This window comes from Luteimonas huabeiensis HB2 (genome assembly GCF_000559025.1).
In the GTDB taxonomy this organism is placed as follows: domain Bacteria; phylum Pseudomonadota; class Gammaproteobacteria; order Xanthomonadales; family Xanthomonadaceae; genus Luteimonas; species Luteimonas huabeiensis.
The window spans coordinates 1-57,101 of sequence record NZ_JAAN01000041.1; the positions used below are offsets into that span (position 1 = coordinate 1).

The window sequence follows — 57,101 nt, forward strand, 5'->3', positions numbered from 1 at the left end:
GCGGGAGAAGGGACGACATGCCCCCGCTCGCGGGAGAAGGGACTGCATGCCCCTGCTTGCGGGAGAAGAGACCGTTTCGACCTTGCGGGTCGAATGCCGATTCGCCCCTAGAACACCACCTGCGCGCGCACGTTGACGGTGTCGCCGGTGTCGTGGCCCCGGTAGTCGCCGACCTGGTTGTCCGTACTCCAGCGCACGTAGTTGAGCATCAGCCGCGACCAGTCGTTGAGGTACCAGTTGACGCCCAGCGTCCAGGCGTCGCCCTCGCCGCCGCGGGCGGCGTCGGTGAAGTCGTAGCGGTCGAAGCGCGCGGCCAGCTCCCAGGCGCCGATGCCGCCGTCGGTGACCGGGCGCGCCACGCGGGTGGTGCCCCAGACGCCGGAGCGGGCGCTGAAGCCGGGCTTCTCGCCGGTGATCAGCCAGCCGGCGTAGAACGAGCTGGCCTTCTGCGCGAAATCGTCCGCGCTCGCCGAGGCGATGGTGCGCTCGGCGTACTCGCCGAAGGCCCAGAAGCTGCGCCAGGTGCCGCCCAGCTCCGCGCCCCAGATGCGCTCGCGGGTCACGTCGGCGATGGCGCTGGCGGAAACGCGGACGTTGTCGTTGAAGTTCGACGCGATGCGCGGGACTTTGTTGATCCGCTCCACGTCGCGGCCGAAATCCTCGTAGACGTACCAGCCGCCCAGGTGCAGGAAGCCGGCCGGGCGCTTGACCGGGTTCCAGTGCGCGCGGGTGATCCAGGTCATCGAATCGCTCTCGGTGCCGCTGTTGCCGATGTCGTCGCCGGTCAGGCCCAGGCTGTAGTGCCAGTTCTGCCCGATCAGCTTCATCTGCGCGCCGAGCCCGAAGTAGCCGCTGTCGGGCGCGCCGACCGAGGCCACCGCGTTGCGCTCCATGAACGGCGTGCGGGTGAGCGTGGTGGCGCCATCGATGCTGCGGTCCTTGAGCTTGTTGCCGACGTAGAACTCGGCCGGCAGCGCGCCCAGCCGGGTGTCCCAGGACAGGTAGGCGTCCTTGATGCTGACGTCGTTGTCGGCGAACTCCGCATCGACCTTGTAGCCCAGCGCGCCGATCCGCCCTTCCGCGCCCAGGCGGACCTGGCGCATCTCGGTGCCGCCGATGTTGCGGTCGTCGAACGCCGAGCCGCGGGTGGTCGAGAAATCCGCCACCACCCGCCCGCGCGGATGGAAGGTGAAGCTGCGATCGCCGTTGCGCAGCTCCGGGCCGCCGCGGCGCCAGCTGGTGTTGCCGCCGCCGCTGCCGCCGCCGGCGGCGAGCTGGGCGACCTGGGCCTGCAGGATCGCCAGGTCGTCCTGGCGGGTCTCGGCGATGGCGGCGTCCACCTGCGCCCGCACGGGATCGGGCGCGGCCGCCGGCCCTGCGGCCGCGCCGCCCTCCAGCGCCTCCAGCCGCCGGCTCAGGGCCTGCAGTTGCGCCGACTGCAGGCGGAGCTGCTCGGCCTGCTGCCGGACCAGTTCGCGCAGTTCGGTCTCGCTGGCGCCATCGGCGGCGAAGGCGGGCAGCGCGGCCAGGCCCAGCAGGGCGGCCAGCGCGCGGGAATGCTTGTCGTGCATCGGGAGTCTCCGGGAGATGGGGAAGGCGGACGGGGCGCTCAGTCGCCCTCGGCCTCCAGCGGGTGGTCGTCGGCCGTCGCGGGCGCCGGCCCGATCGGTGCCGGGCCCGGCCCGGTCAGCGGCTGCAGCGCGGCCGGCGGCGCGCCGATGAAGCCGTGCGCGCGCGCCCAGGTCGCGAACAGGCGCGGCCATTGCGCAACCCGGCTGCCCGGGCGGCCCAGGCCCCAGCTGTGCCCGCCGCGCTCGAACACGTGCAGCTCCGCGGGCACGTTCTGCGCGCGCGCGGCCTGGAACATCAGCAGGCTGTGGCCGACATCGGCGATCGGGTCGTCGGCCGCGTGCGCCAGGAACACCGGCGGCATGTCGGGCCGCACGTGCGCTTCCACCGAATACGCCGCCACCGCATCGGCCTGGGTCCCCAGCTCGCGCCGGGTGCGGGTGGTGTCGTAGGGCGGCTTCAGCGTGACCACCGGGTAGATCATGGCCAGGAACGCCGGCCGCGAGGGCAGCGCGTCGGCCGCATCCAGCGCGGGATAGAAATCGTGGTCGAAGCGGGTGGACAGGATGCCGGCCAGATGGGCGCCGGCGGACGCGCCCATCACCCCGATCCGGTCCGGGTCGATCCCGAGCTCGGCGGCGTGCGCGCGCAGCAGGCGCATCGCGCGCTGGCCGTCGGCGAACGGCGCCGAGGCCGGCCAGCCGTCGGCCGGCAGCCGGTAGTACAGCACCGCGCTGGTCACGCCGATCGAAGCCAGCCATTGCGCCATCGGCCGCGCCGCGGTGCCGACCTGGATCCGGAAGTAGCCGCCGCCGCCCAGAATCAGCACGGCGCTGCCATTGGGCACGGCGGGGCGGTGGATCTCCATCCGCGGCTGCGAGACGCGCGTCACCGCGCCCATCGCGCTGCCTTCGTCGCCGATCCGCTCCGGCCCCTGCACCACCTCCGGCAAGTGGCCCTGCGGCCACAGCGGCAACGTCCGCACGCCGGCGTCGTGCGCCATCGCGGGGGCGGCGCCCAGCAGGCAGGCGAGCAGCCAGCCCCAGCGGCCGGTTGCCCGCCTGGGGCTCGCAGCGTTCGCGCCCGGGCTTGCCCGGCCGCGCACCCGGCGCGCGGGCCCGAGCGGCGCCGGCGCAAGGCCCGCGCAGGACGGCGTACGGCGGCCGGCCACGGCGGGCGGCCGGAATTCGATAGCGTTCGGTTGCACGATCTCCCTCCCCGGGATTAGCGGTACGGCATTCAGTCCTGCGCGAGGCGCGCCGGGTCGCCGGGCCCGGCGGCCGGGTCCGGCGCGGCGGCGACCGGCCGCGGATCGCCGTCCAGCGCCCGCGCCAGCGCATCGCGGTCGAGCGCATCCTCCCAGCGCGAGACCACCACGGTGGCCACGGCATTGCCCATGAAATTGGTCAGCGAGCGGCACTCGCTCATGAAGCGGTCCACGCCCAGGATCAGCGCCATGCCCGCCACCGGCACCGTCGGCACCACCGACAGCGTGGCGGCCAGGGTGATGAAGCCCGCGCCGGTCACGCCCGCCGCGCCCTTGGAGCTCAGCATCGCCACCAGCAGCAGCGTGATCTGCTGGCCCAGGCTCAGCTCGATGTTGGTCGCCTGGGCGATGAACAGCGCGGCCAGGGTCATGTACAGGTTGGTGCCGTCCAGATTGAACGAGTAGCCGGTCGGCACCACCAGGCCCACCACCGACTTGCGGCAGCCGGCCTGCTCCATCTTCTCCATCAGCGAGGGCAGCGCCGATTCCGAGGACGAGGTGCCCAGCACCAGCAGCAGCTCGGCCTTCAGGTAGCGCGCGAGCTTGAGCACCGAGAAGCCGCACAACCGGCACACCGCGCCCAGGATGACCAGCACGAACAGCAGCGCGCTGACGTAGAACGTGCCGATCAGCCAGGCCAGGTTAACCAGCGATTCCACCCCGTAGCGGCCGATGGTGAAGGCGATCGCGCCGAAGGCGCCGATCGGCGCGGCCTTCATCAGCACGTGCACCAGCTTGAACACCGGCACCGTCAGCGCCTCGCAGAAGGCCAGCACCGGCCGCCCGCGCTCGCCCACCATCGCCAGCGAAACGCCGAACAGCACCGCCACCAGCAGCACCTGCAGGATGTTGCCGGACACGAAGGCCGAGACCAGCGTGTCGGGGATGATGTCGAGCAGGAAGCCCGTCATCGTCAGCTCGTGGGCCTTCTGCGTGTAGTCGCTGACCGCGCCGGCATCGAGTTCGGCCGGGTCGATGTTCATGCCCGCGCCCGGCTGCACGATGTGCGCGACCAGCATGCCCACCACCAGCGCCAGGGTGGAGAAGCACAGGAAGTAGGCCATCGCCTTGCCGAACACCCGGCCGATCGCGCCCAGGTGGCTCATGCCGGCGACGCCAGTGACGATGGTCAGGAAGATCACCGGCGCGATGATCATCTTGACCAGCTTGATGAAGGCATCGCCCAGCGGCTTGAGCTGCTCGGCGAAGGCCGGCTCGAAGTGGCCGAGCAACGCCCCCAGCATGATCGCGGCCAGCACCTGCACGTAGAGCTGGCGGTACCAGGGCAGGCGCCGGGGCGGTACGGTGGCGGGAGCGGGCATGGGGTGCATCGACGGCATTCCGGTTCGCGCGGCGACGGGCGCCGAGTGCGGGCCGGCGTGTTGTACGGCAAGCGGCCGCCGGCGCCGATAACCCATTGGTGTTAGGCCGCCCGGCGGGGGCGCGCGCGCATCGGGCCCTACACTGTCGCCCGATGCGCCCCGGTCCCCGCCTGCGCCGGCTGTCCTGGCTCCTGCTGCTCGCCGGCGGCGGGCTGGCGCTGGTGTCGGCGCTGGGCTACCACCTCGGCGCGCAGGCCGCGCTGCAGAACGCCTCGGCGGAGGCCGCCCAGCAGCTGCACCTGCACGCGCAGGCGCTGAACCAGCGCATCGAGCGCTACCGCGCGCTGCCGCAATTGCTGGCCCTGGACCCGGACCTGCGCGCCAGCGTGAGCGCACCGCTCGACGCCGCCGCGCGCCAGCGCCTCAACCTGCGCCTGGAACAGGCCAACCGCACCGCCCGCGCCTCCACCCTCACCCTGGTCGACGCCGCCGGGATGGCGGTGGCCGCCAGCAACTGGGCGCTGCCGGAAAGCAACGTCGGCGAGCGCTACGGCTTCCGGCCCTACGTGCAGCAGGCCCTGCGCGAAGGCCGCGGCCGCTTCTACGGCATCGGCGTGACCACCCGCGTGCCGGGCTACTTCCTGTCCGAGGCGATCCGCGACGATGCCGGGCGCAACCTCGGCGTGGTGGTGATCAAGATCGAGCTGTCCGCGGTGGAGCGCGAATGGGCGCGCGAAGGCGAGGCGATCCTGGCCACCGACACCCGCGGCGTCGTGTTCCTGGCCAGCCGGCCCGACTGGCGCTACCGGCTGCTGGCGCCGCTCGACCCCGCCGCGCGCGCCGAACTGGCCGCGACCCGCCAGTACGGCGCGCAGCCGCTGCGGCCCGCGGCCCTGCGCATACTGCGCGAGTCCGGCGCGCACGGCACGCTGGTGCGCATCGACGACCCGGCCATGCCCGGGCGCTGGCTGTGGCAGCGCGCCGCCGTGGCCGACACCGACTGGACCCTGCACCTGCTGCGCGACGCCGCCCCGGTGGCCGCGGCCGCGCGGCAGTGGGCCGGCATCGCCGGCGCCTCCTGGCTGGCACTGGTGTTCGTACTGCTGTTCGCCCAGCAGCGGTGGCGCCTGGGCGCCTTGCGCCGGCGCAACCGCGCGGAACTCGAAGCGCTGGTGGAACAGCACGCCCACGAACTGCGCACCGCCCGCGACGGCCTGGTCGAGGCCGCCCAGCAGGCCGATACCGGCCTCAGCCGGCAACTGGAGCACCTGCCGCAGGGCGTGGTCATCATCGACGCCGACCTGCGCATCGTGGCCTGGAACCGGCGCTACATCGAACTGTTCCGCTTCCCGCCCGACCTGGTCCGCGTGGGCCGCCCGATCGAGGACGTGTTCCGCTACAACGCCCGCCGCGGCCTGCTCGGCCCCGGCCCCGTGGAAGAGGCCATCCAGCGCCGGCTCGGCCACCTGCGCAGCGGCAAGCCGCACATGCGCGAGAGCGAGAAGTACGACGGCACCGTGCTGGAGATCCGCGGCAACCCGCTGCCCGACGGCGGCTTCGTCACCAGCTACGCCGACATCACCGGCTACAAGAACACCGCGCGCGAGCTGCGCTCGCTGGCCGACTCGCTGGAAAAGCGCATCGCGCGCCGCACCGCCGACCTGGAACAGGCCCGGCGCGAAGCGGTGGAAGCCAACCGCTACAAGACCCGCTTCGTCGCCGCCGCCGTGCACGACCTGCTGCAGCCCCTCAACGCCGCGCGCATGTTCCTCTCCGCCCTGCGCGGCCGCCTGCGCGAGGCCGACAAGCGCGAACTGGCCGACCACGTCGATGCCGCCCTGACCGCGCAGGACGCCATCCTCGCCAGCCTGCTCGACATCTCGCGGCTGGAAGCCGGCACCCTGCAGGTGGACGTGCGCGAGTTCGCGCTGGGCCCGCTGCTGGAGACCCTGGCGCGCGAATTCGGCCTGGCCGCCCGCGCCGAAGGCCTGCGCCTGGACCACGTGCCCACCCGGCTGGCGGTGCGCAGCGACGAAGCGCTGCTGCGCCGCATCCTGCAGAACCTGCTCTCCAACGCGGTGCGCTACACCGCCCAAGGCCGCGTGCTGCTGGGCTGCCGCCGCAGCGGCGACCACGTGCGCATCGAAGTCTGGGACACCGGCCCCGGCATCCCCCGCAACCGCCAGCGCGAGATCTTCGAGGAATTCCGCCGCCTGCACGACGGCGGCGAACACGGCCGCGGCGCCGGCCTGGGGCTGGCGATCGTCGAGCGCATCGGCCGCCTGCTCGGCCACCGCATCGGCCTGCGCTCGCAGCCCGGCCGCGGCAGCGTGTTCTGGGTCGAAGTCCCCCGCGCGCAAGCGCCCGCCCCCGCCCAACCGCCCCCCGTCCCCACGGCCGCCGAAGGCTCCCTGCTGCACGGCCACACCATCTGGTGCGTGGACGACGACGCCCGCAGCTGCGAAGCCGCCCGCCTCATGCTGGAACGCTGGGGCTGCCGCGTCCCCCTGGCCGGCGGCGCCGACGCCGCCCTCGCCGCCGCGCAACCCGGCCACGCCCCCGACCTGGTGCTGCTGGACCTGCACCTCGGCGACATCACCGGCCCGGACCTGATGCAGCAGTTGGTCGCGATCTGGGGCACCGCACCACCGGTCGTCCTGCTGACCGCCGACCGCGGCGAAGCCGCCCAGGCCGCCGCGCACCGCCACGGCTGGCGCTTCCTGCCCAAACCCGTGCGCCCCCCCGCGCTGCGCGCGCTGATGACGCAGTTGTTGCTGCGGGGTGGGTCGTAGCGGAAGCTCCGTCGCAGCCCCTGCATCTGTCCAGGCATTAGAATCCGGCTCATGCAGACCGCCGACGCCCTCCGCTTTGCCCTGAGCGACCGCATCCAGGATGCCGAGGTCGGGCCGAAGCACGTCCCGCTGGCGCTTCTTGGCCAGTTCCAGGAGGACGTGGAGGAGTTTCTTCGCGGCTCGAACAGGGAGATCGACAGCAACCAGGTGATGGTCTCCATCGAAGAGGGCTCCCTGGCGATCGTCGTCACCGGCCTGCTGGCCGCCAGCGGGCTGTGGCGCGACATGGCGCAGCTGGAAAACCCCGCCGCGCTGGGCCTGCTCGATCCCAAGCGAGCCGAGGTGCTTGAACGTTGGCAGAAGGCCGCCCGCAAGAACCCGCACCGCAGCTACCAGTTGGCCGACACCGGAGGCAGGTTCGCCGTGCGGGTGGATTCCGAGAGCGACTTCCGCAACCAGGTCGAGGCGGCGTGGGTGCCGGTGGAAAAGTACCTGCGGGGCGTGGTCGTGGACCTGGGCGGCAAGACCAGCCCGAACGTCCATCTGGACCTCGGCAGCGGCCGTGCCGTGAAGATCGCTGCGACCCAGAAGCTGTTGGCCGAAGAGAAGGAAAACCGCCTGTACAAGCAGGCCCTGCTCCACGTTAGCGCAGAAGAGAACCTGAAGACCGGCGCCTTGCGCAACCTGAATCTGCTCGGCTTCGAGGAGCACAGGCCCACGTGGGACGAGGCCGAATTCGACAAGCTGGTGCGGGCAGGCACCCAGGCCTGGGCGGACACGCCCGAAGGGTGGCTGGAAAACCTGCGGAGCGGCAAAGGATGAGTCCGTCGGCGCTGCTGGACACCAGTTTCCTGATCACCCTGATCAACGCCCGCCGCCCGCACTACGAGACTGCCAAGCAGTTCTACCGCCACATGCTGCAGAACGACGTGCCGATGTATCTCTCGGCCATCGTGGCCGCCGAGTTCGGGATCAAGCAACCGGTCGCCGCACTTCCGCTGCGCAACTTCCGCATCCTCAATTTCAACGTCTCGCACGGGCAGAAGGCCGCCGAGCTGTGGAACGCCCTGGGCACGCGCGACGACGGCGACGCGCGCATGATCGTTCGCGACGACGTGAAGCTGCTCGCACAGGCAAGCCACGAAAACATCGGCTTCATCCTGACCGAAGACGCCAGCACGCTATACAAATACTGCGAGCGCCTGCGCCAGGCCGGGACCATCCAGACCCGCGCCTTGAAGATGGCGGACGGCTTCGATGCCAGCGCCTTGAGAGAGGACGGACAAAAGGACTGGGTGGGCAACGTGCAGGGCGAATCAGACGAGTGAATCCCGTTGCCGGGGTGGGAACCTTCGACGAACGAACCGTCTTGGCGAACCCGGACGCGCGGCGCAGTACCGCGTCATCCAACCGGCGGACACTGCGCAAACGCCATGGCCGAAGCTCCGCCAGAAGGCGCTGAGCCGCTCGCGCCGTTCGCAATGGCACAGCCTTGGCCGAGGGATTCGTTTGTGCGCCTACCGGCACAGACGTACCGGGAGCCGGGACGGCCGGAATCGGCCGCCCCGAAACCCGCACCTGCACAGTGACCCGATCAGGCGGTTTTGCGCCGGCGGCTGATCAGCAACACACCCTGCCCCACCGAGACCTGCAGGTCGTCGCCGACCTTGAAGCCGTGTTCCTCCAGCCAGCGGCCATAGAGCCGCAGCGCCGGCACCGGGCAGCCCACGATCTGGTCGCCCTGCCACTCGTCGTAGTAGTGGTAGCCCATCTTGCAACGTGCCGGCGTGCGGAAGCGCGGAAAGCTGGCCAGCCGTTGGCGCGCTTCCTCGCTCGGGGGATACGGCATGAAGCTGTGGGACGACGTATCCGGCGATTGCAACGGCGCCCAATCGCGGCGCTCGCGGCTGGGGCGCGACTCGGGTTCGGACGCCGGCGGGGACGCCCGGCCCGCCCGCTGCGGGCGGCTCATGACACGCTCCCGAAGCGAAACGCGTGCCGCCGCATGGCCGGCCGGCGACGCGCACGCGTACGCCGCCGCTTGCGCATGGCCGCACTCGGCAGCACGGCGCCATATGCCGATCGATCCTCGCGGACACCGCCGCGCGGCCGGTCGCCGCCCCCGATCCGGTTGCGCTCCACCGCGTCCAGGATCGCGCGCACCGCCTCCGCGGCCTCCACGATCGCCTGCCCCAGCACCGGCAGCGTGGCATCGGCCAAGTCAGCCTCCTGCGCGGAGGCGACGACATCGCCATGCGCCGCGATCGTCTGCACCCGCCGGGCGAGCGCATCCACCTGATCCAAGGTGACACCGAAGACGAACGGCGCGCCCCCGGCATGGGCCGCCTCCGCCGTAGCGGCATCGCCCCGGCGCTCGCCGGTGGCGAACGACGTGGCCACGTGCTGGCCATCGCCGGCGGCACCGCTGCCGGGCACGGCGGCGGCCCCATCGCCATCGCCGGTAGTGGCGGCCCGCGCCACGTTCGGGCGCCGGGCCAGGTCGTCCAGCACCCGGCCCGCCTGCTCCGCCCACAGCGAAAGGCACGCGGCCAGCTCGTCCATGCGGATTTCGGGCGCGCCCTCCGGCGTCCCGCCCCACGCATGCGGGCGCGCCAACCGGCAAAGCAACGCGATATGGCCGTGCAACTGCTGCAACCGCAGCCGGCTGTCTTCCGGCAAGGCGTACCGCCCAGGATCGTTCGATTCACGATGCGACATCACAACCTCCTCACTCCGTTGAAGTGGCCCACCCGCCACGCACGGCGGATAGGAAGTCGGGAGGTTCGAAACCGCACACAGCCGGCGGGCGTATTCCCCTTGCGGGTGTTGTATTAGCCGCCCTCCCGACGCAGGCAATCGCATCGGTTCGCGCCCATGAACATACGGGCACAAAAAACCCACCGGTTTGACGGAGGTGGGAACCGCTGTGTGAGGAGTTTCGACGCTCCTTGCGGCCAAGTCTGCGATGGGGAACATGACATGTCAAGGGGTGCGGCGCACATAATGTCGCACCGGCGTAGGCTACCGGACATCTTCAAATACAGCGCACACAGGCAACACTAGAGGTGGTCGTGCTGTGGCGGTAAATCCCTGAGCGTTAAGGCGAATTTCACAGGATTCAACATCTTCGCCTTTAGTCAGAGTTAAACCGCCAGCTTCATAGAAGCAAACATCTCTGGGCAGCCTGATGAAGAACCCAATCACCTCATACCAGGCGAAAGCAGCAAAGCCGAAAACTCCTTCCTCACAATAGCTTAGCCCGCCGCCCTCCATCAATCAAAAACCGCGCGAGCCTCTGGTAACCCTCAGTCTCCCCGGATACCCCGAGCGAAACAGCATATTCGATCAATTTCTCGATCTCGACGACTGGAAGGTCAGCCACTATCGCCATCAGGGCGCCAATCGTCTCTTTTCGAGATTTTCCAGGCTCGAAGTTTTTACTCAAACGCTCCCCAAATCTACGCATTGACTCATGAGTAGCTAAGACCTGCCCATTCCTTATCAACGAATCAAACTCAGAAAGAACCTGAAATTTCTCTGGGTCTGCTTCTTTTAGTCTAAGAACCGCTCGAGATGTAATATTATTTATAGGCTTTACCGAAGAAGCGCGCGATTTCTTTGTTCCCACTCTACGGGTCTTGTGAACCACATTCGCGGAAAAATCAGAGGCCAAATAGGCAAGCAACTCGGACCCATGACCATGAGCGCGCAGCAGCGAAACGGCCTCACGAATCTCCCCCTCTGAGAAATCAACTATTATCTGCGCGACGCGTAGTGCGACAGAGCTAACTGATTTATTCATTTCACACCTATGCTAGCGAGAAAATTTTCGCCGACAGCGGAAAACTCATCTTTAACATAATCTCTCGCATAATCGGTCATGAAGATGGGAGTTCCCTGCCTTGACCCAGCGGGATAGGATTCCGAATGATGTGCGGCGACATCGAATACCGGCCATCCAAACTCCGCAGCCAGCGTACTGACAGCAAGGCGAGATCGCTTCTGTTCGGGAGGAGTGTTGGAGCGCCGTAGATCATTAAATATGATTCCAGCCATATCAAGCGCCTGATCTTGATGCATAAGCCTAAATTCTTCCAACGATCTTGCAAGCAATGGAAGCCCGATGGTTGCGAGAAATTCAGGCCTGACTGGCACCACCACATACCTACTAGATCTATAGGCCGCCGCCGTAAGGATGGATTCCGTGGGCGCGCAATCTATGATAATGAGATCGTAGCTCGGGCCTACTTTAGCAAGAAACTGGGGAAGAAGATGCGCCTTTTCGGTAGGATTTTTTAGGGTCCAAGCCAGCTCAAGCCTAGATGGAACCAAATCCAACAAACTACCATCGCGCCACCTTCGAAGGTTATAAATTACTTTTTTGGGATCGAGCAAAGCCGGCGCATGCCTGGAGGACTTCGGAGCAGAGAACTGCTCAAATATGTCCACTACAGTCGCCCTATCCTCATTTAAATACTCTAAATATTTCTCGGCCCCCATGAAATATTGGCTCAAATTTGATTGCGGATCCAGATCTACAGCCAAAACCCTGAGGTTGGCCTGCCATGCGCAGTACCAAGCAAGATTAAAAGTAAGCGTAGTCTTCCCGACGCCGCCTTTCATGTTAATAAGTGAAACTGCAACCGTCATCTCTCACTCCCTTGATTTAAATTTCAATTCCACGTCAAAACTATCTTCATGCAGAAGAATAGCCCTTTAATGACCAGAGCGCGCTTCGCGCAAAAAGTTAAACGACCAGTAGCTGCCCTCCTTAGACTCAATCTCCACAAGTGCAACGCCCGATATGGAGTCGTTGCCATGTCCAGACGCTACCACCATCTGAGCGCGGAAGAACGCGCCGCGATCATGATCGAACGCCAGAACGGCAGCAGCCTGTGCGGGCCATCGCCCGGCGCCTGGGGCGTTCGCCCTCCACGCTCGCTCGCGAGCTGCGACGGGCCGGCGCCGATCCCTACGACGCCACGCGGGCCGCCGCCGGCTATCGCGAACGCCGTGCACGGAGTCGGCGTCCCCTGCTATTGGCCGGGGACGGCCCGCTCTACCAGTACGTCCACGATCGCTTGGTCTTCAAACGCTGGTCGCCGCAGCAGATTGCGGCCAAGCGGCGCGGCATGCCTGCCTCCGAGCGCCGCTGCCTGGGTCAGTCCCGAGACGATCGACGCCAGCATCTATGCCTATCCTCGCGGCGGCCTCGAGCAGGCGCTGATCGAGGTCCCGCGACAGGGCAAGCCCTCGCGCGGGCGCCCGCGCACTACGACGGCATCACGCATCTACGTGCCCGATGAATTGCGGTTCTAGCACCGGCCCGAGCACATCCAGAACCGGCTGCTGCCCGGACACTGGGAGGGCGGTCTCATCAAGGGCACCCACAACCGCTCCGCGGGGACGTCATGGTCGAACGCAAGACCCGCTTCGTGGTGTTGTGCCGGAGGGACTACTGCACCGCGGCCGACACGCTGGCAGCTTAGACTCAACTTCCAAGTGCAACGCCCCCATGTCAGGGCGTTGCCTGGAATAGCCGCTCAGGCCGCCTGACACCGGAAGATAGAGCGTCAGCGCACCCGGTCCGATACCCCGGAAACCATAGCCGGCGTAAAAGCGAGCGGCGCTCTCGTCCTAGGCATCCACGATCACAACACGCGCACGCCAAGCGCCTCGCGCGCGGCCAAGGCCACGTTGGCCGTGCGCGATCCCGGGACCTGCCTATTGCCCGCCGCAGAGCGCGAACCCCGGGTCCGACAACGAAGGCGGCGGGGTGGCGCGGCCCCAGTCGGAAGGCTCGGGGCCCATCACCAGTTCCAGGGTGGCGCCGTCGGCGATGTCGCGGTGGCGGAACCAGGCGGTGTCGAGGGGGGCGCCGTCGAGGGTGGCGGATTGCACGTAGCGGTTGAGGCCTTCGCTGTCGTGGTTGTGGGCGACGATGCGCAGGGTGCGGCCGCCGCCGAGGTCGAGTTCACTGCGGGCGTAGCTGGGCCGGCCGATCAGGTACACGTCCTTCCCGGCCACGGGGTACAGGCCGAGTTGGTGGAACACCAGCCAACTGGACATGGCGCCGGAGTCGTCATTGGCGGGCAGGCCGCCGCGGGCGTCCTGGAACCATTTGTCCAGGTATTCGAACACGCGGTCGATGCTGCGCTCCGGGCGCCCGGCCCAGTGGTAGAGCACGGGGATGAGGAAGCCCGGTTCGTTGGTCATGTCGAAGTGGAAGCGGTCGAACATCCAGTCGAGCCGGCGCACGAAGGCCTCGGGGCCGCCGGAAAGCGCCATCAGGCCGGCGACGTCGTGCGGGGCGTACAGGGAGTAGGTGCGCAGGTCGCCTTCGTAGAAGAAGCTGGTCCAACTGCCGCGCTTGGTGAGGTCCGGCGCGCCCCAACTGCCATCGGCGTTGCGGGGGCGGATGAAGCCGCGCACGCCTTCCACGTCCAGGTCCGGGTCCCACAGGTTGCGCCAGTTGCCGGCGCGGGCGAGCGCTTCGCGCGCCACTTCGCGCTGGCCCAGGCCGCAGGCGAGCTGGGCGATGGCGAAGTCGTTGTAGGCGTATTCCACGGTGCGCGAGCCGGCGCGTTCGATGTCGGCCGGCAGGTAGCCCAGGCGGTGCCAGGCGTCCACGCCGTCGCGGCCGTGCTGGCGCGGATTGTCCGGCTGCACTTCGGCGTTCTTGCGCATGGCCTGCAGCGCGGTGGCGTAGTCGATGCCGTCCAGGCCCTTGGCGAAGGCGTCGGCCACCATGACGTCGCTGTTGCTGCCGCCCTGGGTGCGGCCGTTGTCGTTGCCGCTGCGCGCGTCGGGCATCCAGCCGGTGTGGCGATAGATGTCCACCAGCGAGCGCAGCATGGCGCGCTGGCGTTCGGGGGCGATCAGGGTCAGCAGCGGGCCAACGGTGCGGAAGGTGTCCCAGATGGCGTAGTAGTCGTCGTAGTCGGGCTCGGCGGAGGTCCACTTGGGGTTCTCGCCGGTGCGGTCGGAGGGCATCAGCATGCTGTGGTAGATGCCGGTGTAGAGCTGGCGGCGGCGCGGGGTGTCGCCGGGGCTCACCTGCACGCGGGCGAGCTGGTCGTTCCAGGCGGCACGGGTGGCGGCGTGCACGGCGTCGAAGTCCCAGCCGGGCGCTTCCTCCTCCACGTTGCGGCGCGCCTGCTCGGCGCTGACGAAGGAGATGCCGATCTTGAGCTGCACCGCCTGCCCGGCCTGCGCGTCGTAGTGCAGGGCGGCGCCGAAGGGGCGGTCGCCGTCCAGGGTGGCGGCAGCGTCGGCCAGGCGCTCGTCGCCGCGCCACAGGGTCTGCGCCTGCGCGGGGGTGTCGCTGACCAGGTGGAAGTACACCCGGTATTCGCCGCCCTGGTTCCAGCCGCCGATGTAGCGGCCCACGCCGGCGATCTCGGTCGGCGACAGCCGTTCCAGGGTGCCGCCGAGGAAGCGCTGGGATTCGGCGCCGGTGCCGCGCACCAAGATGTGGTCGAGCTTGACGCTCAGGTGCGCCGGGCCGCTGCGGTCGAAGCGGTAGCGGTGCAGGCCCACGCGGCGGGTGGCGGTGAGTTCGGCGGTGACGCCGGGGCGGGTCAGGTGGGCGGCGTAGTAGCCGGGCGAGGCGGTCTCGCGGTCGCGGGCGCTGGCCAGGTCGTCCGGGTCGAAGCGTTCGCCGGTGCTGGCCATGACCTGCACGTTGCCGTACTTGCCGGCGGTACCGCTGACGTGCAGGTGGCTGAAGCCGAGGATGCGCCCGGCGCTGAGGTAGCCGGATTTCGACGGCACGCCGTCGAAGCCGACCATGTCCGGGCCGAGCTTGACGGTGCCGAAGGGCTCGGTGGCGCCGACGAATACGCGGCCGTACCAGTCGGTGCCCAGGAAGATGTTGACCTCGGCGGCGGGATCGGCGATGCGCGGCAGCGCGTCGGCGGCGGGCGCCGCCAGCGGCAGGGCCAGCAGCGCGGCCAGAGCCAGCGCCTTGAGCGGGGCCGTGCGCTTCGGCGCGGCGGCGATGCGGGGCGGAACGGGCGTCATGGCGTGTTTCCTTCGGCTTCGGCGCGCGGCGCCGGTGCATCGAACGGGGCGCGGTCGGCGCGCGCGCGGGCTTCGGGTTCCACGGTTTCCACCGGCAGCCCGGCGCAGCGCGCGGCGGCGCGGCGCGGGTTGCACACGGCGGCGGCCAGGCCCGGCAGGTGCACGCGGAAGCCGCCGGGGAAGCGGGCATCCGGCCACAGGTAGTCGGTGGAGACCCACTGCGCGCCGGAGGCCAGGGTGCGCTCGCGCCAGGCGGTGTCGTTGCGCCGCGCCTGCCAGGTGTTGTCGTCGGCGCGGCTGCGCACCAGCAGGCCGGCATCCACCGCGCGGGCGATGCGCTCGCCGTCGCGCTCGATGTTGTTGAGGGTGATGTAGCCGGCGGCGGGCGACGCCTCGTCGATGTTGACGAACATCGCCCGGCCTTCCAGCGCGCGGCGGCTGCCGCGGTACAGCGCCACCTTCTCCGGGCTTTCGTCCAGCGCGATCACGAAGCGCCCGCGCGCCTGGCCCAGCGTGGGCCAGGCGCCGGCGCGCACCGCCTCGCGCAGGGTGGCGTGCTCGCCCTGCACTTCGTCCGGGGTGATGATCGCGCCTTCGGGCAGGCCGGCGCGGAAGGCCGCGTCGAGCGCGTCGAAGGCGGCGGCGTCGAACTTCAGCAGCGGGGTGCCGCCGGGCACGTCGCCGGCATCCTTGGCGTTGATGAGGATCAGGATCGGCGCGTGGCGCGGGTGGCGCCGCGACCAGTCGCCGATCCGGCGCAGGCAGTCGGACAGCAGCACGCAGTCGCTGCGCCAGTCGATGTCGGGCACGTGCATGACCTTGAAGCCCGGCCGGCGCATGGCCGCGCCCCAGGCCGGGTCGGGCGCGGTGCCGGTGGCGCGGGCCAGCAGCGGGTCGGCATGGCGGCCGCCCTCGGGGTCGTGGACGACGTCGATCTCCAGTTGGCGGGCGCCGAAGTCGAGCTGGGCCTCGATCGATTTGTGCGCGTAGTCCAGCGCCTGCGCGGTGCCCGGGTCGTGGGCGGCGATCAGCGCGTACTCGGCCGCCGGGATCGCCTGCTTGTAGCTGTTGTGGGTGCCCACGGCGAGGAGGTCGTTGAGGCGCAGGTGGCGGTCCATCCACGCCTCGTGGCAGCCGGGGCCGGCGGCGGCGGCATCGGCGGCGTCGAGGTCGCACGCCGCCGCGGCCGGCGCCGAGCAGGCGAACGCCGCCAGCATCAGCGCGCCATGCAGAAGGGTTCGCATGCTCGGGTCTCCGCTCAGAAGCGCCAGGTCAGCGCCGCGCGCCAGTTGCGCGGCTGGATCGGGCGGGCGATGAACACCTGGTCGGCGGCCTCGGGTGCGTCGATCTGGCTCTGCCGCGGGTTGCCCTGGGTCAGGCCGAGTTCGTCGGTGAGGTTGCCGCCGTGCAGGTTCAGGGTCATGCGGTCGTTGATGTCGAAGACCAGGTTGGCGTTGAGCACGGTGTAGGCCGGCAGCCGCTGCTGGTTGGCCACGTCCGCGTAGCGGTCGCCGTAGCGCTCGACGTCCAGTTCGACGCGCAGGCGGCCCTGCATGAAGTTGAAGCCAGGGGTGAGCCGGTAGCTGGTCTCGGGCACGCGCAGCAGGCGGTTGCCGCTGTAGTCGCGCTGGACCAGTTCGCCGCCGACGTTCTCGTTGTAGGCGAAGCGGCCGAACTCGGCGTCCTGCAGGGTGGCGGTGGCGCGCAGGTCGAACCAGGCCGCGGGACGCACGATGCCTTCCAGCTCCAGGCCGTTGGTGCGGGTGTCGCCGTAGACCACGCGGCTGACGATGCGGCCGCTGTCCGGGTCCTGGTAGGCATCGCCGACGGCGTAGCTGTCGTATTCGCTGCGGAACAGCGTGGCGTAGAACTCACCCCAGCGCCCGGCGCTCTTGAAGCCCAGTTCGGCCATGCGCATTTCCTGGGTCACCGGTTCGTTGTCCGGGTTGCCGATGAAATCGCCGAGCGAGGGCAGCCGGAAGGTCGAGGTGTAGCGCGCGAACAGGCCCATGTTGCGCTGGAACTGCCAGTTGGCGCCGGCGGTCCAGGCCAGGTCGTCGAAGCGGCGGTCGAAACCGAGCGGGGTGTCGGTCTGGCGGTCGCCGGTGCCGTCGATGGCGATGCGCTCGTAGCGCAGGCCGGCATCCAGGCGCCACTGCGGGTTGATCGTCCACTCGTCGGCCGCGTACACGGCCCAGGTGTCCGAGGTGCCGATGCCGTCCACCCATTCGGTGCCCGATTGCAGCACGCCGCCTTCGGTGAGCTTGGTCAGGCTGCCGTCGGCGCCGGTCAGGTAGATGTCGAGCAGGCGCGCGTGGTCGCGCAGTTCGGTGGCCACCAGGCCGGAGTAGCTGTTGAACTCCTCGTTGACGTGCGCGTAGTAGGCGCCGAAGGTGAGGTCGTGGCGGCCGCTGGCGGTGTCGAAGCCGCGGGTCAGGCGCAGGTCGTTGACGAACTCCGATTCGGGCACCTGGAAGCTGCGCGCCAGGTTGACCATGGTCAGGCCGGTGCCGTTCTGCGCGACCGGGTCGAAGATCGTGCCGTCGGCGTAGCGCAGGTCCAGGCCGGGGCCGCCGCCGGCCAGCGCCAGCACCTCGTCGGCGCTCTGCACCGCGTAGGGGAAGAAGCCGTTGCGCAGGGTGTCCGAGTCGCGGTAGCGGGCGATGTTGCGCAGCCGCCAGCCGCCCAGGTCGCGCTCGTAGCGGCCGGTGAGCTGGGTCAGGCGCACGTGGGTGCCCTCCTCCATGTCGATGTCGTAGGGCTGGCCGTTGCGCTGCAGGCGCACCCGCCGGGTCTCCGGGCCCACCGCCACGCCCTCGTGCGGGTCGAAGCCGGGCACGCCGGCGACGTCGCCGCTGGCGTCCAGGGTGAGCGGGAACGGCGGGGTGAAGCCGACGTGGTCGTCCATGTGGCGGATGCCGAACTCGAACTCGCTGCCGTCGTCGAACTCGCGCAGCGCGGTGAAGCGCAGCTGGCCGCCGCGGTCGGCGTCCCAGCCCGGATCGCGCTGGCCGGGGCTGCTGCGGAAGAAGCCGCCGGCCATCAGCCGCCAGTCGCCGGCCATGCCGCCGTACCAGGCGTCCACGCGCTGCATGCCGTAGTCGGAGGCCTGCAGCTTCATCGCGCCTTCGGGAACCTCGCTGCCCTTGCGGGTGATGAAGTTGATCAGCGCGCCGGGCGAGTTGGAGGCGAAGATCGACGACGGGCCGCCGCGCACCACTTCCACCCGCTCGATGGTCTCGTCCATGCGGAAGGACTGGTCGGCGTTGAGCCAGCCCAGGCCGGCGTCGTGCTGAAGGGTGATGCCGTCTTCCTGCAGGCCGACCGAGGAATAGCCGTCGGTGGGGATGCCGCGGGTGCGCACGTTGCCGCTGGCCTCGCCGGCCGAGCCTTCCACCCAGAAGCCGGGCACCATGCGCAGCGCGTCGGTCACGCTGCTGGGCGCCTGCATCTGCAGCCGGTCCTGGTCCACGGTGGAGATCGCGTAGCTGGTCTCGACCTTGCGGCGCAGGCCGCTGCCCGGGTTGGCGGTGACCACCACGGTGTCGAGCTGGGCGGGGGTCTGGCGGCGGGCCGGGGGCGCTTCGCCCTCGGCCGGCGCCGCGGCGGTCTGCGCGGCCGCGCTTGCCGAGGCCAACGCCAGCGCCATCCCGATGGCGGCCGGTAACGGACGAACTCTACGCTTGGACATGGTGATCGGAACCTTCAGTGGGAGAGCGGCGCAGGGCCGAGCCGCGAAAGTTTCGATAGTCATTGCTACCATTTCATGGCAAGCCCGTGCGAGGACCGCCGATGACACCCCCAGCCGCCCCCGACCGCGCCCGCTGCGCGCCCCGCCAGGCCCGCGGCCGCCAGACCTACGAGCGCCTGCTGCAGGCCGCGGGCGAGCTGCTGGCCGAGGTCGGCTTCCAGGAGCTGTCCACCAACATGATCTGCGCCCGCGCCGGGCTCAGCCCGCCGGCGCTGTACCGCTACATGAAGGACAAGTACGCGGTGCTGGAGGCGCTGGCCGAGCGGCTGATGGCCGACCAGAACGCGGTGCTGGAGGCGTGGCTGGGCCGGCACGCCGCCGGCGGCACCGCGCGCATGGCGCGGCACGTGGACGAACTGCTGCGCGAGACCGCCGAGGTCACCCGCCGCCAGCCCGGCGCGGTGTGGATCCTGCGCAGCCTGCGCGCGATCCCGCAGTTGTCGGACCTGCGCCGCGCCTCCAACGGCTACGTCACCGAACGGCTCGCCCGCGCCTACGCGCCCTCGATGCCGGAATTGCCGCCCGAGCGCCTGCGCCGGCGGGTGCTGATCTCGGTGGAGTTCGGCTATGCGATCGGCGAGAGCGTGCTGGAATGCGCACCGGAGGAGGCCGAGCCCTTGCTGGCCGAGGCCGCGCGCATGCTGGCCTCGCTGTTCGTCGTCGACACCCTGCCGGACTGACGCGGCCGCGCCGCCTCGCGCTCAGGCTTCGCCCTCGGGCTCCAGCGCCTTGACCAGCACCGCGGCCTGGGTGCGGCTGTGGCATTCGAGCTTCTTGAGGATCGCGGTGACGTGCACCTTCACCGTGTTCTCGGCCAGCCCCAGTTCGTAGGCGATCTGCTTGTTGAGCAGGCCGTCGGCCAGGCCCATGAGCACCCGGAACTGCTGCGGGGTGAGCTGCGCGAGGCGGGCGGCGAGGCGGGCATCGGATTCGGAGCGCTCGGCGGTCAGCGGCGGGAACCATTCGCCGCCGTCGAGCACGGCGCCCACCGCGGCGGCGATGGTCTCGGCCGGCGAGGACTTGGGGATGAAGCCGGCGGCGCCGAACTGCTGGGTGCGGCGGATCGTGCGCGGGTGGTCGTTGGAGGAGATCACCACCACCGGCACCTCCGGCCGCTCGCCGCGCAGGTGCACCAGCGAGGACAGGCCGCGCGCGCCGGGCATCGCCAGGTCCAGCAGCACCAGGTCCAGCTCGGGATGCGCCGCCAGCGCGGCGACCAGCGCCGACGCGCTGGCGGCTTCCACCGCGCGCACGCCCGGCAACGCCTCGCGCAGCGCGTGCAGCACCGCGGCGCGGAACAGCGGGTGGTCGTCGGCGACGAGGATGGCGGGCGCGTCCATGCCACCAGTGTCGCCGAAGGCGCCGGCCGCGGTCACCCCGCCGGCGGCAGGCGGTCGAGGCGGATGCGGTTGGCGAACAGCGAGAACGCCAGCATGCCGGCCAGGCCGTTGGCGCGCGCCACCCACGGCGGCAGCCAGCGCGGCGGCGCCAGGGTGCCGTCGTCGAACAGCGGCTCGAAGCGCTCGACGTCTTCGAGCGTCATCTTGCCGGCGAACAGCAGCCGGCACAGCCGCAGCCGGCCGGCGGCCAGCGCGCGGCGGAAGAAGGTGTGCACGTCCACCAGCCCGCGCAGGTACACGGTGTCCTTGGTGAAGGCCGCGCCGCCTTCCACCGGCACGCCGCGGAACACCCGCTGCGCGGAGGCGAAGCTTTCCGCCGCGGTCTGCCCGGCGTCGAGAAAGTAGCGGTAGACCTCGACGAAATCCGCCCCGTCCTGCGCCAGCGCCACGGCCTCGATGCGCAGGCCGATGCGCTTGAGCCGCTCGATGTCGATGTTGCCGGTGATCTGCTCGGCGAAGGTGGCCAGCCCTTCCTGCACCGCGGTGATCCGCGGCGAGGACATCGCCAGGCTGCCCAGCACCGGCTGCTCGCGGCCGTTGAGCGCGGTCAGCGAATGCACCAGCGCCTCGTGCTGCAGCAACTGGTGGCGGTCGTAGTCGCTGTAGGCGGCGCCGGCGCGCAGGCGGATGCGGTAGGCGCCGGCGGCGGCCTTGGCGATCAGCTCCGGGTCCAGCGCCACCTGCACGATGCGGCCGCCGAAGAAGGCGTCCAGCTCCGCCTGCAGCCACAGCTGCAGCGCGGTGGCGGAGATCTCCACCTGTTCTTCCGGCGCCAGCAGCGCGCGATCGAGTTCGTCGGCGATGCCGATGAAGTGGCGCGCGGCATCGCGCGCGGTGAGCTCGCCGCCGGGCAGCGCGTCGTCCGGATCGCCGTACAGCGCGCGCGCGTGCGCGCCGGCGGCGGCGGTGCCGAGCGATTCCAGCAGTTGCGCGGCGACCGCCCAGTGGCGGGCGGACTCGATCAGGTAGGCGCCCAGCGGATGTGCGGGATCGGCGGCGGCGGCGATGGCGTCGAACTCGCGCCGCGCCTGCGCGAAGTCGTGGCGCGGGTAGGCAACGCGCGGCAGGACGACGCGCCCGGCGAGGGCGGCATCGAGGAACTCGCGTTGCACCCGCGCCGGCCAGCTCGACAGCGCCAGCACCCGGATGCCGCGGGCGGCGGCGATCAGGCGCAGGTCGAGCGCGGCATGGTGGGCGACGGCGTGGGGCATCGGCGGATTCCGCTCGGCGTTGCCGGCACGCTAGCCGATCGCGGCGCGCGGCTCTACCGGGCTCCGCACGCCCCATCGAAGCGCTGGCGCATTGGCGCCGCAAGCCGCCCGGCCCTGGGCAGCCGCCGAAGGCGGCACCCTGTTTTTCCCTTCCCCCGCCTGCGGGGGAGCACCTTGTTTTTCCCTTCCCCCGCAAGCGGGGGAAGGTGCCGAAGGCGGATGGGGGCACGCCGCAGGCGTCCAAAGCGGCCCTCATCCGGCGCTGCGCGCCCACCTTCTCCCGCTTGCGGGAGAAGGAACAACGTGCACCCGCTTGCGGGAGAAGGAACAACATGCACCCGCTTGCGGGAGAAGGAACAACATGCACCCGCTTGCGGGAGAAGTGACCACAAGCCTCGCTTGCGGCGGATGTCGAGCCACTAGCGCCGCTTGCGCCCACCCGGCGCCGGCGCGCGGCGGCGCGCGGCGAGCTGGCGGGCGGCCTCGGCGACTTCCTCGCGCAGCTTGAGGTAGCCGGCGTAGCGGGCGCGGTCGAGCGTGCCGGCCTCGATCGCGGCGCGCACCGCGCAGCCGGGCTCGTCGAGGTGCCGGCAGTCGCGGAAGCGGCAGGCCTCGGCCAGGGCCTCGACATCGGCGAAGTTCTCGCCCAGGTCTTCCTCGCCGGTGGGCTTGAGCTCGCGCATGCCGGGGGTGTCGATGAGGCAGGCGCCGGAAGGCAGCGGGATCAGCGCGCGATGGGTGGTGGTGTGGCGGCCGCGGTCGTCGCGCGCGCGGACCTCGGCGGTGCGCATGCGCGCCTGCCCCAGCAGGGTATTGGTCAGGGTGGACTTGCCGGCGCCGGAACTGCCCACCAGCACCGCGGTGACGCCCGGCCCCAGCCAGGGCCGCAACGCCTCGGCGCCGGCGCGGTCGCGCGCGTCCAGCGCCAGCACCGGCACCTCGCCGCCCAGCACCGCCTCCAGCGCGGCGCGCGCGGCCTGCGGGTCTGTGCCGTCGCGATCGGCCTTGGTCAGCACCACCAGCGGCTCGGCGCCGCCGCCGCGCACCAGCAGCAGGTAGCGCTCGATCCGGCGCGGGTTGAAATCGCCGTCCAGGCCGGACACCACCAGCACGCGGTCGATGTTGGCGGCGATCACCTGCTGCCGGTAGTGCTCGCCGGCGGCGGCGCGCTTGATCACCGTGCGCCGCGGCAGCAGGGCGACGATGCGCCCGTCCTCGACCAGCACCCAGTCGCCGACGGCGGCGCGTTCCTCCGGCGGACAGCGCGCCAGCTGCCAGGCCGGCAGCGATTCGGCCGGTGCGGCGTCGCCGGGCCCGCGGCTGACGACGTAGCCGGTGCGGTGCTGCTCCACCACGCGGGCGGGCGCCGCGCCGGGGTGGGCGTCGAGCGCGGCGCGCCAGGCGGCGTCTTCCACCTCCCCGGCGAACGGCCAGCCGATCGCGCGCAGGGCGTCGAACGCCGGCCCGGGGGGCGGAAGGCTCAAGCGGAAAGGGTCGGCATCGCCATGCGGTGGATTCTAGAGCGTGCGACGTCCTGGGGGCGCGTCGCCCGCGCGCCCGGGTCGTCGCGAGGCCAGGCGCGGTGCGGCCCGTCCAGCACGGCGGCGAACGGCCTGGCCTGCCGTTCGCCGCCGGCGCGGGCGCGCGGCCGCTCGGGTTTTCCGCTAGGCTGTGACGGCGTTTTCCCCGCATTCCCGCCCCCACCGTCCCCGCCCCCATGCCCAGCCTGAAGACCCGCGAGCGCCTGTCGGAAGTCCGTTACGAGATCCGCGGAGAACTGGCCCGGCGAGCCCGGGAGCTCGAGGCCCAGGGGCGCAAGCTGATCAAGCTCAACATCGGCAATCCGGGCGCGTTCGGGTTCCGCGCGCCCGAGCACCTGCAGCGCGCGATCGCCGACCACATCCACGACACCGATCCCTACACCCACCAGCAGGGCCTGCCGGCCGCGCGCGAGGCGATCGCCGCCTTCCACCGCGCGCGCGGCGCGCCCTCGGTGACCCCGGAGCGGGTGTTCGTGGGCAACGGCGTCAGCGAGCTGATCGACATCTCGCTGCGCGCGCTGCTCAACCCGGGCGACGAGGTGCTGCTGCCCTCGCCGGACTACCCGCTGTGGTCGGCGGCGACGATCCTCAACGACGGCCGCCCGGTCTACTACCGCTGCCACGCCGGCCAGGGCTTCCTGCCCGATCCCGACGAGATGGAAGCGCTGGTGTCGCCGCGCACCCGCGCGATCGTGCTGATCAACCCCAACAACCCCACCGGCGCGGTCTACCCGCGCGCGCTGCTGGAGCGCATCGTCGCCATCGCCGCCAAGCACCGCCTGCTGCTGATGGTGGACGAGATCTACGACGGCGTGCTCTACGACGGCGCCCGCTTCGAGCCGCTGGCGCCGCTGGCCGGCGACCTGCCCTGCGTGTCGTTCGGCGGGCTGTCCAAGGTGCACCGCGCCTGCGGCTGGCGGGTGGGCTGGGCGGTGCTGTCGGGCGATCCGATCGCCAGCGGCGATTACCACCACGCGATGGACCTGCTGGGCGCGCTGCGCCTGTGCGCCAACGTGCCGGGCCAGTTCGCGATCGAGGCCGCGCTCGGCGGCGCCGACACCATCGGCGCGCTGTGCCGCGCCGAGGGCCGGCTGTACGAGGCCCGGCGCGCGGTGATCGAGAGCTGCGCGGCCAGCGAGCACCTGACGCTGCACGCGCCCGAGGGCGCGCTGTACGCCTTCCCCGGCGTGCGCGGCGCGGCCGCGGAGGGTTTCGACGATCACGCCTTCGCGCTGGAACTGATGGAAACCGAGGACGTGCTGGTGGTGCCCGGCTCCAGCTTCAACGTGCCCTACCGCAACCACTTCCGGGTCACCCTGCTGCCGCAGCCCGAGCAGCTGCGCGAGGTGTTCCGGCGCATCGACCGGGTGCTCGCGCGCCGCGCCGAGGCCGCGGCGGCGTCCGCCGGCATCGCGCTGAGCGCGCATGGCTGAGCGCGCGCCCGCGGCGGGCGGAGGCGCGCGATGAGCGCGGGCGCGTTCGCCATGCTCAGCCTGGGCGACAGCTACACCATCGGCGAGGGCGTGGCGCCGGAAGGACGCTGGCCGGCGCAGCTCGCGCGCGCGCTGCGCGAGGCGGGCATCCCCGCCGGCGAGCCGCGGATCGTGGCGGCGACCGGCTGGACCACCGAGGAACTGGACGCCGCCATCGATGCCGCCCAGCCGCAGGGCCCGTTCGGCCTGGTGACGCTGTTGATCGGCGTCAACGACCAGTACCGCGGCTACGACGTCGCCGGCTACCGCAAGCGCTACGACGCGCTGCTGCTGCGCGCCATCGGCTTCGCCGGCGGCCGCGCCGATCGCGTGCTGGCGTTGTCGATCCCCGACTGGGGCGTGACCCCGTTCGGGCAGGCCTCCGGCCGCGATCCGGCCGGGATCGCGCGCGACATCGACGCCTACAACGCCACCGCCGGCGAGCGCTGCGCCACCCACGGCACCGGCTGGGTGGACGTGGCGCCGGTCAGCCGTGCGCGCGGCGCGCACCCGTCGATGCTGGCCGAGGACGGCCTGCACCCGTCGGCGGCGATGTACGCCGAGTGGACCGCGCTGGCGCTGCCCGAGGCGCGGCGCCTGCTCGACGGTTGAGCCGCGCCGGCATGGAGACCGCAGCCGCATGAGCGACCTGGCCCAAGCGATCGCCGCCGCCCACGGCCGCCCGCTGGAGCGCGAACGCGCGCGCCGGATCGCGCGCGCGTTCGCGCCCGTGCATCCGCTGGGCAACCGCCACGACTACTTCTACACGCTCATCAAGCTGCGCAGCGACCCGCTCTACCCCGGCGTGCTGGCCGCGCTGCGCGGCACCCGCGCACCGCTGCTCGACCTCGGCTGCGGCCTGGGCCTGCTCGCGCACGCGCTGCGGCAGGACGGCCAGGCGCTGCCCTACCGCGGCGTGGACATCGACGCCGACAAGATCGCCCGCGGCCGCCGCGTCGCCGCCCGCGCCGGCCTGGACGACGTGACCTTCGACGTCGTGGACCTGGCCCGCGAAACGCCCGACCACCGCGGCAGCGTGACGATCCTCGACGTGCTGCAGTACCTGCCGCACGAGGCGCAGCGGGCGCTGCTGTCCGCGGCGGCGGGGATGCTCGACGGCGACGCGCGGCTGGTGATCCGCACCGGCCTGGGCGACGACAGCGGCCGCGGCCGCACCACCCGCATCGCCGACCGCCTGGCCAGCCTGATCGGCTGGATGCAGGAACGCGCCCGCTGCTACCCGACCCGCGACGGCCTGCAGGCGATGCTGCAGGCCGCCGGCCTGCGCGCCACCTTCGCCCCGCTGTACGGCGATACGCCGTTCAACAACTGGCTGGTGGTGGCCGAACGCGCCGCGCCTTCACCCCTTGCCCCCCGCCCGCGGGATCGGATGCCCCGAAGCGGCGGATGAGGCCGGCCTCTCGACTCGCCGCGCTCCACGCCCCCACGCGCCCTGCCCTCACCCCTGCCCCTCTCCCGCAGGCGGGAGAGGGGTTCCGGGCGTCCGCGACCGCCTCCCTTCTCCCGCGTGCGGGAAAAGGTGCCCCGCAGGGCGGATGAGGGCGCGCTTTTCAGCCTTGCCGCCACCCCTCGCCCTCACCCCTGCCCCTCTCCCGCAAGCGGGAGAGGGGTTCCAGGCATGCCGCGACCGCCGCCCTTCTCCCGCGTGCGGGAGAAGGTGCCCCGCAGGGGCGGATGAGGGCGCTTTTTCAGCCTCACCGCTCCCCCTCGCCCTCACCCCTGCCCCTCTCCCGCGAGCGGGAGAGGGGTTCCAGGCGTCCGCGACCGCCTCCCTTCTCCCGCGTGCGGGAGAAGGTGCCCCGCAGGGGCGGATGAGGGCGCGCTTTTCAGCCCGCGGCGACTTCAGCCGCCGCGCAACCGCGCGGCCACCGAGGCGCGCAGCGCGGCGAGGTCGGCGGCGAATGCGGCGATGCCGTCGCGCAGCTTCTCGCTGGCCATCGGGTCCGCGGCCAGGTCGGCCTCGAAGCGCGCGGCGTCCACCGGCTCGCGCGGCTGGCCGTCCGGGGCCTCGGGCACCAGCACGCGCGGCAGGTCGCCGTGGTCGGCATCCAGCGCCTGCAGCAGCTCGGGCGAGATCGTCAGCCGGTCGCAGCCGGCCAGCGCCTCCACCTGCGCGGCGGAGCGGAACGAGGCGCCCATCACCACCGTCGGCGAGCCGCGGCGCTTGAACTCGGCGTAGACGTCGCGCACGAAGCGCACGCCCGGGTCGTCGTCGATCGTCGCCGGCGCCTGGCCGTGCGCCTTGTACCAGTCGAGGATGCGGCCGACGAACGGCGAGATCAGGAACGCGCCGGCCTCCGCGCAGGCGATCGCCTGGGTGCGGTTGAAGATCAGGGTCAGGTTGCAGTCGATGCCCTCGCGCTGCAGCCGCTCGGCGGCGCGGATGCCTGCCCAGGTCGCGGCGATCTTGATCAGCACGCGCTCGCGCCCGATCCCGGCGGCCTCGTAGCGGGCGATGAACTCGCGCGCCTTGGCCGCCGTCGCCTCGGTGTCGTGGGACAGGTCGGCATCGACCTCGGTGGAGACGCGGCCCGGCACCAGCGCGCTCAACTTCGCGCCCACGCCGATCGTCAGCCGGTCCACCACCTCGCGCGCCGCTGCCTCGGCATCGCCGCCGGCCTTGCGCGCCGCTTCCAGCTCGCGCGCCACCAGGTCCGCGTACACCGGCAGGTCGAGCGCCTTGCGCACCAGGGTGGGGTTGGTGGTGCAGTCCACGGGCTTGAGCCGCGCGATCGCCTCGGCATCGCCGGTGTCGGCCACCACCACGGTCATCTCGCGCAGTTGCGCGAGCTTGGAGGGAGCGGCGGCGTTGGCGGACATGCGGAAACTCCTGGGCGGGTGCGGGCGGACACGATAGCCGGCCGCCGGCGGCAAATAAACCGCGCTACCGCGAGGGCGTGCCCGGCGGCGCGGCCTCGCCCGTGGCGAAGGCGTAGCCGGCGTTGTGGACGTACTCGATCCAGTCGCCGGAGCCGCCGATGCGGGCGAGCTTGTGGCGCAGGCGGTGGACGAGCTGCTTGAGCGCGTCGCGGTCGGCGGCGTCGCGGTCGGACCAGACGAAGCCGATGATGCGCTGCACGTCCACCGGCCGGCCCTGGTGGCCGAGCAGCAGCCGTAGCAGGCGCAGTTCCAGCGTGGACAGGCGCGCGGCGCCGCCGCCGGCCACGCGCGCCTCGCTGCGCTCGGCGTCGATGCGCAAGGGGCCTGCGGCGAGCACGGGTTCCTCGCCTTCGCCGCCGCGGCGCAGCAGCGCACGCACACGGGCCAGCAGCGCGCGCGGGCTGAAGGGCTTGCGCAGGTAGTCGTCGGCGCCCAGGTCCAGGCCGCGTACTTCGTCTTCCTCGTCGGCGCGCACGGTGAGCATCATCACCGGCAGGTCGCGGCTGCGGCGCAGCGCCTCCAGCACCTCGAAGCCGTCGCGGCCGGGCAGGTTCACGTCCAGCAGCACCAGATCCGGCGCCGAGCGCTCCACCAGCGCCAGCGCCTGGTCGCCGTCGAAGGCGACCAGCACCTCGTAGCCCGCGTTCGCCAGCGCGAAGCGCAGCAGGCCGGCGAGCTCGACGTCGTCGTCGACGATGAGGATGCGCATGGGGCAGGGGTCAGGGGCCGGGGGCCAGGGGGCAGGGGAAGGGCGGGAACGGGCGGCGGAAGGCGGGGTGCGGCGATCCGACAAGGATACGCACCGGGCCGGCGGCCGCTACTGACCGCTGTTCCCTGGCCCCTGGCCCCTGGCCTCCGACCCCTCCGCTTTCCCTGGCTCCTCGCCCCTGGCCTCCGGCCCCTCCGCGTCCCCTGGCCCCTGGCCCCTGGCCTCCGACCCCTGCCCCAAAGGCAGCACCACCCCGAACCGTGCGCCCTGGCGGTGGCGCGGCGGGGCGACGACCACTTGGCCGCCGTGGCGCTCGACCAGGGCGCGCACGATCGCCAGGCCCAGGCCGGTGCCGCGCTGGCTGGGCTCGTCGCGGGGGGCGCGGCGGAACGGGGCGAATAGGTCGGCGTGGGCGTCGGGGCCGGGCAGGCCCGGGCCTTCGTCCTCGATCCACAGCGAGACCGTGTCCGCGCCCCAGTCCAGCTCCACCCAGATCGTGCTGTCGTCGGGGGCGAACTTGTTGGCGTTGGCCAGCAGGTTCACCGCCACCTGCGACAGCCGCTGGCCGTCGCCGCGCAGGCGGCGCGCGCTGCGCGGCAGCCGCGCGTCCACGCGCTGGCCGCGCTGCTCGAGCAGCGGCTGCATCAGCGCCAGCGCGTCCTCCATCACCGCGACCAGGTCCACCTCCTCGTCGCGCAGGCGCATCTCGCCGGATTCCAGGCGCAGGCTGTCGAGCAGGTTGTCCACCAGTTGCGACAGCCGCAGCGCGGCGCGGTACTGCGCGGCGACCAGCTGCGCGGCCACCGGATCGTCGCCGTCGCGCAGGTGGTCGCGCAGCAGCTCGATGGCGGCCATCTGCGCCGAGAGCGGGGTCTGGAACTCGTGCGAGAGGTTGGCCAGGATCGCGTCGCGCATGGCGCGCGAGGCCTCCTCGCTGGTCTCCTCGCGCAGCATCGCGACCTGGCGCTCGCCGATCGGCGCGGCGGCGCGGATCACCAGGTTGCGCTCGCCGCCGCGCACGCGGTAGCGGCCGGCGGTCTGCGCGAGGCCGCCGGTGCGCGCCTCGCGCAGCGGCGAGGCGGGCGCGGCGTCGCCGGCCGGGTGCAGCACCTCGTCGAAGCGACGACCCAGGACCGCGTCCTCGGGCAGCCCGAGCAGCGCCAGGCATTGCCGGTTGGCGTAGCGGATGACCTCGTCGCCGTCGACGGCGACCACCGCGTCGCCGACGCCTTCGAGGACCATGTCCAGTTCGCGGCGCTGGCGACGCTCCTGGCCGGTGGCCGCGCGCAGCTGCCGGCGCATGCCCTCCAGGCTGTGCGCCAGCGCCAGCGGCTCGGCGAGCTCGGTGTCGGGCAGTTCCACCGGCGTTTCCAGATCGCCCACGCCCAGCCGCCGCGCGCTTTCGGCCAGGCGGTCGAACGGCCGCGCGATGCGCCGCGCCAGCCAGACCGCGACGCCGGCGGCCAGCGCGGCCACCAGCAGGCTGCCCAGGGCGAAGGCCAGCAGCCAGCCCAGGGCTTCCTCGCGGAAGGCGTCGCGCGGCACCGAGGCCACCAGCAGCGCGTCGATGTCCGCGCGCCCGTCCAGCCGCACCGGCTCGATGCGCAGCACCGCCGCATCGCCGAGCGGGCCCAGCGTCTCGGCGCGCCCGGTCAGCCAGGCGTGGCGGTAGGCGGTGCGCAGTTCGTCGTCGCCGCCCGCCGCCGGCTCCAGGATGTCGGCGGCGGTCAACAGCCGCAGCCGGACTTCGCCGTCGGCCGGCAGCACGTCGCGCCCGACCCGCTGGGCGACCAGGATCCGGGTCTGCATCGGCGCGTCGGGCACGGCGGTCGATTCCACCCGCCACAGCGTGCCGTCGGGCTCCTGCTGCAGGCCGGGCCGCTCGGTGTCCGGCGGCTGCACGCCGGTGGCCACGAACAGCTCGCCGCGGCGGTACACGGCGATGAAGTCCACCTGCGCGGTGGCGCGGAAGGTCTCCACGAAGGCGGCGGCGGCCTTGGGCTGGCCGCGGCGCAGGTAGCCGTGCAGCGAGGGCCGCTCGCCGAGCAGGTCGGCGGTGGCCAGCAGCTCGCGCCGCTGCACGTCCAGGCGCGCCAGGGTCTCGGTGGCCGCGCGCGTGGCCTGGCCCTCGGCGCGGTCCTGCAGCGAGGCGCGCAGCGTCTCGATCCCGGTGGCCAGCAGCAGCAGCACCAGCGCCAGCACCAGCCCGACGTGGCTGAGCACCAGCAGGCGCCACAGGCGGCGCGGCCCGCTCATCCGCCTCCGCTCCCGGCGCGGCGCGCGGCGTGCTCGATCCACGCCTTGGCCAGCAGCGTCACCAGCCCCAGCGCGGCCAGCAGCGAGGCCACCGCGAACGCGGCGGTGAACTGGTACTCGTTGTAGAGGATCTCCACGTGCAGCGGCACCGTGTTGGTCTGGCCGCGGATCTGGCCGGAGACCACCGAGACCGCGCCGAACTCGCCCATCGCGCGCGCGTTGCACAGCAGGATGCCGTACAGCAGGCTCCAGCGCACCGCCGGCAGGGTCACGTGCCAGAACGTGCGCCAGCCGCCGGCGCCCAGGGTGTAGGCGGCCAGCTCGGGATCGGTGGACTGCTCCTGCATGTAGGCGATCAGCTCGCGGGCCACGAACGGGAAGGTCACGAACAGCGTCGCCAGCACGATGCCGGGCACGGCGAACACGATCCGCCATTCCAGCGCCGCCAGCGCCGGCGCGAACCAGCCCTGGGCGCCGAACAGCAGCACCAGCACCAGCCCGGCGACCACCGGCGAGACCGAGAACGGCAGGTCGATCAGGCTCACCAGCACGCTCTTGCCGCGGAAGCGGAAGCGGGTGAGCGCCCAGGCCGCGGCGAGTCCGCAGGCGACGTTGATCGGCACCGCGATCGCCGCCACCAGCAGGGTCAGGCGCACCGCGGCCAGGGCGTCGGGCTCGGTCAGCGCGGCGACGAAGGTGCGCCAGCCGCCGGCGAAGGCCTGGCCGAACACCAGCGCCAGCGGCAGCCCGAGGAACACCAGCAGGAAGGCCAGCACCAGCCCGATCAGCGTGCGCCGCAGCCAGGGCGGGTCGCGCTGCGCCGGCGGGTAGGCGTCGACGGCGGCCATCAGGCGCTCCCCGCGCCGGGCCGGCTGTGGCTCCAGCGCTGCAGCAGGTTGATCACCATCAGCATGGCGAAGGAGATCAGCAGCATGGTCACCGCCAGCACGGTGGCGCCGGCGTAGTCGTATTCCTCCAGCCGCACCACGATCAAGAGCGGCGCGATCTCGGAGACGTAGGGGATGTTGCCGGCGATGAAGATCACCGAGCCGTACTCGCCGACCGCGCGCGAGAACGCCAGCGCGAAGCCGGTCAGCGCGGCCGGCGCGATCTGCCGCGCCACCACCCAGCGCAGGTTCTGCCAGCGGCTGGCGCCCAGCGAGGCGGCGGCCTCCTCCAGCGAGGCGTCGAGTTCCTGCAGCGCCGGCTGCACCGTGCGCACCACGAACGGCAGGCCCACGAACACCAGCGCCACCAGGATGCCGGCCGGGCTGGACGCCACGTCGATGCCCAGCAGCGCCAGCGGCCGCCCGAGCCAGCCGTGCTCGGCGTACAGCGTGGCCAGGGCGATGCCGGCCACCGCGGTGGGCAGCGCGAACGGCAGGTCCACCATCGCATCGAGCAGGCGCCGGCCGGGGAAGCGGTAGCGCACCAGCACCCAGGCGGTGACGGTGCCGAACACCAGGTTGACCAGCGCCGCGGCCAGCGACAGCCCGAAGCTCAGGCGGTAGGCGGCCAGCGCGCGCGCGCCGGTGGCGATGTCCCAGATCTGCGCCGGGCTCAGCTCGGTGAGCTTGAGGAAGGCCGCGGCGATGGGCAGCAGCACGATCAGCCCCAGCCAGGCCAGGGTGATGCCCAGCGTCAGCCGGAAGCCCGGGTGCACCGGGCGCGCGCGGCGACGGCGCGCCGCGGGCGCGCCGGCCGGTCCGGCGTCGGCGGGCAGCGCGCTCAACGCCCGCCGCGCGCGGCGAAGATGCGGTCGAAGCGGCCGCCGTCGGCGAAGTGCTCGGCGTGGGCGCGCGCCCAGCCGCCGAACTGCTCGTCGATGGTGAACAGCTCCATCGGCGGGAACTCGGCGGCGTGCTCGGCGAGCACGTCGGCGTCGCGCGGGCGGAAGTGGTGCTTGGCCGCCAGGCGCTGGCCCTCGGGCGTGTACAGGAACTGCAGGTACTCGGTGGCCAGGGCCTCGGTGCCGCGCGCGCGCGCGACCTTGTCCACCACCGCCACCGAGGGCTCGGCGAGGATGCTCAGCGGCGGGCGCACGATCTCGAACTGGTCGGCGCCGAACTCCTGCAGCATCAGCAGCGCCTCGTTCTCCCAGGCCAGCAGCACGTCGCCGATGCGTCGCTGGACGAAGGTGTTGGTGGAGCCGCGCGCGCCGGTGTCGAGCACCGGCACCGAGCGGAACAGGCGGGTCAGGAAGGCCTCGGCGTCGGCCTCGCTGCCGCCGCGGCGCACCACCGCGCCCCAGGCGGCCAGGTAGTTCCAGCGCGCACCGCCGGAGGTCTTCGGGTTGGGGGTGACCACGGCGATGCCGTCCTGCGCGAGGTCGGGCCAGTCGCGGATGTTCTTCGGGTTGCCGCGGCGGACCAGGAACACGATGGTCGAGGTGTAGGGCGCGCTGTTGTGCGGCAGCTCGGCCTGCCAGCCGGGATCGATCAGGCCGGCGCGGGCGATCTCGTCGACGTCGCCGGCCAGGGCCAGGGTGACCACGTCGGCCTCCAGGCCGTCGATCACCGAGCGCGCCTGGCGGCCGGAGCCGCCGTGCGACTGCCGCACCTCGACCGGGCCGTCGGCGCGCGCGCGCGAGAACGCCTCGTTGAACTCGGCGTAGAACTCGCGCGTGGGGTCGTAGGAGACGTTGAGCAGGGTGCGCGGGCCGTCCGCGCCGCCGTCGGCGCGGTCGCCGCCGCAGGCGGCCAGCGCCAGCAGCGCGGTCAACAGCAGGCCGGCGCGCAGGACGCGGTGCGGCAGGCGGAACGGGGAACGGTCGGTCATGGCGGGGAGCCTCCGGGAACGGTCAATCGGCAGCCGCCGCCCCGGGCGCGGCGCGGCGGGCGAATTCGGCGCTGGGCAGCAACGCCAGGTCGGCCTCGTCGGGCTGCACCATCAGCAGCGCCCAGCGGCCGTCGAGGGCGCGCAGCCGCGACTGGTGGCGCGGGCCGAGCGCGGCGTGCGGGCCGAGGTCGAGGGCGATCACGTCGGCGTCGGCATCCAGCGGCAGGCCGCCGCGGCGCGCGGCCTCGGCGGCCGCGTCGGCATCGCGGTCCTCGGTCCAGGCCACGCTGCGCCGGGCCAGCGCATCGCGCCAGCCGGTCGCCTCGTCGCCGGGCTCGTCCGGCTGCAGGTCGCGCACTTCCACGTCGGCGCCGCTGGCGCCGGCGATCTCGGCCAGCAGTTGCAGGTCCGGCGGGCTGGCGGCGAAGGCGCGCAGCAGCACCAGCCAGCGCGCCGGGGACGCCGCCGCCAGCGGATCGCCCTGGGCCGCGGCCAGCAGCACCTGCCGGGTGCCGGTGGCCTGCAGGAACGCCAGCAGGCGCGCGGGTTCGCGCATGCCGGCCGGCAGGATCACCAGGTCGTAGCTCTCGCCGGCCAGGTGCGCCTGCGCGGCCTGCCAGGGATCGGCCTCGTGCGGGCTGGGATCGACCATGCGCAGGTCGCCGGCGAAGGCCTGCCGGTAGCGCTCCAGCGGCGCGCGCAGCGCCGGCGCGCGCACCGCGCCGCCGAGCAGGGTCACCAGCGCGTGGGTGCGTTCGCCCCAGGCCAGCGCGCGCACGGCCAGGGCGTGGCCGTCGGCGTCGTCGGGCGCCACCACCAGCACCCGCAGGTCGGGCTGCGGCACCGCGTGCAGGTGTTCGGCATACAGGGTGACGGCATCGCCCGGCGCCAGCGGCAGCCGCTCGGCGGCCTCGTTGGCGCGCAGCGCTTCCAGCAGGAAGCGCCGCGCGCGCGCGCCGGCGCCGGCGTGCAGCGAGAGGTACACGCGCTCGCTGGCGCCCAGGTACTCCACCCGCTCCACCACCGCCGGGTGCACGAAGGCCTCGCGCGCGGCCGGCGCCGGCGCGTCGGCGCGCAGCAGCCGCAGGGTCTCCGGACGCAGCAGGATCTTGACCCGCTGCGGCACCGCGTCCGGGTCGCGCGCGCCCGGCAGCAGGCGGATGCGCGCGCCGGCCGCGGTCAGCTCGCCCGGCAGCAGGTTGGCGCGGCCGACGAAGCTGGCCACGAACTCGGTGCGCGGCTCGCGGTAGAGCTGGCGCGGCGTGCCGGCCTCCAGCAGCCGCCCGCGGTGCAGGACCATGATGCGGTCGGCGACCGCGAACGCCTCTTCCTGGTCGTGGGTGACGAAGATCGCGGTCGCGCCCAGCCGCTTGAGCAGGTCGCGCAGGCCCTGCCGCAGTTCCTGGCGGATGCGCGCGTCCAGCGCGCCGAAGGGTTCGTCGAGCAGCAGCAGGCGCGGGCTGTGCGCCAGCGCGCGGGCCAGCGCGGTGCGCTGGCGCTGGCCGCCGGAAAGCTGCGAGGGAAACTTGCGCGCGCTGCCGCCCAGCCCGACCAGTTCCAGCAGTTCCTCGCGGCGCGCCTGCCGGGTGCGGCGGTCGACGCCGCGCACGCGCAGCGCGAACTCCACGTTGTCGGCCACCGACAGGTGCTCGAACAGCGCGTAGTTCTGGAACACGAAGCCGAGGTCGCGCTGCTGCGGCGGCAGGCCGGTGACGTCGTGGCCGTCCACGCGCACGCGGCCGGCATCGGCCGCGGTCAGGCCGGCGACGATGCGCAACACCGTGCTCTTGCCACTGCCGCTGGGGCCGAGCAGCACGATCAGCTCGCCGGCCTCGACCCGGAACGAGACGTCCTGCACGACCGCGCGGCCGGCGTAGCGCTTGGTCAGGCCCTGGACTTCGAGCGACATGGGATTCCCGGCGGGTCGATGCTGCATAGCGTCAAGGCGTTCCGGTCACGGCGTCAGTCTCGATCCGGTTACGGCCCGGTTACGGACCGCGCCCGATACGCCCGCACGGCCTACGCGCGCACCTCGCCGAACACAGGCCAGCGCCGCAACAGCGCCTTCTCCACCTCCAGCACCGCCATCACCGCCACGCCGATGCCCAGCACCACCAGCCCGTCGGCGAGCAGGACCGGGCGGCTGTCGAACACCGCGTGCATCGCCGGCCAGTAGGTGAAGGCGAGCTGCGCGACGATCACCCCGGCCAGCGCCCACAGCACCGCCGGCGTGCCCGCCGCGCCGCGCAGTGTGAACGACGTCATGTGCAGGTAGCGCACGTTGAACAGGTAGAAGATCTCCATCACCACGATGGTGTTGACCACCAGCGTGCGTGCGGTCGCCTCGTCCAGCCCGCGCGGCCCCAGCGCGTACCAGAACACGCCCAGCGCCCCGGCCACGAACAGCAGCGAGACGAAGATCACCCGCCACAGCAGGAACGGCGACAGCAGCGGCGCCCCGAACGGCCGCGGCGGCCGCCGCATCACCCCGTCCTCGGCCGGCTCGAAGGCCAGCACCAGGCCCAGGGTGACCGTCAGCACCAGGTTGATCCACAGGATCTGCGCGGCGGTCATCGGCATCGCGAAGCCGGCCAGGATCGCGGTCGCCACCGCCAGCACCTCGCCGCCGTTGGTGGGCAGGGTCCAGCCGACCACCTTGCGCACGTTGTCGTAGACCACCCGGCCCTCGTGCACGGCGGACACGATCGAGGCGAAGTTGTCGTCCAGCAGCACCATCTCGGAGGCCTCCTTGGCCGCTTCCGTGCCCTTGCGGCCCATCGCCACGCCGACGTCGGCCTGCTTCAGCGCGGGGGCGTCGTTGACGCCGTCGCCGGTCATCGCCACCACCGCGCCGCCGGCCTGCAGCGCGCGCACGATGCGCAGCTTGTGCTCCGGGCTGGTGCGCGCGAACACCGCGGTGTCGCGCGCCAGCGCGCCGAGCGCGTCGTCCGCCACCGCGTCCAGCTCGGCGCCGGTCACCACCCTGGGATCGTCGGCGATGCCGAGCTGGCGGGCGATCGCCGCGGCGGTCGCGCCGTGGTCGCCGGTGATCATCTTCACCGCGATGCCGGCGCTGCGGCACTGCGCGATGGCCTCGACCGCCTCCTCGCGCGGCGGATCGATGAAGCCGACCAGCCCGAGCAGCTGCACGCCGTCGTCGAGATCGGCGAAATCCACCGTGTCGGCGCCGTCGGGCATGCGCTTGCAGGCGAAGCCGAGCACGCGCTCGCCCTGCGCGGCGGCCGCGGCGATGCCGGCCTCCCAGGCGGCGCTGTCGAGCGGCTGCGCCGCATCGCCGGCGAGCTGGCCGCGGCTCATCGCCAGCAGGCGCTCCGGCGCGCCCTTGACGAACAGCATGCGGCCGCCGTCCGGGGCGCGGTGCAGCGTGGCCATGAAGCGGTGCTGGGCGTCGAACGGGATCTCGTCCAGCCGCGGCCACTGCGCGCGCTCGTGCGCCGGATCCAGTCCGGCCTTCATCGCCAGCGCCACCAGCGCGCCCTCCATCGGGTCGCCATCGACGAGCCACTGCGCGCCCTGCCGGCGCAGCGCGGCGTCGTTGCACAGCAGCGCGCCGCGCAGCAGCGGCCCCGCGGCGGCCTGCGCGGCGATGTCGTCGCCGCCGGCGTCCTCGCCGGTCAGCGCGCCCTCCGGCGCGTAGCCGCTGCCGCCGGCGCGCAGCGCGTGGCCGGGCACCAGCACGCGGCGCGCGGTCATCTCGTTGCGGGTCAGGGTGCCGGTCTTGTCGGAGCAGATCACCGAGGTCGCGCCCAGCGTCTCCACCGCCGGCAGGCGGCGGATCACCGCGTTGCGCGCGGCCATGCGCTGCACGCCGATGGCCAGCGTGATGGTGATCACCGCCGGCAAACCTTCCGGCACCACGCCCACGGCCAGCGCCACCACCGCGATCAGCGCCTCGTCCCAGGCGAACTGGCGCACCCCCACCGCGAACGCGAACAGCGCTGCGGCGCCGGCCAGCGCCACCCAGGTGAAGCGGCGGCCGAACCGGTCGATCTGCCGCAGCAGCGGCGTGGTCAGGGTCTTGACGCTGCCGATCAGGGTGCTGATGCGACCGATCTCGGTGTCCGCGCCGGTCGCCACCACCACGCCCACGCCCTGCCCCGCCGCGACCAGGGTGCCGGAATAGGCCATGCCCACGCGATCGCCCAGCGGCGCGTCCGCGGCGACCGCGGCATCCGCCTTCTCCGCCGCCACCGATTCGCCGGTCAGCACCGCCTCGTCGATCAGCAGCGACTTCGCGCGCAGCAGGCGCAGATCGGCCGGCACCCGGTCGCCGGCCTCCAGCAGCACCACGTCGCCCGGCACCAGCGCTTCCACCGCCACGCGCTCGCGGCGCCCGCCGCGCAGCACCGCCGCCTGCGGGGCGATCATGTCGCGGATCGCGTCCAGCGCGCGCTCGGCCTTGCCCTCCTGCACGAAGCCGACGATGGCGTTGACCACCACCACCGCCACGATCACGCCGGCGTCGACCAGGTGCCCCAGCACCGAGGCCGCGACCGCCGCCGCGAGCAGGAAGTAGATCAGCGCATTGTTGAACTGGGCCAGCAGGCGCAGCCACGGCGGCCGCCCGCGGGCGGCGGGCAGCGCGTTGGGCCCGTGCCGCTGCAGCCGGCCGGCGGCCTCCTCGGCGCTCAGGCCGTCGCGCGTGGCCTGCAGCGCCTCCAGCGCCTGGTCGGCGCTGCGGGCGTGCCAGTCGTGGCGGGTCGGGGGATCGCGGTCGGCCATGGGCGTGCTCGGAGGTGGGGATGCCGTACGTCGGAACGGGCGCGCGCTCTTGCGCGCCGTCGACGGAACTGTTGCAGACTAGCCGGGCAGCGCGCGAGCACGTTGACTTCGGTCAATGCCGCGGGCCGGCGCCCCGCTACCCTGGCCGGGCACCGCGCGTACCGCTTCCGGACATTCCCCAGGACTTCCGTCCACACACGAAGGAACCCGCGATGAGCACGCCCACCCTGCCGCTTGCACTGTACAAGGCCAACCTCGACCTGTGGCTGCGGATCAGCGAACTGCTGGAGGAGAACCGCAGCCAATGGGTCGCCCTGCTCGCGCGCGAGATCGACGACGGCGCGGCGCAGACCGGCGCGGAAGCGGCCGCGCTGCGCTCGGGCGACTGGCAGGCGCTGGCGCTGCTGCCGGGCCAGGCCCTGCAGCGCTTGGTCGAGCACGGCGTGGGCGACCTGCAGGCCGCCGCGCAGACCGCGCTCGGCAACCAGATGACCTTCGCCACCGGCTTCCAGCAGGCGCTCGCCGACTGGCAGCAGGCCACCGCGTCCGCGCTCGGCGAGCTGGGCCGGGTGGATCTGCCGGGCGGCCTGCAGGAGGTCTTCGAGCAGGCCCTGCAGGGCTGGACGGCGCTGCCCGATGCGCTGGCCGCCTTCGCCGGCGGCGGCGCCGGCGCCGGACGCGGCGCATCGGGCGATGCGCGGCCACCCCGGCCCGCGCCGGCACGCCAGGCGCCGGCCGCCAAGCGCACGAGCGAGCGCGCGGACCGCCCCGCCACCGCGACCAGGCGAACGGCGAAGAAGGCGGCGAAGCGCACGACGAAGCAAGCCGCGACGAAGCGGGCCGCCAAGCCCGCGCGCAAGACCGCCGCGCGCACCGCCAAGCGCCCGGCGCGCAAGCGCGGCGCCTGAGCCGGCGCATCCTGGCATCGGGCCCGCGCATCGACGCGCGCGGCCCGGTGCGCGCGCGCGGACGTCGCGGGGCCGGCGTTCGTGCGTCCGCCGCCGCGGCCTTGCCGCGGCGACCACGCATGCCCGCGCATGCTCGGGCCTCCCCCTCGTGCGGAGACCGCAATGAACGCGCGCGACATCCGATCCGACACCGACCCGGCCGCCGGCGACGCCGACGACGCCCTCGCGCAGCGCGGCGGCCCCGTGCTGCGCGATCCGCGCTCACGCGCGGCGCTGGACAACATCGGCGACGACGACCAGGCCAACCTGCTCGATCCCGAACTCGACGAACAGCCGGGCGACCTCGATTCCGGCGGCCGCTCCTTCGCCGACGACGTGCGCAGCGACGTCGGCAACGGCGACAACGGCGAGCCGCGCTGAACGCGACGCCGGACACGGCCCGCGCGGCGCGGGAGCACCGTGCCTACGCGGGCGCGGCGTCCAGCGCCTCGGGCAGCACGGTGGCGTAGCCCAGCGCGTCCAGCCGCGCCAGCAGGGCGGCGATCATCTCCACGTTGCGGCCATGCCGCGCGCCCTCGTGCAGCAGCACGATCGCGCCGGGCGCCAGGTCGCGCTCGATCGCGGCGACCATCGCCGCGGGATCGTCGCGCACGGCATCGAAGCCGCGCGCGCTCCAGGCCACCCGGGTCAGCCCCGCCGCGCGCAGGGGCGCGGCGACGAACGGGTTGGTCATGCCCACCACCGAGCGGAACCAGTGCGGCGGCCGCCCCGCGAGCGCGGCCAGCACCGCCTGCGCCTGCGCGATCTCCGCGCGCATCCGCCGCGGCCCCAGCGCCCAGAACCACGCCTGCGGATGGGTCTGGCTGTGGTTGCCGATGCCGTGGCCGCGGCGGACGATCTCGGCCACCAGCGCCGGGCGCGCGGCGGCGCGCGCGCCGACCAGGAAGAAGGTCGCCTTCGCGCCGTGGCGGTCGAGCAGGTCGAGGATCGCGGCGGTGTCGTCGGAAGGGCCGTCGTCGATGGTCAGCCACACCGCGCGCCCGCGCGCCGGCAACCGCGCCAGCACCGGCGCGTACAGCCGCGCGCGCGGCAGGAACACCGGCACCACGCACAGCGCGTGGCTGGCCAGCAGCGCCGGCAGGCCCGCGCGCCAGCCCCAGGCCAGCCACACCGCGAGCACCGCCAGCTGCGACAGCGGGATCCACAGGCACCAGGCGTACGGAAACCGCGGCACCCGACGCAACGCCGCCGGCGCCGCGCCATCGGCGGCGCCCGCGTGCCGCGGGACACCCCGCAGTGTTTCCCGGGCGCTCATGCCCGCATGATGCCACGCGGTTAAAATGGCCGGCCCACCCGCCAGAGCGCCGCCATGACCCTGTCCCCCGCCGTCCGCACGCGGATCGAATCGCTGCTGCAAGGCAACCGCGTGGTGTTGTTCATGAAGGGCCAGCCGTCGATGCCGCAATGCGGTTTCTCGGCCAAGGCCGCCGGCATCCTCGGCGGGCTCGGGGTGGAGTTCGCCCACGTCGACGTGCTGGCCGATCCCGAGATCCGCGAGGGCATCAAGGCCTACGGCAACTGGCCGACGATCCCGCAGCTCTACATCGACGGCGAACTCGTCGGCGGCAGCGACATCATCGAGGAGATGGCCGAATCCGGCGAGCTCAACAGCGTGCTGGGCCTGCCGCCGGTGGACCGCACGCCGCCGTCCGGGGTCACCGTCACCCCGGCCGCGGCGAAGATGCTGCGCGAGGCGCTGGACGGCGCCGGCGCGGGCAGCGCGCTGTCGCTGGCCATCGACGGCCGCTTCCAGCCGCGCTTCCAGATCGTGCAGGCCAGCGACAACGCCATCGCCGTCGAGAGCGAGGGCGTGCGCATCCAGTTCGACGCCGCCAGCGCGCGCCGCGCCGACGGCATCACCATCGACTGGGTCGACGACGTGCGCGGCAAGGGCCTGATCGTCGACAACCCGAACGCGCCCAAGCCGGTGCTGCCGCTGGTGCCCGCCGAGGCGGACGCGCGCGTGCGCGCCGGCCGCCTGACCCTGGTCGACGTGCGCCCGCGCGACGAGCGCGCGCTGGCCTCGGTCGGCGTGCCCTTCGAGACCCTCGACGGCGACGGCCGCGCGCGGCTGGAGGCGCTGCCCAAGGACACCGCGCTGGCGTTCCTGTGCCACAGCGGCGGCCGCAGCCAGCAGGCGGCCGAGCATTTCCGCGCGCTCGGCTTCACCGAGGTCTACAACGTCGAGGGCGGCATCGACGCCTGGGCGGAGACCGTGGACGCCGGCATCCCGCGCTACTGACGGCCGCGCCCGCCGCCCCAGGCCGGCGAGCGTTACGGACGGGTACGGAGTCGCCCCCTTCCCCGCGGCCGGGAAGGTGCCGAGGGCGGATAGGGCGCGTCGCCAGCGCCGAAAGCACCCTCATCCGGCGCTGCGCAGAAGGAACGGCATGGGCCCGCTTGCGGGAGAAGGAACAATGTGGGGCCCGCTTGCGGGAGAAGGGACGACCCTGCGGCCGCGCGCTGGAGCGCGACCGCTCGGCGCCGCGGGCCGGCGTCGATGGGGCCTAGAACCCGCCCCCGGCGTCCAGCCAGGCCTGCTCCTTGGGCGTGCTGACGCGCCCCAGCGCGCGATTGCGGTGCGGGAAGCGGCCGAAGCGCTCGATGACCTCGCGGTGGGCGACGGCGTAGCGCGCGTATTCGGCGTCGCCCAGCGCGGCGAACAGCCGCACCGCTTCGTGCTGGTCGTCCAGCGCCTCGGAATGCTCGAACGGCAGGTAGGCGAAGGCGCGCAGCGCGGGTTCGATCCGCGCATCCACGCCGGCGTCCACGATGCGGCGGGCGTAGTGCAGCGCGAGGCCATCGGTGGCGAAGGCGTGGCCGCTGCCGCGGAAGACGTTGCGCGGGATCTGGTCGAGCAGGATCAGCAGCGCCAGCGCGCCATCGGCGCTGCCCAGCCAGTCCTCGCGCTCGCGCCGGGCGGCGGCATGGTGGTCGTCGAGCAGGCGCTCGCGGCATTCCAGGTCGAAGGCTTCGCCGCCGTTGAACCACCGGGCCCGCCCCGCATCGCGCCAGAACGCGACGATCTCATCGGCCGTCGTCATCGCCATCGTTCTCCATCGGTCCGGCGGACAGCATAGCCGCGCCGCGGGCGCGCCGTACCTCGACATCGGCGTGGCCGCGTTGAAGAATACGCGCGCCGTTCCCGCCCCCGCTCCGCCAGCCGGGACCTCCGTGCCCCCGGTCGCCCCCCGACCGCCCGGGCCGGTGCAGTCGAAGCCAGCCGCATCCACGCGCCGAGGCCGTCGCCCCGGTGCGCGGCGAGCGTGCATCCGTCCGCTTAAGACTGGAGCCCCCCATGACCCGCTTCGCCTCTCGCCGATCCGCAGCGCGTCCCGCGCTGCGCCCCACCTTGCTCGCCGCGCTGTGCGCGCTGGCGTCGGCTCCTGCCGCCGCGCAGCAGCCCGACGCCGGCGACGCAGTGACCACGCTCGACCGCATCGACGTCCGCGGCGAGCGCCCGGCCCGCTATGCGGTCGACAAGACCGCCGCCGGCACCCGCCTGGAACTGGCCCCTCGACAGATCCCGCAGTCGGTCAGCGTGATCACCCGCGACCGTATCGACGACCAGCACCTGCAGAGCATCGCCGACGTGCTGGGCAACGTCACCGGCATCTCCGGCAGCCGCAGCGACAGCGAGCGCTACGAGTTCTACGCGCGCGGCTTCTACATCGACAACTTCCAGTTCGACGGCATCCCGACCACGATGGTGCAGAACTGGAGCTACGGCGACGCGGCGCTGGACCTGGCGTTGTACGACCGCGTCGAGGTGGTGCGCGGCGCCACCGGGCTGCTGACCGGCGCCGGCAATCCCTCGGCCTCGGTGAACCTGGTGCGCAAGCGCGCCGACAGCCGCGAGCCGACCGGCAGCGTGGCGGTCAGCGTCGGCCGCTGGGGCGAGGTGCGTGCCACGGCCGATGCCACCACCCCGCTCAACGCCAGCGGCACGGTGCGCGCCCGCGCGGTCGCCAGCCGCCACGACACCGAATCGCACATGGAGCGCTACGAGGTACGCAAGACGCTGGGCTACGCGACGATCGAGGCCGATCTGGGCGAGCGCACCGTGCTGAGCGTCGGCTACGACTACCAGAAGAAGGAATCCGACGACGTCACCTGGGGCGGCTTCCCGCTGTGGTACGCCGACGGCAGCCGGACCGACTACCCGATCCGCTTCAATCCCGGCGCGGACTGGACCTACTGGGACACCACCGTGCGCCGCGCCTTCGGCCGCCTGGAGCACGCGTTCGGCAACGGCTGGCGGCTCAGGCTCAACGCCACGCGCGACGAGACCGAGGCCGAAAACAAGCTGTTCTATCCCTTCTACACGATCTACGGCTTCGACCGCGAGACCGGCGGCGGCGTGGTGCCGTATTCCGGCTACTACCGCACCGAGCGCGAGGTCGACGGCGCGGACGCCTACGCCGACGGCCCGTTCCAGGCCTTCGGCCGCGAGCACCAGCTGGTCGTCGGCGCCAGCTACAACCGGCGCGCGTACGTCAACAACGGCACGTTCGACTTCCCCGGCCCGATGGACAGCTACCACGGCTGGACCGGCGCCTGGCCCGAGCCCGACTGGACGCCGCTGGCCGTGCAGAGCGACGGCACCACCACCCAGAAGGCGGCCTACGGCGCGGCGCGGCTGTCGCTGGCCGACCCGCTGACGCTGATCCTCGGCGCGCGCCGCACCCGCTGGGAGAACGCGCACTGGGAAGGCGGCATCACGTCCCGGCGCGAGTTCGAGGAGACCACGCCCTACGCCGGCCTGGTCTACGACATCGACGACACCTGGTCGGCCTACGCCAGCTACACCGACATCTTCCAGCCGCAGGACGCCAAGGACGCCGACGGCGCCTACCTCGACCCGATCGTGGGCAAGAGCTACGAGGCCGGGGTCAAGGCGGCATGGTTCGACGACCGCCTGAACGCCTCGCTGGCGATCTTCCGCATCGAGCAGGACAACCTGGCCCAGGACACCGGCCAGCTGCGGCCGGGCACCAACGAGGCCATCTACGTCGCCGCCCGCGGCACCGTCAGCGAAGGCTTCGACCTCGAGCTGAGCGGCGAGCTGTCGCCGGGCTGGAACGCCACCTTCGGCGCCTCGCACTACACCGCGCGCGACGCCGACGACGCCTCGATCAACACCCAGCTGCCGCGCACCACGCTCAAGCTGTTCACCGGCTACACCCCGCAGGGCGCCTGGAACGCGCTGACCGTGGGCGGCGGCGTCAACTGGCAGAACCGCACCTACTACCACGACGCGACCCACGGCACCTTCCAGCAGGACGCCTACGCGCTGGTCGGCCTGTTCGCGCGCTACCGCTTCGCGCCGGAGCTGGCGGTGCAGCTCAACCTCGACAACGTGCTCGACAAGCGCTACTACGCGCAGTTCAACGGCGGCTACGGCGCCTGGGGCCGGCCGCGCAGCGGCACGATCACGCTGACCTACTCGTTCTGAGCCGCCGCGTCGGGCGCGCTCGCGCTTACGGCTGTTCGCCGGACCGCGAGCGCGCCCACGCGCGGGTCTGGCGCGGGTCGTGGCGGACCAGGCCGCCCGCCTCGATCGCGCGCGGCAGGGCGGCGGGATCGGCGCCCTTGAGATGGACGTCGAGGAACGCGCGCGACGCCGCGGCGATGGCGCCGGCGACCGCCGGCGGGTCGGCGTCGCCGAAATGCGCCTCCAGCCCCTCGCCCGCCATCAGCAGCGGCAGATCGGTGAACGACATGTGCCGCGTGCCCGGCACCCTCACCCGCAGCACGTCCGGCGACAGGCCCGCGGCCTCCCAGCGCTCGTAGGCGTAGTCGTTCGGGTTGAAGCCGGCCTCCGACGGCAGGCCGTCGTACATCGGGAAGCGCACCCAGTCGCCCAGCATCAGCAGCAGCGGCCGCTGCAGGTCGGCATCGAACAGTTCCGGGTCGAAGTTGAGCCCGTCGAGGCTGATCGCGGCGCGGCAGGCCGGCAGGCGCCGGCAGGCCGAGGCCGCGGTGGAGCCGCCGAAGGACATGCCCGCGATCGCCAGCCGCCCGGCGTCCGCGGCCGCCAGCACCGGCCGCACCGGCGCGGGCACGTCGCCGGCCTGCAGCGCGCGCACCGCGAACAGCACGTCGTCGCGCCAGACCTCCACGCTCGCGCCGAGGCGGCTGCCCGCCAGCGCCTCGCCGTAGCCGTCGATCAGGCGCGCGCGCGCCGCATGCGCCGACGCGCTGTGGAAGGCGTGGCGCCATGCCAGGAATTCCGGCTTCTCCGCCGCCATGTTGGTCGGCACCAGGCGGCCGTCGGCCAGCCGCACGTCGGCCGAATCGCCGGGATGCCCGAGCGCGACCACCACGTAGCCGTGGCTGGCCAGCGCTCCGGCCAGGGCGGTGTTCTGCAGCGGATACGAGTAGAACCCGTGGCTGAGGACCACCAGCGGAAAGCGCGACGCCGCCTGCGCGGGCGCGGCGCCCTCGGTGTCCGGCGCGCGGCAGCCGCCGAGCGCGGCGACCGATTCGGGCGCGTAGCGGAGGTTGCGCGCCAGCGCCGGCAGCTGCACTTCGGCCTCCGCCGGCGAGAGATAGGCGCGCCCCGCACCGGCGGCCTCGGCGGGGTACCAGACCGCGGCCGGCAGCGTCCGCGGTACGTCCGCCGCCTCGCCGCCCAGGCCGCGCCGCGCATCGTCGGTCAGCTCGAAACGCTGGAAGCCGACCGGGTGCGGGCCGTCGGGCGCGGGCAGCGCGCAGGCCGCGGCGATGCCCGGCCAGGCCAGCGCGGCGAGCAGGAAGCGCCGGAAGGCAGGCGCGATGCGGCGCACGAGCCGCCGGGAAGGAAGCGCGTTCACTCGTCGAAGCGCAGGTGCTTGACCGACTTGCCGTGGCGGCGGATCAGGCGCAGCGCCTCGATGCCGATCTGGATGTGGTTCTCGACGAACTCCGCGCTCACCCGCGCGTCGCTGGCCTCGGTCTTGACCCCCTCGGGCACCATCGGCTGGTCGGAAACCAGCAGCAGCGCGCCGCTGGGAATGCGGTTGGCGAAGCCGGCGGCGAAGATCGTCGCGGTTTCCATGTCGATGGCCATGCAGCGCAGCCGCCGCAGGTACGCCTTGAAGTCGTCGTCGTGCTCCCAGACCCGGCGGTTGGTGGTGTAGACGGTGCCGGTCCAGTAGTCGTGGCCGAGGTCGCGGATCATCGTGGACACCGCGCGCTGCAGCGCGAAGGCCGGCAGCGCCGGCACCTCCGGCGGCAGGTAGTCGTTGCTGGTGCCGTCGCCGCGGATGGCGGCGATCGGCAGGATCAGGTCGCCGAGCCGGTTCTTGCGCTTGAGCCCGCCGCACTTGCCCAGGAACAGCACCGCCTTGGGCCGGATCGCCGACAGCAGGTCCATCATCGTGGCCGCGTTCGGGCTGCCCATGCCGAAGTTGATCATGGTGATGCCGTCGGCGGTGGCGCTGGGCATGGGCCGGTCCACGCCGACGATCTCGGCGCCGGTCATGCGCGCGAAATGGGCCAGGTAACCGCCGAAGTTGGTCAGCAGCACGTGTTCGCCGAAGGCCTCCAGCGGCACGCCGGTATAGCGCGGCAGCCAGTTCTCGACGATCTGCGCCTTGTCTTTCATGCATCCTCCTGTCGTTGCGCCGTCATTCTAGGACGGCCATGCCTTGGCAGCGCGGCCGCGAACGGCTAGCGTGTAGCGGCACACCGCCGTACCGGGGAACCTTCGATGCTTCGACCGATGACCGTCGCGCTCGCCGCGGCGCTGACGCTCGCGCCCGCCTGGGCGCAGGACGCGCCGCGCGGCGCCGCCCGCTTCGCCCACGATCCCTATCCCAGCACCTACCGGCCCATCGCCGCGCCGCCGGTGCTGATCCGCGGCGCCACCGTGCTGACCGGCACCGGCGAGCGCCTGGACGGCGCCGACGTGCTGATGGTCGACGGCCGCATCGAGGCGGTGGGCGCCGGCCTGCAGGCGCCGGCCGGCGCCAGCGTGGTGGACGGCACCGGCAAGTGGGTGACGCCGGGCCTGATCGACGTGCACTCGCACCTGGGCGTGTACCCCAGCCCCGGCGTGCGCGCGCACAGCGACGGCAACGAGGCCACCAACCCGAACACGGCCGGCGCCTGGGCCGAGCATTCGGTCTGGCCGCAGGACCCGGGCTTCGCCGCCGCGCTGGCCGGCGGGGTGACCTCGCTGCAGATCCTGCCGGGCTCGGCCAACCTGTTCGGCGGCCGCGGCGTGACCCTGCGCAACGTGCCGGCCACCACCGTGCAGGACATGAAGTTCCCCGGCGCGCCGCACGGGCTGAAGATGGCCTGCGGCGAGAACCCGAAGCGCGTCTACGGGCAGAAGAGCGGGCCGGCCACGCGCATGGGCAACATCGCCGGCTTCCGCGCCGCCTTCGCCGAGGCCGCCGAGTACCGCGCGCGCAACGCCCCGCGCGATGGCGACCAGGCGCCGCGCCGGCGCGGCGGCCGCGATGCCGAGGCCGGCAACGGCGGCGCGCAGAACGGCGCCGGCAAGCGCGACCTGCGGCTCGACACCCTGGCCGGCGCGCTGGAGGGCGACATCCTCGTCCACATCCACTGCTACCGCGCCGACGAGATGGCCACCATGCTGCAGCTGGCCGAGGAATTCGACTTCCGCATCGCCGCCTTCCACCATGGCGTGGAGGCCTACAAGATCGCCGACGAGCTGGCCGAGGCCGGCGTGTGCGGCGCGCTGTGGGCCGACTGGTGGGGCTTCAAGATGGAGGCCTTCGACGGCATCCAGGAGAACGTCGCCCTGGTCGATCGCGCGCAGAACGGCTGCGCCATCGTGCATTCCGATTCCAGCGAAGGCATCCAGCGGCTCAACCAGGAGGCGGCCAAGGTGATGGCCAGCGCGCGCCGCGCCGGCATCGAGATCGCGCCCGAGCGCGCGATCCGCTGGCTCACCCGCAACCCGGCGCAGGCGATGGGCATCCTGGACCGCACCGGCACCCTGGAGCCGGGCAAGCTGGCCGACGTGGTGGTGTGGAACCGCGACCCGTTCGGCAGCTACGCGCTCGCCGAGCAGGTCTACATCGACGGCGCCCGCATCTACGACCGCAACGATCGCGGCCGCCAGCCGGTCTCCGACTTCCTGCTCGGCCAGCAGGCCGCGGGAGGTGCGCGATGAGCCGCCGCGGCCTCCACCGCCTCGCCGCCACGGCGCTCGCGCTGCTGGCGCTGCCGGCCCTGGCCCAGGACGTGCTGATCCGCGGCGCCACCGTGCACACCGCCGGCCCGCGCGGCACGCTGCAGAACACCGACGTGCTGGTGCGCGGCGGCCGCATCGCCGAGGTCGGCGCCGGGCTGTCCGCCGCGGGCGCGGCGGTGGTCGAGGCGCGCGGCCGGCCGCTGACGCCGGCCCTGTTCGGCGGCATCAACGGGCTCGGCATCGAGGAAGTCTCGGGCGAGAGCAGCACCCGCGACGGCAGCCTCGCGCTCGGCGACGGCGCCAAGCACATGGTGGTGCGCCCGGAATTCGACGTCACCCTGGCCTACAACCCGGACTCGGTGCTGATCCCGGTGGCGACGATGGAAGGGGTGGGCTTCGGCCTGCTCAGCGCCGGGGCCACCGCCGGCGGCTCGATCCTCGCCGGCCAGGGCGCGCCGGTGCGCCTGGACGGCGGCCTCGACCCGGCCGGGCCGAAGGTGCTGTTCCTGCAGCTGGGCGCGCGCGGCGCGTCGCTGACCGGCGATTCGCGCGCCGCGCAGTGGATGCTGCTCGACCAGTTGATCGACGAGGCGCGCGGGCGCATCCCGGCCGGCTCCCACGTCGCCCTGCTCACGCCGGCCGGCCGCACCGCGCTGGCGCGCTACCTCGACGGCCAGGGCCTGGTGCTGGCCTCGGTGGACCGCGCCGCCGACATCCGCCAGCTGCTGCGCTGGGCGCGCCGCCACGGCGTGCGGCTGGCGATCGCCGGCGGTGCGGAGGCCTGGCGGGTGGCGCCGGAGCTGGCCGCGGCGCAGGTGCCGGTGTTCGTCGATCCGCTCGACAACCTGCCGGCCAGCTTCGACCAGTTGCACGCCACGCTGGAGAACGCCGCGCGGCTGCGCGCGGCCGGGGTGGCGGTCTCGTTCGCGCAGGCCAGCGATGCCGCCCACAACGCGCGCAAGCTGCGCCAGCTGGCCGGCAACGCCGTCGCCCACGGCCTGCCCTGGGACGACGCCCTGGCCGGGCTGACCCGGGTACCGGCCGAGACGCTGGGCCTGGCCGACCTCGGCACGATCGCGCCGGGCCAGCGCGCCGACCTGGTGCTGTGGAGCGGCGACCCGCTGGACGTGGCGCAGTACGCCGAGCAGACCTGGCTCGATGGCCGCGCGCTGCCGATGCGTTCGCGCCAGACCGAACTGCGCGACCGCTACCTGCGCGAGGCCGCGCCGCGCGAACGCGGCGGCCTGCCGCGGGCCTACGCGCGATAGCGCCGCGCGGGACCGCGCCGGGCGGCGGATATCCGCCGCGCCGGGCGCGGTCCGCTACGTACCGGGCCGTTGGCCGCCGCGCCGCGCGCGCGGCGACACCCGCGCGGCGAAGGTCGGCAGCACCACCAGCGTCAGCAAGGTGGCGGTGACCAGGCCGCCGATGACCACCGTGGCCAGCGGCTTCTGCACCTCCGCGCCGGCGCCGCGCGCCAGCGCCATCGGCAGGAAGCCGACGATGGCCACGGTCGCCGTGGTCAGGACCGCGCGCAGGCGGCCGGCCGCGCCGTCGATGGCGGCCGCCGCGCCCGGCAGCCCCGCCGCCAGGCGCTCGCCGATGGCCTGCATCAGCACCAGCCCGTTGAGCGTGGCCACGCCCGACACCGCGATCAGGCCGACCGCGGCCGAGACCGAGAACGGCATGCCGCGCAGCGCCAGCGCCAGCACGCCGCCGACCAGCGCCAGCGGCACGCAGGCGAACACCAGCGCCGCCTCGCGCAGCGTGCCCAGCGCCATGACCAGCAGCACGCCGATGGTCAGCAGCACCGCCGGGATCACCAGCGACAACCGCGCCTCGGCGCGGCGCAGGTTCTCGTACTGGCCGCCCCAGGCCAGGCGCGCGCCGACCGGCAGCGCGACGTCGGCCACCGCCGCCTGCGCCTCGGCGACGAAGCCGCCGAGATCGCGGCCGCGCACGTTGGCCTGCACCACCAGGCGCCGGCTGCCGTCCTCGCGGCCGATCTGGTTCGGGCCTTCGGCCACCGTCAGCCGCGCCACCGACGCCAGCGGCACGCCGGTGCCGTCGGGGGCGACCACCGGCAGCGCGGCGAGGCTGGCCGGATCGTCGCGCAGCGCATCGTCCAGGCGCACCACCACGTCGAAGCGGCGGTCGCCCTCGAACACCTGCCCGGCCCGGGCGCCGCCGACGCCGGCCGCCAGCGCGCCGGCCACGTCGGCCGCGCTCAGGCCGTAGGCGGCGGCCGCCGCGCGATCCACCTGCGCGGTCAGCACCGGCAGCCCGGAGACCTGCTCCACGCGCACGTCGGCCGCGCCGGGCACCGCGCGCAGGCGCGCGGCGACCGCCTCGGCCACGCGCTGCAGCGCATCGAGATCGTCGCCGAAGACCTTGACCGCGACGTCGGTGCGCACGCCGGAGATCAGCTCGTTGAAGCGCAGCTCGATCGGCTGGCTGAACTCCAGCGCGTTGCCGAGCTGGCCGCCGGCGATAGCCTCGATGCGCGCGACCAGCGCCTCCTTGGACAGGCGCGGGTCCGGCCAGCCGGCGCGATCGCGCAGCACGATCACCGCATCGGAAATGCTGGCCGGCATCGGGTCCACCGCGGCCTCGGCGGTGCCGGTGCGCGAGAACACGGTCTCGACCTCGGGCAGGGCGACGATCGCCGCTTCCAGCGCGCGCTGCATCGCCAGCGACTGTTCCAGCGAGGTCGAGGGCACCCGCAGCGCCTGCATCGCGATGTCGCCCTCGTCGAGCGTCGGCACGAACTCGCGGCCGAGCGAGGCGAACGCCGCCGCGCCGACCGCCAGCGCCGCCAGCGCGCACAGCGCCACCGCGCGCGGCCTGGCCACCGCGGCGCGCACCAGCGGCTCCAGCCGCGCCCGCGCGAAGCGCACCGCGCGGGTCTCGTGGCCCTCGTCCCCCGCCTCGCGCGCATCGGCGTGCGCCGGTTCGGGCGCGCGCAGCAGCAGCGCCGCCAGCGCCGGCACCACCGTGAACGAGAACAGGAACGCGCCGGCGAGGGCCAGCATCACCGTCGCCGCCATCGGCTGGAAGGTCTTGCCCTCCACGCCTTCCAGCGCCAGCACCGGCGCGAACACCAGCAGGATGATGAGCTGGCCGAACGCGGCCGGCTTCGCCATCGCGCGCGCCGCCTCGGCCGCCACCGCCAGCCGCTCGCGCGGGCGCAGCGCGCGCCCCAGCTCGGCGCGGCGCGCGCCCAGCCGCAGCAGCGTGGCCTCGACCACGATCACCGCGCCGTCCACCAGGATGCCGAAGTCCAGCGCGCCCAGGCTCATCAGGTTGCCGCTGATGCCGAAGCGCTCCATGCCGATCACCGCGAACAGGAACGACAGCGGGATCGCCAGCGCCGCGATGGCCGCCGCGCGCAGGTTGCCCAGCAACAGGAACAGCACCGCGATCACCAGCAGCGCGCCCTCGCCCAGGTTGCGCGCGACGGTGCGGATGGTGGCATCGACCAGCGCGCTGCGGTCGAGCACCGGCTCGGCGACGATGCCGGGCGGCAGCGTCGGCGCGATCGCGGCCAGTCGCTCGCGCGCGGCGAGCGCGGCGGTGCGGCTGTTGCCGCCGGCGATCATCAGCGCGGTGCCGAGCACCGCCTCGTGGCCGTCGCGGCTGGCCGCGCCCATCCGCGGCGCGCGCCCGATCCCGACCTCGGCCACGTCCGCCACCCGCACCACCAGCCCGTCGCGCGCGGCCACCGGCACCTGCGCCAGCTCGTCCACGGTGCGCACGCGCGCATCCGCGCGCACCACCAGCGCCTCGCCGCCGCGCCGCACGTAGCCGGCGCCGGCCTGCAGGTTGGCGTCTTCGAGCGCCTGCACCAGCGCGTCCAGGCCCAGGCCCCAGGCCGCCAGGCGCGCGGGGTCGGGGCGCACCGCGTACTCCTTGACGTAGCCGCCGCTGCTGTCCACCCCGGCGATGCCGGGCGTGCCGCGCATCTGCGGGGTCACGATCCAGTCCTGCACGGTGCGCAGGTAGGTCGCGCGCTCGGCCTCGCCGGCCAGCCGCTCGCCCTCCGGGGTGAGGTAGCTGCCGTCGGCCTGCCAGCCGGGCGCGCCGTCGCGGGCGACGGCCTCCGGCGCGAACGGCAGGTAATCCACCGTCCACATCAGCACCTCGCCCAGCCCGGTGGTCGCCGGCGACAGCGCCGGCACCGCGCCTTCGGGCAGGTCCGCCTGCACCTCGCGGATGCGCTCGGCCACCTGCTGGCGGGCGAAGTACAGGTCGGTCGCGTCCTCGAACACCGCGGTCACCTGCGAGAAGCCGTTGCGCGACAGCGAACGGGTGCCGACCAGGCCGGGGATGCCCGCCAGCGCGGTCTCCACCGGGAACGTCACCTCGCGCTCGATCTGCTCCGGCGCGAGCGCGGGCGCGACGGTGTTCACCTGCACCTGGCGGTTGGTGATGTCGGGCACCGCGTCGATCGGCAGGTGGGCCAGCCGCAGCAGGCCGTAGGCGGCCACCGCCGCCGCGAGCAGGACCGCCGCCCAGGGCGCGCGGACCGACGCATCGATCAGTCTTGCGAGCATGCGCGCGTCCTCAGTGGCCGTGGTCGGCATCGCCCTTGGCCAGTTCAGCCTTGAGCAGGAAGGCATTGGCGCCGGCGACGCGGTCGTCGCCATCCAGGCCGCGCAGGATCTCCACGCGGTCGCCGGCGCGGCGCCCGGCCAGCACCGGCACGGCGCGGAAGCCGTCGCCGGTGCGCACGAACACCACCGCGCGCCCGTCCAGGGTCTGCACCGCCTCGGCGGGCACGCTCAGCGCGCCGCCTGCGTCGAGGCCGGCCAGCAGGCGCCCGCGCACCGGCGTGCCGGCGGCGGGCAATGCGGCGGGATCGTCGGCGCGGGCGCGGATCTCGGCGCCGCCACCCGCACGCGCGGCCGCGGCCACCCCGGTCACTTCGGCATCGAGCGTGCCGGCCGGCAGCTCGACGCGGACCCGGTCGCCGGCGCGCAGGCGCTGCGCGAGCGCCGGCGCCGCGGCGAACACCAGCTCGCTGCGCGCCGGGTCGGCGACCTCTGCCAGCGCCTCGCCGGGCGCGACGAACCGCCCCGGCACCGCGCGCACCGCGCCGACCACGCCGTCGATCGGGCTGCGCACGCGCACCCGGCCATCGGCGTCGGGCGCGCCGGCCGCGCGCAGGGCCGCGGCCGCGGCGCGCGCGGCGGCCTCGGCGGCGAGCGATCGCGCGCGCGCGGCTTCCACGTCCTGGCGCGCCACGATGCCCTGCGCGCCCAAGGCCGCATCGCGGCGATAGGCCAGGCGCGCGGCCTCGGCCTCGGCCGCCGCGGCCTCGGCGGCCGCGCGCAGGCCCGCGGCCTCGCCGCTGGCCAGCGCCACCAGCGCGTCGCCCGCGCGCACGGCGGCGCCCGGCGCGACCAGCACGCGCTCCACGCTGCCGCCGACGCCGGCGGTCGCCACCGCGCGCGCGCCGGTCGCGGCCTCGACGCGACCGGCGAGTTCCGTCTCCTCGCCGCCGCCGCGCATCGGCGCGACCACCGCGATCCCCGCCGCTTCGATCCGCGCCGGGTCCAGCGCCAGCGCGTCCGGCGCCGCGTCTTCGTGCGCGTCGCCCGCACCGTCGTCGTGCGCGGTCTCTGCCTGGGCCGGCGCGGGCGCCGCGGTCCATCGCGCCAGGCCGAAGCCGGCGGCGAACAGCAGGACTGCCAGCGCCGGGACGATCCACCGGCCGCCTCCATGCACCGGGCTCATGGCGTCGCTCCGAACGGGGCGCGCCCTTCCAGCCGCGCGAGGTCGATCTCCGCGCGCGCCCGCTGCAGGCGCGCGTCCACCGCGGCTTCGCGCGCCGCCACCAGCGCGGCGCGCGCATCGCGCAGTTCCAGCTGGGCGATGCGTCCGGCCTCGAAGCCGGCGCGGCCGAGGCGATAGGCCTCGTCGGCGGCCGCCACTCCGGCGTCCGCCGCCGCCGTGCGCGCGGCGGCGGACCGCAGCGCGGCCAGCGCCGCTTCGCGCTCGGCCAGCGCCGCCCGGCGCGCATCCTCCAGCCGCGCTTCGGCGGCGGCCGATTCCGCGCGCGCGGCATCCAGCGCGCCGCGATTGCGATCCAGCAGCGGCAGGCTGAGCGTCAGGCCGACGTCCCAGGCCGCCTCGGCATCCTCGCGGAAGCGGCGGCGGCCGACCGTAGCGCCGAGCTGCGGCAACCCGCGCAACCGCGCCACGTCCACCCCGCCGCGCGCCGCGGCCAGCTCGGCCGAGGCGATGCGCACGGGAAGCGGCTCGCCGGCGGCGGTAGGCCGCGCCGGCAACGGCTCGCGCTCGAGCAGGTCGTCGGCAACCGCGGTCACCGGCGCGTCCAGCCCGGCGACCGCGGCCAATCGCGCGAATGCGCCCTCGCGTGCGGCCCGCGCTTCCGCGTGCCGGGCGCGGGCGGCCTCCACCGCCGCGAGCGCCTGCACCTGCCGCAGGCGCGGCTCGCGGCCGGCCTCGACCAGCCGCGCCGCGGTCGCCGCGTCCGCCTCGGCCAGCGACAGCGCTTCGGCCGCCAGCGCGTCTCGACGCGCGGCGGCTTCCGCCTCGGCGCAGGCCAGGGCCAGCCGCGCCGCCGCCGCCCAGCGCGCATCCAGCGCACGCAGCCCGGCGGCGCCGGCGGCGCTGCGCGCCGCCTCCACGCGCGCGCGGCGCTGCCCCCACAGCTCCAGCGGCTGGGTGATCGCGTAGGTGGTTTCGCGGGCGGCGCCGCCGGCGTAGGGGCCGGAGCCGTCGATCGCTTCGATCTCGACGGACAGTTCGGGATTGGGCCGCGCCGCGGCCTGGCGGACGCGCGCGTCGGCGGCCGCGCGCAGCGCTTCCGCCTCGCGCAGCACGGGGGCGCGGTCCAGCGCCTGCAGCAAGGTGTCGTAGCCGGGCGCCGGCGCCGCGCAGGCGCCGCCCGCCCACGCAGCCGCGAGGCACGCGGCCGCGAAGACGCCGGCCGCATGCGGCGGCCGGCCGTTTCGATGCTTCATGTCGGATGTCCCTGGGATCGGATCGGACGCGGTGCGGCGCGCGTCGGCGCACCGCGACCGCAGCGTGACGATCGATCAATCCCTGGGCGGGCGCTTCAATCCGTCGGGGGCGCGGGACGCGAACAGCGCGGCCTCCGGCCATTGCGGCGCGGCGGCCGGCGGCAGCGGGGCGCGCAGCGCGGTCCGGGGCGGCGCATGGGAGGCGCCGTGGTGGCAGTGGCCGTGCGCGCAGGCGTCGTCGCCGTGACCGGCCGCGCCCTCGTCGTCCTGCGACGGCTGCGCGGCGTCGTCGCCGATCGCGTGTGCGGCCGCGTCATCGACCAGGCACACCGCGGCCTCCACCGCGGGCACGACGACCAGCATCGCCAGCAACACGGCCAGCAGCATCCTGCGAAGTCGGGTCCACGCGCGGAACATGCGATCGTCCGGTCGCCCTGCCTGGCGCGCGCGGAGCGGGCGAAGCCGCGCGGATGTCATGTCATAACGTCACGCCGAAAGCGCAGCCGCGACACGAACCGCGCGAGGATACCGCCGCCCCACCGGTCGCGGTCAAGCGCTGCTCGACGCGCCCGTGCGCCCCGCACGCTCTACCATGGGCGTCATGGACACGCCCTCCACGCATGCGGGCCACGGGCCCGGCGCGACGCCGCACGTGGTCATCGTCGGCGGCGGCTTCGCCGGCCTCTGGGCCACCCGCGGCCTCGCCGGTGCGCCCGTGCGCATCACCCTGGTCGATCGCGGCAACCATCACCTGTTCCAGCCGCTGCTCTACCAGGTCGCCACCGCCGGCCTGTCCGCGCCCGACATCGCCGCGCCGCTGCGCCACATCCTGCGCGGCCAGCGCAACGTGGAGGTGCGCATGGCCGGGGTCGAGGACATCGACACGCAGGCGCGCGCGCTGCGCCTGGACGACGGCACGACGCTGGGCTACGACACGCTGCTGCTGGCCACCGGCGCCACCCATGCCTACTTCGGCCACGACGACTGGGCCGCGCACGCCCCGGGCCTGAAGACGCTCGACGACGCGTTGCGGCTGCGGCGGCGCCTGCTGTGCGCCTTCGAGCGCGCCGAGGCCGAGGCCGACCCGCAGCGCCGCGCCGCCTGGCTGAGCTTCGCCATCGTCGGCGGCGGCCCGACCGGCGTGGAGCTGGCCGGTACCCTCGCCGAGATCGCCCGCCATACCCTGCGCAGCGAGTTCCGCAACATCGATCCCGCCAGCGCCCGCGTGCGCCTGGTCGAGGCCGGGCCGCGGGTGCTGGCGGCGTTCCCGCCCGACCTCTCGGCCAAGGCGCAAGCGCAGCTGGAGCGGCTGGGCGTGGAGGTGCTGACCGGCACCGCGGTCTCGTCGATCGATGCGGAGGGCTTCCGCCTCGGCGAACGCTTCGTGCCCGCGCGCACCGTGGTCTGGGCCGCCGGCGTGGCCGCCTCGCCGCTGGCGCGCGCGCTGGACGTGCCGCTGGACCGCGCCGGGCGCGTGCGGGTCGCGCCCGACCTCAGCGTGCCCGGGCACCCGGAGATCTTCGTCGCGGGCGACCTGGCCGCCGTCGAGCAGGGCGGCCGCCCGGTGCCGGGGGTGGCGCCGGCGGCCAAGCAGATGGGCCGCCACGTCGCGCAGGCGATCCGCGCGCGCCTGCAGGGTCGCGAGGCACCGCCGTTCCGCTACCGCGACCTCGGCAACCTGGCGACCATCGGCCGACAGGCCGCGGTGGTCGACTTCGGCCGGCTGCGCTTTTCCGGCGTGATCGCCTGGTGGTTCTGGCTGTGGGCGCACGTGTTCTTCCTGATCGGCTTCCGCAACCGCCTGGTCGTGCTGCTCAACTGGACCTGGGCCTACTGGACCTACCAGCGCGGCGCCCGGATCATCCTGGGCGAGGACGACGACGACCGCCCACCGCCGGCGCCCGGCCCCGCGCCTTCCTGATCCGCCCCACCCGCGCCCCTGGACGCACGCCCCGGCGGGCTGTCGCGGGGCGCCGCGAAAGCTCTAGGATGTAGCCCATCCACGTGCGCCGTCCGCGCCCGTCCCAGACCCCGCCACGGCATGCACGACATCGCACTCCACAACATCCTCGTCGCCCTCGCGGTGACCACCGCCGCCGGGCTCGCGACCGGCATCGGCGGCCTGCTGGTGTTCACCACCAAGGCGCCCAACGCGCGGATGCTGGCCTTCGGCCTCGCCTTCGCCGGCGGCGCGATGGTGTTCGTGTCGCTGTCGGAGATCCTGAGCAAGTCGATCGTCTCCTTTTCCCACGTCTACGGCGA

The 57,101-nt window shown here is 73.3% G+C and carries 45 protein-coding genes (1 of these 45 running past the window's edge); 15 read left to right on the forward strand and 30 right to left on the reverse strand.

The genetic code is table 11. The features are described from left to right. Window positions 1-107: 107 nt before the first annotated feature. The 3 genes from Z164_RS0116140 to Z164_RS0116150 all read right to left on the reverse strand — a co-directional run bounded on the left by Z164_RS0116140 (window position 108) and on the right by Z164_RS0116150 (window position 4,167). Window positions 108-1,571, reverse strand: a complete 1,464-nt coding sequence (locus Z164_RS0116140; protein WP_024891713.1) for an OprO/OprP family phosphate-selective porin — start codon at window positions 1,569-1,571, stop codon at window positions 108-110. Between the two features lie 38 nt (window positions 1,572-1,609). Further along, the gene (locus Z164_RS0116145) at window positions 1,610-2,572 is read right to left on the reverse strand and encodes an alpha/beta hydrolase (protein ID WP_024891714.1); all 963 of its coding nucleotides are present in this window, start codon (window positions 2,570-2,572) and stop codon (window positions 1,610-1,612) included. Window positions 2,573-2,808: 236 nt separating this feature from the next. Next, complete coding sequence (locus Z164_RS0116150; protein ID WP_024891715.1) at window positions 2,809-4,167, reverse strand: dicarboxylate/amino acid:cation symporter; 1,359 nt, start codon at window positions 4,165-4,167, stop codon at window positions 2,809-2,811. A gap of 143 nt (window positions 4,168-4,310) precedes the next feature. Between Z164_RS0116150 and Z164_RS0116155 the strand changes: the two genes are divergently transcribed. The 3 genes from Z164_RS0116155 to Z164_RS0116165 are packed head-to-tail and all read left to right on the forward strand — an operon-like array spanning window position 4,311 to window position 8,278. Then, window positions 4,311-6,950, forward strand: a complete 2,640-nt coding sequence (locus Z164_RS0116155) for a hybrid sensor histidine kinase/response regulator (RefSeq protein ID WP_024891716.1) — start codon at window positions 4,311-4,313, stop codon at window positions 6,948-6,950. 51 nt (window positions 6,951-7,001) lie between these two features. Beyond that, window positions 7,002-7,772 carry a hypothetical protein gene (locus tag Z164_RS0116160; RefSeq protein ID WP_024891717.1) on the forward strand — a complete coding sequence of 257 codons (771 nt, stop codon included), beginning with the start codon at window positions 7,002-7,004 and terminating at the stop codon, window positions 7,770-7,772. Continuing rightward, window positions 7,769-8,278, forward strand: a complete 510-nt coding sequence (locus Z164_RS0116165) for a type II toxin-antitoxin system VapC family toxin (protein ID WP_024891718.1) — start codon at window positions 7,769-7,771, stop codon at window positions 8,276-8,278. The genes Z164_RS0116160 and Z164_RS0116165 overlap by 4 nt, the downstream gene beginning before the upstream one ends. Before the next feature lie 266 nt (window positions 8,279-8,544). Here the strand turns inward: Z164_RS0116165 and Z164_RS0116170 are convergent, their stop codons facing one another. From Z164_RS0116170 to Z164_RS0116190, 8 genes are all read right to left on the reverse strand, one after another. Beyond that, window positions 8,545-8,799, reverse strand: a complete 255-nt coding sequence (locus Z164_RS0116170) for a SymE family type I addiction module toxin (RefSeq protein ID WP_236621818.1) — start codon at window positions 8,797-8,799, stop codon at window positions 8,545-8,547. A 119-nt stretch (window positions 8,800-8,918) separates the two neighbouring features. Further along, complete coding sequence (locus Z164_RS23420; RefSeq protein WP_236621819.1) at window positions 8,919-9,668, reverse strand: XAC0095 family protein; 750 nt, start codon at window positions 9,666-9,668, stop codon at window positions 8,919-8,921. 526 nt (window positions 9,669-10,194) lie between these two features. Beyond that, window positions 10,195-10,752, reverse strand: a complete 558-nt coding sequence (locus Z164_RS22610) for a hypothetical protein (RefSeq protein ID WP_152540977.1) — start codon at window positions 10,750-10,752, stop codon at window positions 10,195-10,197. Continuing rightward, window positions 10,749-11,600: a ParA family protein gene (locus Z164_RS22100; protein ID WP_081770224.1), complete on the reverse strand. Its 852-nt coding sequence runs from the start codon at window positions 11,598-11,600 to the stop codon at window positions 10,749-10,751. The genes Z164_RS22610 and Z164_RS22100 overlap by 4 nt, the downstream gene beginning before the upstream one ends. A gap of 386 nt (window positions 11,601-11,986) precedes the next feature. Next, complete coding sequence (locus tag Z164_RS23425) at window positions 11,987-12,139, reverse strand: hypothetical protein (RefSeq protein ID WP_236621820.1); 153 nt, start codon at window positions 12,137-12,139, stop codon at window positions 11,987-11,989. 535 nt (window positions 12,140-12,674) lie between these two features. Further along, window positions 12,675-14,972 (reverse strand): GH92 family glycosyl hydrolase, encoded by a 2,298-nt coding sequence (locus tag Z164_RS0116180; RefSeq protein ID WP_024891721.1) that lies wholly within the window; start codon window positions 14,970-14,972, stop codon window positions 12,675-12,677. Next, the gene (locus Z164_RS0116185; protein ID WP_236621821.1) at window positions 14,969-16,216 is read right to left on the reverse strand and encodes a Ca2+-dependent phosphoinositide-specific phospholipase C; all 1,248 of its coding nucleotides are present in this window, start codon (window positions 16,214-16,216) and stop codon (window positions 14,969-14,971) included. The genes Z164_RS0116180 and Z164_RS0116185 overlap by 4 nt, the downstream gene beginning before the upstream one ends. A gap of 14 nt (window positions 16,217-16,230) precedes the next feature. Next, complete coding sequence (locus Z164_RS0116190; RefSeq protein ID WP_043690514.1) at window positions 16,231-18,663, reverse strand: TonB-dependent receptor; 2,433 nt, start codon at window positions 18,661-18,663, stop codon at window positions 16,231-16,233. Between the two features lie 101 nt (window positions 18,664-18,764). Here Z164_RS0116190 and Z164_RS0116195 point away from each other — a divergent pair, with 101 nt between their 5' ends. Further along, window positions 18,765-19,403, forward strand: a complete 639-nt coding sequence (locus Z164_RS0116195; protein WP_024891724.1) for a TetR/AcrR family transcriptional regulator — start codon at window positions 18,765-18,767, stop codon at window positions 19,401-19,403. A 21-nt stretch (window positions 19,404-19,424) separates the two neighbouring features. On the opposite strand, the gene Z164_RS0116200 is transcribed toward Z164_RS0116195, so the two are convergent. The 3 genes from Z164_RS0116200 to rsgA form a co-directional block, all read right to left on the reverse strand. Beyond that, window positions 19,425-20,063, reverse strand: a complete 639-nt coding sequence (locus Z164_RS0116200) for a response regulator (protein ID WP_024891725.1) — start codon at window positions 20,061-20,063, stop codon at window positions 19,425-19,427. Window positions 20,064-20,095: 32 nt separating this feature from the next. Next, window positions 20,096-21,334 carry a peptidase MATCAP family protein gene (locus Z164_RS0116205; RefSeq protein ID WP_024891726.1) on the reverse strand — a complete coding sequence of 413 codons (1,239 nt, stop codon included), beginning with the start codon at window positions 21,332-21,334 and terminating at the stop codon, window positions 20,096-20,098. A gap of 419 nt (window positions 21,335-21,753) precedes the next feature. Continuing rightward, on the reverse strand, window positions 21,754-22,818 hold the full coding sequence (gene rsgA / locus Z164_RS0116210; protein WP_024891727.1) for a ribosome small subunit-dependent GTPase A: 1,065 nt from the start codon (window positions 22,816-22,818) through the stop codon (window positions 21,754-21,756). Window positions 22,819-23,051: 233 nt separating this feature from the next. On the opposite strand from rsgA, the gene Z164_RS0116215 reads away from it, so the two are divergent. From Z164_RS0116215 to Z164_RS0116225, 3 genes are all read left to right on the forward strand, one after another. Next, window positions 23,052-24,308 carry an aminotransferase class I/II-fold pyridoxal phosphate-dependent enzyme gene (locus Z164_RS0116215; RefSeq protein ID WP_024891728.1) on the forward strand — a complete coding sequence of 419 codons (1,257 nt, stop codon included), beginning with the start codon at window positions 23,052-23,054 and terminating at the stop codon, window positions 24,306-24,308. 30 nt (window positions 24,309-24,338) lie between these two features. Beyond that, the gene (locus tag Z164_RS0116220) at window positions 24,339-24,959 is read left to right on the forward strand and encodes an SGNH/GDSL hydrolase family protein (protein WP_024891729.1); all 621 of its coding nucleotides are present in this window, start codon (window positions 24,339-24,341) and stop codon (window positions 24,957-24,959) included. Window positions 24,960-25,032: 73 nt separating this feature from the next. Continuing rightward, window positions 25,033-25,758, forward strand: a complete 726-nt coding sequence (locus Z164_RS0116225; protein WP_024891730.1) for a methyltransferase domain-containing protein — start codon at window positions 25,033-25,035, stop codon at window positions 25,756-25,758. 452 nt (window positions 25,759-26,210) lie between these two features. Here Z164_RS0116225 and Z164_RS0116230 read toward each other — a convergent pair whose 3' ends face one another. The 8 genes from Z164_RS0116230 to Z164_RS0116265 form a co-directional block, all read right to left on the reverse strand. Further along, window positions 26,211-27,188: a transaldolase gene (locus tag Z164_RS0116230; protein WP_024891731.1), complete on the reverse strand. Its 978-nt coding sequence runs from the start codon at window positions 27,186-27,188 to the stop codon at window positions 26,211-26,213. 64 nt (window positions 27,189-27,252) lie between these two features. Continuing rightward, window positions 27,253-27,957: a response regulator transcription factor gene (locus tag Z164_RS0116235; protein ID WP_024891732.1), complete on the reverse strand. Its 705-nt coding sequence runs from the start codon at window positions 27,955-27,957 to the stop codon at window positions 27,253-27,255. A 108-nt stretch (window positions 27,958-28,065) separates the two neighbouring features. Continuing rightward, window positions 28,066-30,213, reverse strand: coding sequence for a sensor histidine kinase (locus Z164_RS0116240; protein WP_024891733.1), 2,148 nt, complete (start codon window positions 30,211-30,213; stop codon window positions 28,066-28,068). Beyond that, window positions 30,210-31,061: a sulfate ABC transporter permease subunit CysW gene (gene cysW / locus Z164_RS0116245; RefSeq protein ID WP_024891734.1), complete on the reverse strand. Its 852-nt coding sequence runs from the start codon at window positions 31,059-31,061 to the stop codon at window positions 30,210-30,212. The genes Z164_RS0116240 and cysW overlap by 4 nt, the downstream gene beginning before the upstream one ends. Continuing rightward, window positions 31,061-31,936, reverse strand: coding sequence for a sulfate ABC transporter permease subunit CysT (gene cysT, locus Z164_RS0116250; protein ID WP_152540986.1), 876 nt, complete (start codon window positions 31,934-31,936; stop codon window positions 31,061-31,063). The genes cysW and cysT overlap by 1 nt, the downstream gene beginning before the upstream one ends. Before the next feature lie 5 nt (window positions 31,937-31,941). Next, window positions 31,942-32,991: a sulfate ABC transporter substrate-binding protein gene (locus Z164_RS0116255; protein WP_024891736.1), complete on the reverse strand. Its 1,050-nt coding sequence runs from the start codon at window positions 32,989-32,991 to the stop codon at window positions 31,942-31,944. A gap of 22 nt (window positions 32,992-33,013) precedes the next feature. Beyond that, on the reverse strand, window positions 33,014-34,900 hold the full coding sequence (locus Z164_RS22615) for an ABC transporter ATP-binding protein (protein ID WP_024891737.1): 1,887 nt from the start codon (window positions 34,898-34,900) through the stop codon (window positions 33,014-33,016). Between the two features lie 110 nt (window positions 34,901-35,010). Next, window positions 35,011-37,734: an HAD-IC family P-type ATPase gene (locus Z164_RS0116265; protein WP_024891738.1), complete on the reverse strand. Its 2,724-nt coding sequence runs from the start codon at window positions 37,732-37,734 to the stop codon at window positions 35,011-35,013. 212 nt (window positions 37,735-37,946) lie between these two features. Between Z164_RS0116265 and Z164_RS21485 the strand changes: the two genes are divergently transcribed. After that, window positions 37,947-38,642, forward strand: a complete 696-nt coding sequence (locus Z164_RS21485) for a hypothetical protein (RefSeq protein ID WP_024891739.1) — start codon at window positions 37,947-37,949, stop codon at window positions 38,640-38,642. Between the two features lie 162 nt (window positions 38,643-38,804). Further along, window positions 38,805-39,062: a hypothetical protein gene (locus Z164_RS20835; RefSeq protein ID WP_024891740.1), complete on the forward strand. Its 258-nt coding sequence runs from the start codon at window positions 38,805-38,807 to the stop codon at window positions 39,060-39,062. A gap of 43 nt (window positions 39,063-39,105) precedes the next feature. On the opposite strand, the gene Z164_RS0116280 is transcribed toward Z164_RS20835, so the two are convergent. Beyond that, window positions 39,106-39,885 carry a polysaccharide deacetylase family protein gene (locus Z164_RS0116280; protein ID WP_043690550.1) on the reverse strand — a complete coding sequence of 260 codons (780 nt, stop codon included), beginning with the start codon at window positions 39,883-39,885 and terminating at the stop codon, window positions 39,106-39,108. A 126-nt stretch (window positions 39,886-40,011) separates the two neighbouring features. Between Z164_RS0116280 and grxD the strand changes: the two genes are divergently transcribed. Next, entirely contained in the window at window positions 40,012-40,944 is a 933-nt protein-coding gene (gene grxD, locus Z164_RS0116285) for a Grx4 family monothiol glutaredoxin (protein WP_024891742.1), read from the forward strand. A 265-nt stretch (window positions 40,945-41,209) separates the two neighbouring features. Here the strand turns inward: grxD and Z164_RS0116290 are convergent, their stop codons facing one another. After that, window positions 41,210-41,746: a DUF924 family protein gene (locus tag Z164_RS0116290; protein WP_024891743.1), complete on the reverse strand. Its 537-nt coding sequence runs from the start codon at window positions 41,744-41,746 to the stop codon at window positions 41,210-41,212. Window positions 41,747-42,000: 254 nt separating this feature from the next. Between Z164_RS0116290 and fhuE the strand changes: the two genes are divergently transcribed. Next, entirely contained in the window at window positions 42,001-44,157 is a 2,157-nt protein-coding gene (gene fhuE, locus Z164_RS0116295) for a ferric-rhodotorulic acid/ferric-coprogen receptor FhuE (protein WP_043690518.1), read from the forward strand. A 25-nt stretch (window positions 44,158-44,182) separates the two neighbouring features. Here the strand turns inward: fhuE and Z164_RS0116300 are convergent, their stop codons facing one another. Both Z164_RS0116300 and Z164_RS0116305 read right to left on the reverse strand, forming a co-directional pair. Then, window positions 44,183-45,517 (reverse strand): alpha/beta hydrolase family protein, encoded by a 1,335-nt coding sequence (locus tag Z164_RS0116300; protein ID WP_081770227.1) that lies wholly within the window; start codon window positions 45,515-45,517, stop codon window positions 44,183-44,185. Continuing rightward, window positions 45,514-46,290 carry an AMP nucleosidase gene (locus tag Z164_RS0116305; RefSeq protein WP_024891746.1) on the reverse strand — a complete coding sequence of 259 codons (777 nt, stop codon included), beginning with the start codon at window positions 46,288-46,290 and terminating at the stop codon, window positions 45,514-45,516. The genes Z164_RS0116300 and Z164_RS0116305 overlap by 4 nt, the downstream gene beginning before the upstream one ends. 117 nt (window positions 46,291-46,407) lie before the next feature. Between Z164_RS0116305 and Z164_RS0116310 the strand changes: the two genes are divergently transcribed. Continuing rightward, on the forward strand, window positions 46,408-47,829 hold the full coding sequence (locus Z164_RS0116310; RefSeq protein WP_152540979.1) for an amidohydrolase: 1,422 nt from the start codon (window positions 46,408-46,410) through the stop codon (window positions 47,827-47,829). Continuing rightward, complete coding sequence (locus Z164_RS0116315) at window positions 47,826-49,118, forward strand: amidohydrolase family protein (protein ID WP_024891748.1); 1,293 nt, start codon at window positions 47,826-47,828, stop codon at window positions 49,116-49,118. The genes Z164_RS0116310 and Z164_RS0116315 overlap by 4 nt, the downstream gene beginning before the upstream one ends. Window positions 49,119-49,172: 54 nt before the next feature. On the opposite strand, the gene Z164_RS0116320 is transcribed toward Z164_RS0116315, so the two are convergent. The 4 genes from Z164_RS0116320 to Z164_RS0116335 form a co-directional block, all read right to left on the reverse strand. Then, the gene (locus tag Z164_RS0116320; RefSeq protein ID WP_024891749.1) at window positions 49,173-52,403 is read right to left on the reverse strand and encodes an efflux RND transporter permease subunit; all 3,231 of its coding nucleotides are present in this window, start codon (window positions 52,401-52,403) and stop codon (window positions 49,173-49,175) included. Between the two features lie 10 nt (window positions 52,404-52,413). Then, the gene (locus tag Z164_RS0116325; RefSeq protein WP_024891750.1) at window positions 52,414-53,586 is read right to left on the reverse strand and encodes an efflux RND transporter periplasmic adaptor subunit; all 1,173 of its coding nucleotides are present in this window, start codon (window positions 53,584-53,586) and stop codon (window positions 52,414-52,416) included. Next, window positions 53,583-54,839: a TolC family protein gene (locus Z164_RS0116330; RefSeq protein WP_024891751.1), complete on the reverse strand. Its 1,257-nt coding sequence runs from the start codon at window positions 54,837-54,839 to the stop codon at window positions 53,583-53,585. Before Z164_RS0116330 ends, Z164_RS0116325 begins: the two co-directional genes overlap by 4 nt. 75 nt (window positions 54,840-54,914) lie before the next feature. After that, window positions 54,915-55,226, reverse strand: a complete 312-nt coding sequence (locus tag Z164_RS0116335) for a hypothetical protein (protein WP_052338490.1) — start codon at window positions 55,224-55,226, stop codon at window positions 54,915-54,917. Between the two features lie 214 nt (window positions 55,227-55,440). Here Z164_RS0116335 and Z164_RS0116340 point away from each other — a divergent pair, with 214 nt between their 5' ends. After that, on the forward strand, window positions 55,441-56,760 hold the full coding sequence (locus tag Z164_RS0116340) for an NAD(P)/FAD-dependent oxidoreductase (RefSeq protein ID WP_024891753.1): 1,320 nt from the start codon (window positions 55,441-55,443) through the stop codon (window positions 56,758-56,760). 120 nt (window positions 56,761-56,880) lie between these two features. Continuing rightward, window positions 56,881-57,101: the beginning of a zinc transporter ZupT gene (gene zupT, locus Z164_RS0116345; RefSeq protein ID WP_024891754.1), read on the forward strand. It continues 589 nt past the right edge of the window; only the first 221 of its 810 coding nucleotides appear in the window; its start codon is at window positions 56,881-56,883; its stop codon lies off the right edge, out of view.

Bases quoted from the DNA above. Each gene is read 5' to 3' on its own strand.
- Z164_RS0116195 (WP_024891724.1), top strand. From the start codon at position 18,765: ATGACACCCCCAGCCGCCCCCGACCGCGCCCGCTGCGCGCCCCGCCAG.
- Z164_RS0116220 (WP_024891729.1), top strand. From the start codon at position 24,339: ATGAGCGCGGGCGCGTTCGCCATGCTCAGCCTGGGCGACAGCTACACC.
- Z164_RS0116160 (WP_024891717.1), top strand. From the start codon at position 7,002: ATGCAGACCGCCGACGCCCTCCGCTTTGCCCTGAGCGACCGCATCCAG.
- Z164_RS23425 (WP_236621820.1), bottom strand. From the start codon at position 12,139: ATGCTGGCGTCGATCGTCTCGGGACTGACCCAGGCAGCGGCGCTCGGA.
- Z164_RS0116190 (WP_043690514.1), bottom strand. From the start codon at position 18,663: ATGTCCAAGCGTAGAGTTCGTCCGTTACCGGCCGCCATCGGGATGGCG.
- Z164_RS0116170 (WP_236621818.1), bottom strand. From the start codon at position 8,799: ATGCCGTATCCCCCGAGCGAGGAAGCGCGCCAACGGCTGGCCAGCTTT.
- Z164_RS0116335 (WP_052338490.1), bottom strand. From the start codon at position 55,226: ATGCTGCTGGCCGTGTTGCTGGCGATGCTGGTCGTCGTGCCCGCGGTG.
- Z164_RS22610 (WP_152540977.1), bottom strand. From the start codon at position 10,752: ATGAATAAATCAGTTAGCTCTGTCGCACTACGCGTCGCGCAGATAATA.
- Z164_RS22615 (WP_024891737.1), bottom strand. From the start codon at position 34,900: ATGTCGCTCGAAGTCCAGGGCCTGACCAAGCGCTACGCCGGCCGCGCG.
- Z164_RS0116180 (WP_024891721.1), bottom strand. From the start codon at position 14,972: ATGACGCCCGTTCCGCCCCGCATCGCCGCCGCGCCGAAGCGCACGGCC.
- Z164_RS0116150 (WP_024891715.1), bottom strand. From the start codon at position 4,167: ATGCACCCCATGCCCGCTCCCGCCACCGTACCGCCCCGGCGCCTGCCC.
- Z164_RS0116165 (WP_024891718.1), top strand. From the start codon at position 7,769: ATGAGTCCGTCGGCGCTGCTGGACACCAGTTTCCTGATCACCCTGATC.
- Z164_RS0116265 (WP_024891738.1), bottom strand. From the start codon at position 37,734: ATGGCCGACCGCGATCCCCCGACCCGCCACGACTGGCACGCCCGCAGC.
- Z164_RS0116230 (WP_024891731.1), bottom strand. From the start codon at position 27,188: ATGTCCGCCAACGCCGCCGCTCCCTCCAAGCTCGCGCAACTGCGCGAG.
- Z164_RS0116235 (WP_024891732.1), bottom strand. From the start codon at position 27,957: ATGCGCATCCTCATCGTCGACGACGACGTCGAGCTCGCCGGCCTGCTG.
- Z164_RS23420 (WP_236621819.1), bottom strand. From the start codon at position 9,668: ATGTCGCATCGTGAATCGAACGATCCTGGGCGGTACGCCTTGCCGGAA.
- Z164_RS20835 (WP_024891740.1), top strand. From the start codon at position 38,805: ATGAACGCGCGCGACATCCGATCCGACACCGACCCGGCCGCCGGCGAC.
- Z164_RS0116185 (WP_236621821.1), bottom strand. From the start codon at position 16,216: ATGCGAACCCTTCTGCATGGCGCGCTGATGCTGGCGGCGTTCGCCTGC.
- fhuE (WP_043690518.1), top strand. From the start codon at position 42,001: ATGACCCGCTTCGCCTCTCGCCGATCCGCAGCGCGTCCCGCGCTGCGC.
- Z164_RS0116340 (WP_024891753.1), top strand. From the start codon at position 55,441: ATGGACACGCCCTCCACGCATGCGGGCCACGGGCCCGGCGCGACGCCG.
- Z164_RS0116320 (WP_024891749.1), bottom strand. From the start codon at position 52,403: ATGCTCGCAAGACTGATCGATGCGTCGGTCCGCGCGCCCTGGGCGGCG.
- Z164_RS0116315 (WP_024891748.1), top strand. From the start codon at position 47,826: ATGAGCCGCCGCGGCCTCCACCGCCTCGCCGCCACGGCGCTCGCGCTG.
- Z164_RS0116155 (WP_024891716.1), top strand. From the start codon at position 4,311: ATGCGCCCCGGTCCCCGCCTGCGCCGGCTGTCCTGGCTCCTGCTGCTC.
- Z164_RS0116330 (WP_024891751.1), bottom strand. From the start codon at position 54,839: ATGAAGCATCGAAACGGCCGGCCGCCGCATGCGGCCGGCGTCTTCGCG.
- Z164_RS0116310 (WP_152540979.1), top strand. From the start codon at position 46,408: ATGACCGTCGCGCTCGCCGCGGCGCTGACGCTCGCGCCCGCCTGGGCG.
- Z164_RS0116140 (WP_024891713.1), bottom strand. From the start codon at position 1,571: ATGCACGACAAGCATTCCCGCGCGCTGGCCGCCCTGCTGGGCCTGGCC.
- grxD (WP_024891742.1), top strand. From the start codon at position 40,012: ATGACCCTGTCCCCCGCCGTCCGCACGCGGATCGAATCGCTGCTGCAA.
- Z164_RS0116200 (WP_024891725.1), bottom strand. From the start codon at position 20,063: ATGGACGCGCCCGCCATCCTCGTCGCCGACGACCACCCGCTGTTCCGC.
- Z164_RS0116240 (WP_024891733.1), bottom strand. From the start codon at position 30,213: ATGAGCGGGCCGCGCCGCCTGTGGCGCCTGCTGGTGCTCAGCCACGTC.
- Z164_RS0116145 (WP_024891714.1), bottom strand. From the start codon at position 2,572: ATGGCGCACGACGCCGGCGTGCGGACGTTGCCGCTGTGGCCGCAGGGC.
- Z164_RS0116325 (WP_024891750.1), bottom strand. From the start codon at position 53,586: ATGAGCCCGGTGCATGGAGGCGGCCGGTGGATCGTCCCGGCGCTGGCA.
- Z164_RS22100 (WP_081770224.1), bottom strand. From the start codon at position 11,600: ATGACGGTTGCAGTTTCACTTATTAACATGAAAGGCGGCGTCGGGAAG.
- Z164_RS0116255 (WP_024891736.1), bottom strand. From the start codon at position 32,991: ATGACCGACCGTTCCCCGTTCCGCCTGCCGCACCGCGTCCTGCGCGCC.
- cysW (WP_024891734.1), bottom strand. From the start codon at position 31,061: ATGGCCGCCGTCGACGCCTACCCGCCGGCGCAGCGCGACCCGCCCTGG.
- Z164_RS0116290 (WP_024891743.1), bottom strand. From the start codon at position 41,746: ATGACGACGGCCGATGAGATCGTCGCGTTCTGGCGCGATGCGGGGCGG.
- Z164_RS0116305 (WP_024891746.1), bottom strand. From the start codon at position 46,290: ATGAAAGACAAGGCGCAGATCGTCGAGAACTGGCTGCCGCGCTATACC.
- Z164_RS0116215 (WP_024891728.1), top strand. From the start codon at position 23,052: ATGCCCAGCCTGAAGACCCGCGAGCGCCTGTCGGAAGTCCGTTACGAG.
- Z164_RS0116205 (WP_024891726.1), bottom strand. From the start codon at position 21,334: ATGCCCCACGCCGTCGCCCACCATGCCGCGCTCGACCTGCGCCTGATC.
- Z164_RS21485 (WP_024891739.1), top strand. From the start codon at position 37,947: ATGAGCACGCCCACCCTGCCGCTTGCACTGTACAAGGCCAACCTCGAC.